The sequence below is a fragment of the Odoribacter sp. N15.MGS-14 genome, assembly GCF_000980245.1.
Classification (GTDB): Bacteria; Bacteroidota; Bacteroidia; order Bacteroidales; family Marinifilaceae; genus Odoribacter; species Odoribacter splanchnicus.
Map to the genome: position 1 here is coordinate 1 of NZ_LARE01000013.1, position 57,671 is coordinate 57,671.

Consider the following 57,671-nt stretch of genomic DNA (forward strand, 5'->3'; position numbering starts at 1 on the left):
TACCGTGGCCATGCTTAACATAGCCCGCCAGGGGGTACGCATATTAAAATCTACCGAATAGTCCGGACTGTAAAAATCGAACTCGTAGCCCTCTCTGCCATTTGACGGATCTTGTGACGTATAGAAAGACGAGTATATCGAAGTGGCCATGCTGTAATTCATATTGTACCAGGTCGGGGTATGGATGGCAGCTCCTAACCGGATTTCCGGGATAGGACGATAAATTACCCCGAATTTCAGATTGGTACCCACTCCATTCATTTTCTTATATTCATAATAAGTATAATAATCTAATCCACTGGGTGAATTTTCGGGGGGAGCTTCCGTATACCCGGAATGCATTTTATACCAAATGGACTGAATACCGATGGTCAATCCCAGGTACAATTTGTCTTTATAATTGGTACCGAAAGAAAAAGCATATTCTCCCTGGTTACCGTCTTCTTTCATGCGTTTGGTCTGGGCCACAATTTCTCCATTATGGAGGATAGAGTGATAGTAGCCGAAATTAGGATCTTCTTCATCCTCGTTCCGGTTGATCAGGTAACATTGATAAGCCAGATAGCTGCTGAAAGAATTCAATTCGTCGGAGGGATAATCTCCGCTGCTTGCGGCCAATACGTCCAGCAAAGAGGTGGAGGAGTTCCAGATCACCTGATCGGTTTTTCGGTTGAAATTATTCAAATTGGTATAATTGATACCGAAATTGATGCCTTTCCAGTCGAAGTTGGGAGAATAAAAAGCGAATACAGCTCCCAGATCTCCCAATTGGAAAGAATTATCTTTAGGACTATAGTCGGTAGCCTTGGTGTTGGCAAAATTTAAACTGGGCGTAATGGAGATTTCCGATTTCCTGAAAACGCCGATACCGGCCGGGTTAGAACTTAGGGTAGACAGATCACCCCCCAAAGCTCCGAAGGCACCCGCCATACCTGCCGAACGGGCTGTTCCCCAGTTCTGTGTCCTTGAAAATTGTACGGCATCCTCGAAAGTCTGGGCTTGTGAAGCAAATGTGAATCCCAGAAGAACGGATAATATGATTACTTTTTTCATGATGTGCTGGTTTAAGTTTATCTTCTAGTTGGACGATTTACTGTGCCCCGGGAGGAACCACCCGAACTCCGGGAAGGCAATGAACTCCGGGAAGGCGAATAGCTGCTACCTGAACTTCGGGAAGGGGTATAACTGCTACCCGAACTTCGGGAGGCCGATGAAGATCTCCGGGGAACATAGTTCGAAGAACTGTTGTTATTATAAGTCGGTCTGTAACTATTTTGAGGACGATTATAAGTTTTTACATTACCTGAACCGCTACCGGACGGACGGGTATACCGGTTGTTCGTAGTGGTTGAAGGCCGGGTTGTGGTAGATGGCCGGTTAGTCGTCGTTGATGGCCGCGTTGTCGTTGTCGACGGCCGGGTGGTTGTCGACGGCCGGGTTACCGGACGTGTTCCCCATTGTGAGGGGCTGGACGTATTGGTTCCCGGGCGTATATTCGAGCCTGTATTCGGCCGGGTGATCGTTCCTGGGCGGGTAGTTGTCGTATTCGGACGTGTCGTACCTGTCGGCCGGTTGATACCGGAAGTATTGGGGCGTGTTGTGCTCGGACGGTTAATCGTTCCGGTTGAACTGCCCGGACGGGTGGTTGTTCCTGTTCCTGGCCGTAAAGAGTTGCTGGTGCCCGGGCGTAACGCACTTCCTGTACCCGGACGGGTGCTGTTCGGGCGGTTCAACCCATTGTTGCTGTTGGGCCGATTTCCGTTTGGGCGTATGCCGCTTACTCCGCCTCCGAATCCAGGCCGTTGTCCTGCCCAATGAGGCCGGTTGGGCCTGTTGGGATAATGACCGCTTCCACCGCCCCAGTGCGGATAATCCCAACCGGGATGTCCCCAATGTGGGTGATGCCAGTGTGGATAACCCCATCCCGGATAGTAACCACCGTACCAGGGGCGATACCAGGGATCGTACCAACCTCCGTACCAAGGATCGTACCAGCCTGAATTCCATCCGAATCCGATGCTCCAGCCCGGACCGCCCCAACCCAGATTCAGACTCCAGTTGAAACGGTTGTTGAAAGTAGCGTCGAAAGCCCAACTGTCGAAGCGGGGATTGTTCCATACGATGGTCCAGATATATTTCGGATAAGTACCGAAAAGCAGGGAAGAATATAAATTGATATTCGTATTGGACGGAAACCACCAGTAACGTCCGTTATCTGTATAGACATTCCAATCCGAATCGAACGAAAGGTTGAGGGCTATTTCCTGCCCATTGCTGAAATTGGCGAATCCTTCGGGATACATGTTGATGATCCGTTGTATTTCTGCCAAATCGCTGGCCGGGCCCCGGTAGCCTCCGATCCAGTATCCGGTATTTTCGTACAAGGTCATATTGATCTCTTCATTGTTGGCAAGCTTCTCTTCTGCTTCCCGGGTCAAGCTTTGGATATTCACTTGCTCCAATTGCCCGCTACGGGCATTGATCTTCGTGTTGTTACTACTCGAGAAGGTGGCAGGCGGTGTACTGCTACCTGCTGAACGGGAGATTTCCCCGGCTAAGACAGTCGGATCGACCGGTTGTTCGGTCCCGATATCATGTCCGGTAAGATTTTCTACTTCCCGGATAGCCAGCGCTTTTTTCCCGGGGACGTAATAGATATCGTCCTCCATAATAGAGCTGAAATTCCGGGTAGTGGAACAGGATACTATTATAAAAGCAAGACCTGCTATGTATAAAGAAAATTTCATGTTGTTTTATTTATTCGTTTTATTATTAATATCAAAAAGTATACCAAGAAAAAATTTGCTATTGTTTTTATAATTCTTTTTTAACCTGTTGCCGATCATGGAATAAAAATAATCAAATTCGGTCACATCTACTATTTTTTTCCTTAAATTTGCTCCCGTTTTATCAAATAATAAGAAGATGGGCAAGTTTTTAACATCAAGAAGCGAAGATTACTCACAATGGTATAATGAATTAGTGGTAAAAGCCGGTTTGGCCGAACAATCCGTAGTGAGAGGATGTATGGTGATCAAGCCTTACGGATATGCGATCTGGGAGAAGATCCAGCGTCAGTTGGACGATATGTTTAAACAAACAGGGCATGTCAATGCTTATTTCCCGTTGTTGATTCCCAAATCTTTTTTCTCTAAGGAAGCCGATCATGTCGAGGGGTTTGCAAAAGAATGTGCTGTTGTGACGCATTATCGCTTGAAAAATGACCCGAACGGAGGAGGAGTTGTTGTCGATCCGGCAGCAAAATTGGAAGAAGAGTATATCATTCGTCCGACTTCGGAGACCATCATCTGGAATACTTATAAAAACTGGATACAATCCTATCGGGATCTGCCGATTTTGTGTAATCAGTGGGCTAATGTGATGCGTTGGGAAATGCGTACCCGGATGTTTTTGCGTACGGCTGAATTTTTGTGGCAGGAAGGACATACAGCCCATGCTACGAAAGAAGAGGCGTTGGAAGAGGCCAATAAGATGGTGAGGGTGTATGCCGATTTTGCACAAAATTGGATGGCTGTTCCCGTCATTATGGGCTCGAAGAGTGAGAGCGAGCGGTTTGCAGGTGCCCTGGAAACCTTTACGATCGAAGCTCTGATGCAGGATGGAAAAGCTTTACAAGCCGGTACTTCGCACTTCCTCGGACAGAATTTTGCCAAAGCTTTCGATGTACAGTTCACCAATGCTGAGGGAAAACTCGAATACGTGTGGGCAACTTCGTGGGGGGTATCGACCCGTTTGATGGGTGCCCTGATCATGGCCCATTCGGATGATAACGGTTTGGTATTGCCTCCGAAATTAGCACCTTTGCAGGTGGTTATCGTGCCGATCTATAAAGGGGCCGAAGGATTGAAAAAAATCAGCGATAAAGTACAGGGGCTGATCGAAAAACTGAGAGCTAAAGGAATCTCCGTAAAATATGACGATCGCGATACCCAGAAACCGGGTTGGAAATTTGCCGATTACGAATTGAAAGGTGTGCCTGTGCGTTTAGCGATGGGAGAACGGGATTTGGAAAACGGTACCATCGAAGTGGCTCGCCGCGATACTTTGACGAAAGAAACTTTGCCTTTGGAGGGTATTGTCGGACATATAGAAAAATTGTTAGAGGATATCCAGGAAAATATTTATAAGAAAGCATTGGATTTCCGTAATAGTATGATCACTAAAGTGGATTCGTACGATGAATTTAAAAATCTGCTGGAAAGTAAAGGCGGATTTTTCCTTTGTCATTGGGATGGTACTGCAGAAACTGAAGAAAAGATAAAAGCCGATACCAAAGCGACGATCCGTTGTATTCCTTTCGATAGCCCTGAAGAAGAAGGAAAAGATATGGTGACCGGTAAACCGTCTCATCGGAGAGTGTTGATTGCGAAAGCCTATTAATGTAATATGTAAAAAGCTAAAAGCTAAAGGCAGGTAAGTTTGCTGTTTTTAGCTTATAGCTTTTTACTTTTAGCTTTTTTGCTTTTTATGATGAATGTTACTGACCGTTTTTTGAAGTATGTAGGTTATGGTACTCAGTCAGACCCGAATACGGGATTGAATCCCAGTACACCGGGACAGATGGAGTTTGCCCATGTATTGAAGGAAGAGATGGAAGCTATAGGTATCCAGGAGGTGGAACTGGATGAATTCGGCTATGTGATGGGAGTTATACCTTCTACTGTGGAACGGGAAACACCGGCTATCGGGTTTATCGCCCATATGGATACCAGCCCCGAAATGAGTGGCAGGCATGTGAACCCCCGGATTATCGAGAATTATGCGGGCAATGATATTGTGCTGAACAAAGAGAAGGGAATCGTACTTTCGACGGAGGAATTTCCGGAATTGATGAATTATGTGGGGCAAACATTGATCACTACAGATGGGAATACCTTGTTGGGTGCTGACGATAAAGCCGGAATCGCCGAGATTTTGACCGCAGCCGAATATTTGATCGGACACCCCGAAGTTAAACACGGTAAAATATGCATCTGTTTCACTCCCGATGAGGAAATAGGGGAAGGGCCCGATCATTTTAATGTAAAAAAATTCGGGGCTAAGTTTGCCTATACGATGGATGGAGGAGAGATCGGAGAATTGGAATTTGAGAATTTTAATGCCGCTAATGCCCGGATCGTTTTCAAAGGACGGAATATTCATCCCGGGTATGCGAAGAATAAAATGGTCAATTCGATTGCTGTAGCCAATGAGTTTATGGCTAGTCTGCCTAAAAAAGAAGTGCCTGAAAATACTTCCGGTTACGAAGGTTTTTTCCATGTGTATTCGATAAAGGGAGATGTGGAAACTACCGAGATCGAAATCCTGATCCGTGATTTTGACCGGGAACGTTTTGAATGGCGCAAAAATACGATCGAGAACGGGGTGCGTGAATTTTCCAAACGTTTTGGGTTGAAAATCGAGTTGGAATTGAAGGATCAGTATAGCAATATGCGTGAAAAGATCGAACCGGTTCACTACATTATCGATATTGCAAAGCAAGCCATGCAGGAGTTGAATATCAAGCCGTTGATCGTGCCGATCCGGGGAGGTACGGATGGGGCACGGTTGTCGTTTATGGGGTTACCTACTCCGAATCTTTTTACGGGAGGACATAATTTTCACGGGCGCTATGAATATATACCCGTTTATGCAATGGAAAAAGCCGTACAGCTGATTATACGGATTGCCGAATTGTGTACGAAAATCTAGTTTGACTTTTTAAATCGTTTCATAAGGCAGAAATTCAGAAAACCGACTTTCTTTTCCGGCTTCGGATAGTTTTCTGGTTAGAGATGAAATTATATCTCGTCATCACGTTGTGATTGTCATTGATATTCCGGTCCGATCGGGTGATGAGCCGGTAAGAACCGGTATTGTTGCCGAAGCCGGTTCAAAAGCCGGTATCCGGTTGGAAAATGTTGTGATAAATTAAAGAAAAATTCACTACTTTTGAGGAAGTGTTTTTAAATAGCGTGGTTATGAAAAAGTACATTTCTGAAATGATCGGAACGATGGTTCTGGTGTTAATGGGTTGTGGTTGTGCCATATTTAACGGTGGATGCGGGACGACAGCCCAAGTCTTGACGGTTGCTTTTGCTTTTGGTTTATCGGTTGTAGCGATGGCTTATGCAATTGGTGGAATATCCGGATGTCATATTAATCCGGCGATAACCTTGGGGTGTTGGTTATCGGGGCGGATGAAAGGTGGTGAAGCCCTGATGTATATGGTCTTTCAGGTTATCGGAGCTATTATCGGTTCGGCTATTTTGTATGTTTTTGTGCAAGGCTATGCTGTCGACCCGGCGGGGACAATGACCGGAGCAAATTCATATGCGGGGACTACTTCTGCCTTGACCGCTTTTTTGGCCGAAATGATCTTTACTTTCATCTTTGTGCTGGTTGTTTTGGGAGTAACCGATGACAAGAAGGGAACACCGGTGATGTGTGGTTTGGCGATCGGACTGACGTTAGTGTTGGTACATATCGTTTGTATCCCTATCACAGGAACTTCTGTAAATCCTGCCCGTAGCATCGGACCGGCTCTTTTCGAAGGGGGGAAGGCATTGACACAGTTATGGTTGTTTATTGTCGCTCCTTTTGCCGGTGCTGCTTTATCGGCTGTCGTGTGGAAGAGTATCGGCAGCGAAAAATAACGATTCGAATTCTTTCGTTCTTGTCGGGAACAGGACTGCCTCTGTTTGGATAGTCCTATAAATTCTCCCGACCAGAACGAATGAAGTTTCGGTGAACTGAAAAGCGGATAAAGTATAACAATGGGCGGGGAAAGCATCGTCCAATCGACGAAAGTCCCCGGGGGAGCGGGAATCTGACGTATTTCCCTCTTTTACGATGCTTTCAGGCTTTATGTTATCGGAGTAACCGATAGGGCTGTTAATTCAGCATCCGGTATTCATTGGGAGTGACTCCTACCACTTTCTTAAATAGGCGGCTGAAATGTTGCGGATATTGGAAACCGAGCTCATAAGCGATTTCGCTGATGGTTTTGCCGGTGTCGAATACTTTTTCTTTTGCGATATCGATCAGTTTGGTCTGGATATGTTCGGAAGCGGTTTTCCCGGTCTCTTTTTTGATCAGATCGCCGAAATAATTGGCGGACAGATGCATTTGATCTGCACAGTATTTTACTGTCGGCAGGCCCGAACTCTCCGGTTTTTCGGAATAGAAATAGTCGTTCAGCAAATTTTCGAACCGGGTGAGAATGTCTTTGTTGACATTTTCGCGGGTGATGAATTGACGGTCGTAGAAACGGACACAATAGTTGAGGAATAATTCGATATTGGATACGATCAACCGCTGGCTGTGTTTGTCGATGGTGTGATGCAGTTCTTCTTCGATATTACGGAAACAGTCGATGATGATATGACGCTCTTGCTCGGAAAGATGAAGGGCTTCGTTCACCTGATACGAAAAAAAGGTATAGTCTTTGATCGTACGGCCTAGAGTGGTTCCCCGTAAAAGATCCGGGTGAAAGACCAGGGCCATCCCCTGCGGTTGATAGACTTTACCGTCGTCTTCGACACCGATGACCTGTCCGGGAGCGAGAAAAACAAGTGTTCCTTCCTGATAATCGTAATAGTTACAACCGTACCGAAGGTTTCCGCATTTTATTTCTTTCAGAAATACCGTGTAAAAGCCGAAAGAATGGAGACCGTGCCGTAGACGGCATGATTTGGCCAGATCGATGACATTAACCAGCGGATGTAAAGTCTCTTGTCCTAGAAGTTCATTATACTGATGAATCGTGTCGAATTTTTGAATGGTATTCATGGCTGTTGTATTTTATTCGATACAAATTTAAATATTTTTTTATAGCCTGATTCATAGGATGTACCGGATCGGTAAAAATGGTAGGATAATCCGTAATTGGTGTATTCCCGACCTGTTTGTCTCCCGTATTTTTGTCATGTCGGAAAAACTTTATAATTTGGAAGATGAAAAAATATGAAGACTATAAAATTGAAGAACGGTATTGAAATGCCGGTTTTGGGTTTCGGAGTCTGTCAGGTGGCTTATTTCATTGCAACCAGGGCGGAGACGGAGCCGGAAAAGATCGAACGTACTTTCGATTGTTTACGGGGTACGGCTTGTCTGGAAAATTCCTGCGGGAAAAGGGTGATCGCTGTCACCGGACTATGGCAAAAGGGAGAAATGAACGGTTTGCTTGATATGAAGCAGACCAATGAAATGGGTAAAGCGGTTTAAGGCCGGGAAAATAAGTCGGAGAAATATGGGTAAAAAAAGATTTCGTATGATGTGGGTGATTTTGAGTGTTATCGTTTTGTCGGCTCTAGTTGGAGTCGTATTTGTGAATATGCCGCAATTCGGTCGTTTACCCCGGGGAGAACGTTTGGCTAGAATCGAACGCTCGGCCCATTACCGGGATGGAGAATTTCGTAACTTACACGAAACGGTATTGATGACTTCCGGCAAAGGATTTTTTCAAAATTTGACGGGCTTTTTATTCAGGAAACAAGCAGGACTAAGGCCGGATAGTACTCTGCCTGTTATCAAAACCGATTTACAGACCTTGAACCTCTCAGAAGATCTGTTGGTTTGGTTCGGCCATTCTTCCTATCTGATCCAGATGGAGGGGAAACGTTTACTTGTCGATCCGGTATTTTGTACGGCTGCACCTGTTTCGTTCGTAAACAAACCTTTCAAAGGAACGGAGGTGTACCGGCCGGAAGATATGCCCGATATCGACTACCTGATCATTACCCACGATCATTGGGATCATTTGGATTACCGGACAGTGACGGCTTTAAAAGATCGTGTGCAGAAAGTGGTATGTCCGTTGGGGGTAGGTGAACATTTCGAGTATTGGGGGTTTTCTCCGGAGCGGATTGTGGAATTGGATTGGGAGGAACAGGCCCTGTTGGATGACGGCTTCCGGATACATTGTTTGCCGGCTCGTCATTTTTCGGGACGCGGATTGGCCCGCAACCGTTCGTTATGGGCCTCATTTCTTGTGACCGGCTCCCGACGTAAAGTTTTTATCGGCGGGGATGGTGGATACGACACGCATTTCGCTGAAATCGGTATGCGTTTCCCGGATATCGACTGGGCTATTCTGGAAAACGGTCAGTACAACGAAGGGTGGAAATATATCCACCTGATGCCCGGATATATGGCAGCGGTAGCCAGGGAATTGAAAGCGGCAAAAATTCTGACGGTTCATCATTCTAAATATGCTTTGGCTACTCATCCCTGGGACGAACCGTTGAAGAATGCACGGAGGATGCGGGATAGAGATTCGCTACCTGTAGTTATTCCGCAAATAGGCGAAGTTGTAAATATGACGGGACATTGACCGGATGCTGTATGGATATGCTTATCAATCATCATCTGAGGTCAGCTTTTCCCGTTCTTTTTTGCTTAGGCTTCGGACTACGATTTCGTAGGATTTGCCGACCAGTTCTTTTATCATGATATCGGGGACATCCTGGTTAAAGTGAACACTGATCCAATATTTCTTGTTCATATGCCAGCCCGGTTTTATTCCAATATATCCGGCTTGTAATTCTCCGGATTCTTCGGGTTGGCATTTGAGGCAACAAAAATCGAAAACTTCGATATTGACGAAGCAAAACCATTTATCCGCTACGTAGAAACACAGGACGTCACGGCTGTATTTATCGGCAACTCCTGAAAATGGCATCTTTTCGTATACTCCTTTGAATGACAAGCAATATGCTCTGAACTCTTCAATATTCATTTCTGTTACGATGGATGAGACCGGACAAAAATACGGTATATTTATTTAGATTCAAGCTTAAATTCTCCTGTTTTTATGGATAGATATCCGGAAATGTGCCGTAGGCCGGGTATTGAAATTATCTCTCTTTATTTTCAGGGTTTGGCTGCAACGTATGGTTATCCGGTCGGCTGGAATAGCAGAATGTAAAATGTGGTCGGTTGGATGATTTTGTAGAAAGGGGTAGACTTGTAAATAAATAAATTTTTTTCAATCCTGACTACCCCGTTTTTCGTTTGAGATTGTTATAAGAATGAAAACACAATAAATTTCAGCAGATTTTTCAAAATTTAATGAATGTAATTAATCCGGAATGAGGAGCTTAAATCTGTAAATAGAAAGACTTTGAAAGTGGCAGAAAGCTATTTGACGATTTTTGATTTAGGATAGATTAAAAAATGTTTTTATGCGATTGGATATGAATATTTTTCAGATAGCGGCTAAGTATGCAGCCAACTTAATGGGGATTGCTACGCCGGAAGAGCGGGAGGCGTTGGAAAACTGGAAGCAGGAAAGCGTGTGGCATACCAATCTGGCGGAGAGATTGGATCAGGAAGAAGATTTTAAAGAAAACCAGCAGTTGTTGGAACGTTTTTCTGTTACAGAGGCCTGGAAAAAAATGGAGAAGAATCTGGATAAGGCTATGGGAAGACGTGCCGGGGGGAGGAGGTGGTGGAAATATGCTGCTGTCATTTTAGTGATGTTGGGAGGTGGATTCTGGTATTTTCAGATGAAAACAGCTGTGCCCGTAAAGCCGCCCCTTATTGTGCAGCAGAGTATTCCTTCCGGAAAGCGAAGTGCAAAATTAACCTTAGGAAATGGAAAGGTGGTAAAGCTTGTTCCGGACGGTCGGTTTACTTTGGCAGAGATGGATGGTACTGTGATTCAAAAGGATTCTACGGGGATTGATTACAGGCAGATCGGAGTAGGTGAAGATACGCTTGTTTATAATCAGATGGAAACTTTGACCGGGATGGAGTATACGTTGACTTTATCTGATGGTACGCGGGTTTATTTGAATGCTGAGAGCCGGCTAAAATATCCGGTAGTATTCCGTGGCACAGAGCGGGTGGTAGAATTGAGTGGAGAGGCTTATTTTAAAGTGTCTAAAGATGCACTTCGTCCTTTTGTAGTAAAGATGAATGGGGTGAATGTACGGGTGTTGGGGACTTCGTTTAATGTTCGTTCATATGCAGATGAAGGGCAGGTGGTAACAACTTTGGTGGAAGGAAAAGTGAAGGTGAACGATCAGGATATTGTGGCGGGAGAGCAGGCCGTGTATTCGAAAAATGACGGTAAAACGACCGTACGGCAGGTTGAAGTAGAACAATATGTGGCCTGGCAGGAAGGAACGTTTGTATTCCGGAATGAACGATTGGAAAATGTTATGAAAACATTGGGGCGTTGGTATGGGGTGGAATTTCATTTTATAGACGAAAGAGCTAAAGAAATCCGGATCGGTGCAAGGTTTGGAAGGTATGATGATATGCAACCGATTGTTGATATGATAAAGAAGACAAATTTAGTAGAGGTGTTGCAGACAAACCGTTGTTTGTATATATCGGAGAAAAAATGAAATTAAAGATGATGATACTGAATACGAATAGGGTGGATGGCAAGGGGATATGAGGATAGAGAAATGAAAATATAACGTTTGGGGTATACGGGTTTGAAATAAAAATGTTCCCGGTGGTCTGCGAAACTGGCCGGGAACATGCTTAAATAATCAAAGTGTGTTAAACTTTAATTCAACAAATTTATGAAAAAAAATCCTGGAATGGTTTTTCCCGCCCGGGGAAAACTCTCTAAAATTTTATTTGTGGTGAGACTGAAGTTTTTTTTGATTTTGTTTAGCTGTTTTCAGCTGAATGCAGCAGTACATTCTCAAAATAATGTAAGAATCAGTTTGGATTTGGAAAATGTGTCTTTGGAACAGGTGATCTGGGAGATTCAAAAGAAGACGGATTTTGTGTTTATGTACGGAACCCGTGACATTGAAGGAGTGAAGCAATTGACGGTACAGGAAACGGATAAGGAGGTGAATGAGATTTTGAAAACGTGCCTGAAAAATACTGGTCTTTGGTTTGAGATTTCCGGAAATGCCGTAGTGATAAAAAAAGAAGTGACAGCAACCGAAGGTCGTAAGATCACCGGAAAAGTGGTGGATGAAAAAGGGAATCCGCTACCGGGAGTGACGGTCATTATCAAGGGAACTTCTTTAGGGACGGTGACTAGCGTAGAGGGAGAGTTTACAATCACTTTACCTGTGGCTGATGGACAAGCCTTGTTGTTTTCTTTTGTGGGGATGGAGACGATGGAGGTGAAGATTACGGATAAGAATGATTATAAGATTGTCTTAAAGGAGGATGTAAAGGCACTTGACGATGTGGTGGTGACCGGATATTTTAATAAGAACAAAGATAGTTTTACAGGGGCACAGGTAACCGTGAAAGGGGACGAGCTAAGGAAGGTGACTACCGGGAATGTGCTTCAGGCACTTTCTGTATTTGATCCTTCTATCCGCTTTGAGGACAATATAGACATCGGATCGAATCCTAACCGGATTGCTGATTTTACGATTCGGGGAAATTCTGGAATCGGGCTGACTGAATTTGAAAAGGAAGCAGTGAGCCGGGATAATCTGAAAAATAATCCGAATCTGCCTACGTTTATCATGGATGGTTTTGAAGTAGATGCAGAGAAAATTTTTGACCTCGATATTGAACGGATCGAATCGTTGACTATTCTGAAAGATGCTTCGGCAACGGCTATTTATGGTTCTCGGGCAGCGAATGGAGTGATTGTTATCAAAACGAAAGCTCCCTCGGAAGGACAGTTGCGGGTGAACTATAATTTTACTGCTTCTATCGCTATACCGGATTTAAATGGATACGACTTATTGGATGCCCGTGAAAAGTTGGATTTTGAAAAGAGCATAGGCATGTATAAAGATAATAATGCTGATGCGCAGATCAATAAAGATAAAGATTATAATTATAAACTGAGTCTTGTTGAGAGTGGAGTGAATACCTATTGGTTGTCTCAGCCTTTGAAGGTAGAGTTTAATCAAAAGCATAGCATATTCATTGAAGGTGGGGATAAAGCGGTTAGATATGGTATTGATTTTAAGTATGATAAAGACAATGGGGTGATGAAAGGATCGGCTCGTGACCGCGGAGCTTTAGGTTTTTCACTTTCTTATAATCTAAAAGATAAACTTTTAGTAAGGAATTATCTGACTGTCAATAAAGTAAAATCTAAAGAATCCCCTTATGGTGACTTTTCCCAATATGCCTTGTTGAATCCCTATTATCCTTTTCAGGATGAGCACGGTAATCTGATCCGTAAGATGACGCAATACATAAATACCAATAAGCAAATTTGGAACCCTGTGTATGAAGCAACGGTAGGAAATCGGGATGAAAGCGAGTATCTGGACGTGACCAATAATTTCAGTCTGGAATGGAGTATCGTACAAGGATTACGTTTGCGGGCCAATTTCTCTTACGGTGAAAAGAAAGAACAAGTGGAGACTTTTATTTCACCGGAATCATTGCAGTATGAAAGTTATGAGTTGTCGTCCGGTGAAGGATTGTTGAATAAAGGAGAAGGGTACCACGGGACGAGTAATACGTATAGTATGGATTTTAACTCGGTATTGACTTATTATTTGGGAGTGGGTAAACACTTTGTCAATACGGCATTAGGTGTCAATCTGACAGAAAGTGGTAGTCGTAGTGTGAACTTCGACGTGAGAGGTTACCCTTCCAAGATGATGGATTATATCTCTTTGGCGAAGGAGTTTACCAATACCCATCCCGGAGGAAGTGAGGGAAAAACCCGATTGGCAGGTTTTTTTGCCAATGTCAATTATTCTTATGCGAATCGCTATTTATTGGATTTATCGGCTCGTTTGGATGGTTCGTCCATGTATGGTTCGGAATCTAAATTTTCTCCTTTCTGGGCAGTTGGTTTGGGTTGGAATATACACCATGAAAAATTTATGGAAAATACCGGTATTTCCAGACTGAAGATCCGTGGGTCTATTGGAACGACAGGAAAGGCTTCTTTTCAACCCTATCAATCTCAGACGATGTTTGAATATATACAGGACGGCTGGTATGCGACAGGAATCGGGGCAACCCTGATGGCTTTAGGGAATCCGAATCTGAAATGGGAAACGACGACTGCTTACGATTTGGGATTGGATTTCGGCATGTGGGAAGATCGGTTGACGGTAACTTTCGGGTATTATCTGAAAAAGACCAAAAACCTTTTGAGCAGTGTTACTTTGCCTACTTCTCTGGGATTTATTGATTATAAAGAAAACCTGGGACAGATGGAAAATGAAGGAGTGGAATTGGCTTTACGGAGTTTTGTCTATAAATCGAACGATTGGAATGTCAGTCTGTTTGTGAATATGGCTCATAATAAGAATCGTATCGTATCCATTTCGAATGCTTTGAGTTCCTATAACGATAAAGCCGATCAGGAACAGGCTAACAATGACGACTATAAAACCAAGCCGATGGTCCGGTATAAAGAGGGAAGATCTTCAACCGCTATTTATGCGATGAAATCGTTGGGTATCGACCCCGCTACCGGAAAAGAGTTATTCCAGCGTCAGGATGGTACTAATACGTACGTTTGGGATCCGAAAGAGAGTGTGGTGTGCGGTGATACAGAACCGAAAGTGACCGGAGCATTCGGAACGAATATAACCTGGAAGCAACTCAATCTAAACATGAATTTCAGTTATCGTCTGGGAGGACAGGTGTACAACCAGACCTTGATCAACCGGGTAGAGAATGCTGATCCGAGAGATAATGTAGACCGTCGGGTATTGGAGCAACGCTGGCAGAAACCAGGCGACCATACATTTTATAAAGACATCAACGATAAGTCGACGACTCCGGCTAGTTCCCGTTTTATACAGGATGAAAATGTATTACAGTTGGGATCTTTGTCATTGTCTTATGATTTGAAGAAAGAATGGCTGAAACCTATCGGTTTTGATATGGTTCGTTTGACAGCAATGATGAATGATGTGTTTCGTTTGTCGACAGTGAAGCGGGAGAGAGGGATTTCTTATCCATTTGCCCGTAGCATGAGTTTAGGTGTAATGGTTCAATTTTAATGCAATAGAATATGAGTTACAAAAAAATTAAAAATATGACAGCTGCAATCCTGTTGGGATGTGCTGTCCTCTCACAGTCCTGTACGTCGTGGTTGGATATTACTCCGGAGGCACAGGTGAACGACAAGAAAATATTTTCTACTCCTCAGGGATTTAAGGATGTATTGAACGGGATTTATATTACCGCTTCGGGTGAAAAATTGTATGCCAATAATTTATTGTTCGGATTTACGGATGTTTTGGCTCAGTATTACGCTATTCCGGACGAGACACATGAGTTTGCCCAGTTGGCCAAGTACCAATACAAGGATGTGAATATTTCGCCTAAAATTGATGAGATGTGGCTGGAATTGTATTTCTGTATTGCCAATTGTAATATTTTATTGGAAAGATTGGAGGAAGTCGGTCCGGATTTTTTTGAGGATGAGCGTACTTATTATATTTTACATGGAGAAGCCAGGGCTTTAAGGGCTTTTTTCCATTTTGATCTGTTGCGTTTATTTGCACCTTCGTATAAAGCAGATCCGGGATATACAGCTATTCCGTATATTACAAAATATTCGAATAAAGTGTCGCCTCAAAAGACGGTCAGTGAAGTGATCGATAGTGTGATTGTAGATCTGAAAGCTGCCGTTACCGATCTGGAAGGCCGGGATCCTATTTTTGATCCGTTGTATCAGGCAACTACTGGCTCGGATATGTATATGTGGACCCAGCCGATGCCTGACCGGAATGAATTTTTGTCTTATCGTGGATTCCGTCTGAATTATTATGCTGTGAATGCTTTGCTAGCACGGGTATATGCTTATAAACTGGACAAAAAACAGGCTTACGATTATGCTAAAATTGTGTTGGAATCGGGAGTATTCAAATTTACCGATTATTGGAAGATTACTAGCGATATTCAATATCGGAACCGGATTTTACGGCCTGAGATCGTCTTTGGATTCAATGTACCCCGGATGACTAAAGTGTTTGAACCTTATTCGCCCAGCTATAGTAGCAGCAAAAAGTGGTTGACGATAAAGAATAGTGAACAGATGTTTGAAGGAAGTGCCAATGATTACCGTTTGAACTATCTGATGGAGCATGAAATATTGGCTGCTTTCGATCGGCCCAGTTGTATCAAATTTGTGAAGCCTGAGAATGCTGATGAGATGACGGAAGAGGAGATGGGGAGGATAGCTCCGATGATTCGGATTAGTGAGATGTATTATTATGTTTGTGAATATCTGATGGATAGCGATCTGAATGGAGCTAAAACAGAATTACAGAAATTACGGAATGCCCGGAATGCCAAGGAGGCCTTGATTGCAAATTCACCCGCAGAGCTGGAAGATGTGATTGTTAACGATGCCCGCCGGGAGTTTATGTGCGAAGGGCAGCTGTTTTATTTCTACAAACGGTTGGGACGGAAAGTAGTAGATGAGTCCGGAAATTATACCATGACGGAGAAAGATTTCGTATTACCGTTGCCGGACGTGGAATTGGAATTCGGTAACAGATTGTCTGAACTTTATAAATAGAAAGGTATGAAAGCAAAGATATTGGCATTGATCATAGGGTTGGGAATGGGATTGGTGTTCTGTTCCTGTGAAAAAGACCTCGAAAAGTATTCGGGTACGGACTATATACGTTTTGTATCGGTGTTTGAAAAAGACAGTGTGGATTATAATTTCGGATTGGCTGGAAAGACAACGACAGATCGTATTGGCATAGAAGTGAAAGTGACAGGCGAAGTGTTGGATTATGACCGCGAATATAAGGTAAAGGTAAATCCGGCAAGTACGGTTCAGGAAGGGGTGCATTTCAATATTCCGGCGCAAAACTGTAAGTTGCGGGCCAATCGGGTTACGGATACACTTTGGGTTGAAGTGATGAATACAGAAGAATTGAAAGCGGAAAAATTGTATCTGCAGTTGGATTTGGTGGAGAGTGCCCATTTTAAATTGTGTTTCCCGGAGAGTAATAGTTGTAAAATATATCTGACTGATCGGATCGTTCGGCCCGGATGGTGGGATGAGTGGCATGAAACCGAAGGATTGGGTAGTTATTCTGAAACGAAATATCGTTTGTTTATCCGGATTAGCGGTACTTTTGATTTGGAAAATATTGCTTATCCGGAAAAGAGGGCCGCTATCCTGAAGTTTAAATATTATCTGGAAGAAGAAGCCGCTCAGGGACGGGTAATCATGGATGAGAATAATCAACCTATGCAGGTGAAGATGGTGGGATAGTAATAAAGGGGTACCAATTAAATTTAGATCGAGTTATGAATAAGATATATATATTGTTACTGGCATTACTGGTAATGGCCGGTTGCTATAAGGATAAAGGAAATTATGATTATAAAACAATGTATGCAATTGAAATTGATGGGATCGATGAAAATAAAAAATATGAACTCTGGTTTGGAGAACCTTTTACGATGCCGGAACCGATTATTCGTTTTACCGATAGTACACAGGCACATGATGATCTATCCTATCAATGGAAGCTGGATACGTTTGTGGTTTCTACTGAAAAATGTCTGAATGTTACTTTTGGGATAGAACCCCAAGGGTGGAATGATATTTTCGGTGCTTTTATCGTTAAAGACGAACGTACGGGAATCTCATATAGTCAGCGTTTTCGGGTGACTTTGCTAAGTAATTTTACGAATGGTTGGATGTGGATGACTGAAAATCAAGGAAAAGCGGAGTTGAACATGTTGGCGAGCAGTAAAAAGTTTTTTCAGAATGTTTATACGGCAGTTAATAACAGGGAATTGGGGCCTAAAGCTTATGGAGTGGTAGAACATTTTGATGCCGGTTTGAATGCAAACGGTGTATTGGTGATGGCCGGAGGGCCGGGATCGGACGGACCGGTAGAATTAGACTGGAGTAACCTTCGGAAAGAGGTGTGGACCGGAGAGGAATTTGTCGGCGGAAGCTTGCCGGAAGATTTGCAAGAAATTAAGGCAGCTTGTTTTATAAAGAATTATTCCTGTTTGGTTTCCGGGTCCGGGAAATTGTATGTCCGTTATTCTCCCGGAGGGTATTTGTACCAGGACCGGTATCCGGATTTTCCTTTCTACGGGGATTATAAGCTCTCTTCTGTGGTGGGGTATAGTTTCCCTCCTGATTATAATGTCGCTTTATTTTATGAAGAAAATGAAGGAAGATATTTGTTTTTGGATAACGGAGAGTTACGGGGATTAGATCAGGTGGAGGATGCGGGACAAAAATTCAGCCTGGTTGATCCTGATAAAGAGTTGATCTATCTGGCTCCGGCTTCTCAGCAGCAGGGGAAGAGTTTGTTTTATGCCGTTTTGCGGGATAAGTCGGATGGAAAATATTATACTCAGCGTTTTCAATTCGGGATCGTGGGAGGACAACCGACATTGACAACAATTGCACAGGATGTATTTCCGGCAGTTGTGAATGAAAAGACCCGTTTTGCAGTGGGATATACAACGAAGGAGGCTTATTATTCTCAGGGAGCACAAATTTTCCGGTATAATTTTGAATTGAACGATACTCCGGTAGCTGTAGCCGATTTTAAAACAGGAACAATAACAGCTTTTACCCTTGATTCTTATGGAGAACAGTTCGGTGTGTGTGTACAAAATGGAAATACTCATGACTTCTATTGGACGAGTACGGATGGACAGGAGTTCGAGCATGTGAAACAAATTCCCGGAGAAGTCAAAGGTTTGATATATAAATCGGGTGGTTCTTGGAAGTATGAATAATATCTAATGGAATAAAATTTGATGAGAAGATTAGTTGTTTTATTTTGTCTGTTCTTGTTGTGTATACAGGAAATATATGCACAACAGCAGGTGTCTGATGAGCTGCGTGCTTATAATGATTATCTATTGAGTTTATCCTGCTATAAAGCTTCGGGTGAGTTGAATATGGCTATCGGTGAGAAGTTTATGGAGGGAGATATTGCCGGAGTACGCCGGCTGTCGGCAGAGAGAGAAAAGTTATTGATGCAATCCATTGATAGTGTATTGGCTTTCCGTGCAGATGCCAAAAAAAGTGAAGCGGCGGCACAGTTGGTTACCCGGTTGGTATTTAATCTGGGATTTGAAAATACCGGAAAAGTATTGAATCGGTTTGAACCGGGATTTGATCCTTTGTGTTTACAGGAAGTGAGACAAAGTTTAGAGAAGGAGAGTAAAGTGCGTCCGGGAATGCCTGCTGCCGATTTTAAGGTGTTCGACCGGGAGGGAAAAGAGTATACCTTGGCTAGCTTTAAGGGAAAATATATTTTTCTGGAATTCAGTGCATCCTGGTGTAGTTGGTGTAAGAAGGAAATTCCTTCCATCCGGCAGGCTTATGAACGGTTTAAAGATAGTGTGGTGTTTATCACCATTCATTTAGATGATAACCGGGATAAATGGTTGAAGGACCTGGAAACTCATACTGTGCCCTGGTATTGTCTGACAGATCTGAAAGCCTGGAAGAGTCCGGTGGCTAAGGCATATAATATTGCCGGAGTGCCTAATTGTTTTATCATTGGTAAAGACGGTTTGATCAAGGCGAAGGAGTTGCGCCGGGAAGAGATTACGCAACAGTTGGAAAAGTTATTGGCTGCCGGCAAAGGAATTCAATTCAGGACCGGTAGTTTTCAGGATGCTTTACAAGAGGCTGAAGCGACGGGTAAACTGATCTTTTTGGATGGTTATACTTCGTGGTGTGCTCCTTGTAAAATGATGAATACTACTGTCTTCACCGATCCGGAAGTGGGGCACTTCTTTAACGAGCATTTTATCAATGTTAAATTTGATATGGAAAAGGGCGAGGGACGGGAGTTATTGAAGCGTTATGGGATGCAGGTATTTCCAACTTATTTATTGCTGGATGCAGCAGGGAACGAGGTACACCGGGTCGTTGGCGGACATGATGCCGGTGAATTTATCCGGCTGATCCGGGAAGGAATGGATCCGGAAAATTCGATTGCAGGGATGCAGAAACGTTATGAAACAGGTGACCGGGAGGCTGATTTCCTTCGCCGGTATATTACGACTTTGGGGGGGGGATATCGGTTTGATAAAATTCCGGCCGTATTGGATGAGCTTTGCCGGAAAAATGGAGAGACGGTTAACGAAGAGGACTGGCAGCTGATTCGGCGTTACCTGTCGGATCCTTCGTCGTATACATTCCATTTTGTCGCAAAACACCGGGAATTATTTACTGCCTATATTGCTCCGGAGGAACTGGAAGCATGGATTCAGAAAGTACTTTACGTTCCGGTATTCAATACTGTCAATAGTCTTGTATTTGATGAGAAAGAATATGATGCCGGACGTTTTAAGACTCTGAGGAAGGATATCAAAATTGTTCGGCCGGAACGGAAAAGTTATTTGTTGTCCATATTGGATTATTACGATGCATTTCGGATGGATAAAATGGATAAAGTACTTTCTATTTTTAAAAAACAATTTATGTCCCTTCCTGCTTCGGACCGTTGGGGATTGACGATGCAATTAAATGCGATGTTGTGTGCAAAAGGAAATAAAGCTCAGTGTGAAGAAGGATTACATATATTCCGTCAGCTTTTTAATCCGGTTGATCCTATACTGAAAAATTTTGAAAATGCTTTGAATAAACGGATCGGTTCGTTATAGATCACGGAAATGTGGCGATTGTGTGGAGCCCCCACACAATCGCTCCCGTTCCTGGAGCGCTGTATTATACTTTTGAATACAATCTTATCGGCTATTCGGGCTTCTTACCTTTGTATCCCGGCCGGGCACTGAGTTGAGTCCTGGTAAACTCAGAAAGAAAACTTATAGGTTAGCTGGAAACATTTTTTTGTTGAACCTTAGGACTGGTTTTGTGTTGTTGTTTTTATTTCTTTCATTTGTGATATAAAAGGCAGATGCATGATGGAAAACCAGTATTGTTATAAATATCCCCGTCCCGCGTTGACGACCGATCAGGTTATCTTTGGATTCGGCGAGGGGGAGTTGAGGGTATTATTGATCCGGAGAGGGAACGAACCGTTTAAAGGGAAATGGGCTTTGCCGGGAGGTTTTATGGATATGGATGAAGATGCAGAAACCTGTGCCCGCAGGGAGTTGGAAGAAGAAACCGGATTGAAAGTAGTGAATTTCGAACAATTATATGCTTTTTCGGATGTCGATCGTGATCCTCGTTATCGCGTTGTCAGTATCGCTTATTATGCTTTGGTCAGATGGGAGGATTGTAAAGTGAAGGCAGGGGACGATGCCGATAGGGCCCAATGGTTTCCTTTGTCCGGAATACCGCCCCTGGCATTCGATCATCGACGAATTCTGCAAATGGCTGCCGACCGATTAAAGTTAAAAGCCCGGTATCGGCCGATCGGGATCGATCTGTTGCCCCCTGAATTTAAGATGGCCGATCTTCGGCATTTATACGAATCGGTTTTACAGTGTACACTCGACCGGGATAATTTTCGTAGAAAGATGGTAGGGACCGGATTATTGGTCGATGCAGAACAGGAAAATCGGGCGAAGAACGGTAGGAAGGTCAGGTATTATCGCTTTGATCGGGTAAAATATCGGTATTTTACGGAAAAGGGTTTTTATTTAAAATGGGAATAATGAAGATTACCCGGATTCAGGCGGAAGCTGGGGGTATGGAAGCCTAAGGTCGACGGACAAGTGGTGCCGGACTATTTAAAGGCATTATGTACATACGATCTGGCCTGAGCCTTTAGGTGCCCGTTTTACAACGACAACGGCGCTGAGGTCGAATTTTTAATCGAAGGCATATGATAATCAAAGATTTTACAGATAACGATCTCTACAAATTTACAACGATGAATGCCATTCAGAAGAAATTTCCGGATGCCGAAGTCGTATATCGTTTTGTCAACCGGGGAGAAACCGATTTCCCGTCAGGATTTGCCGAAGCTTTACAGGCAGAAGTGGAAGAGATGCGCGGATTGACTTTGACCGACGAGGCCGAACGGTTTATGCGGCGAAAATGTTATTATTTCGATTCTGTATTTTTCGATCTCTTGAAAGGATATCGTTTCGATCCTTCAGAAGTAAGGATTCTGCAAAATGGGGGTAGCCTGGAACTCGAGATCCGTGGATTATGGTATCGTACGGTACTCTGGGAGGTCCCTTTAATGGCGATGATATCGGAACTTTATTTTCAGATGACCGGCCAGTTTGCCCGGCAGGTGGAAGAAAAAGCGATCCATAAAGCCCGTCGTTTTGCAGAGATCGGTGCAGAAATATCGGAATTCGGCACACGGCGCCGCTTTTCATTCGAGGTACAGGATCGGGTGATCGGAATATTGAAGGAGTATTCCGGCAAATACTTGAAAGGGTCCAGTAATGTATGCCTGGCGATGAAGTATAACCTTACTCCTATGGGAACTCATCCCCACGAATGGTTTATGTACCATGGGGCACATTATGGCTATCGGTCTGCCAATGCTCTGGCTTTGGCTAATTGGGTGGATGTGTATGACGGGCATTTGGGGATAGCCTTGACGGATACCTATACAACCGATAACTTTTTCAGCAGTTTCGATACGCAATATGCTAAGCTATTCGACGGGTTGCGTTGGGATAGCGGTGATCCTTATGTATTTACCGAGAAAGCTTTGAAACATTACCGGGAGAAACGGATCGATCCGCGGACAAAGACCGTGGTCTATAGCGATGCTCTCGATCTGGAAGGGGTAGAAAATATTCGCTCCTTTGTGAACGGACGATTACATGATGTTTATGGGATCGGTACTTTCTTGTCTAATGATGTCGGAGTAAAACCGCTGAACATGGTAATCAAAATGTTCGAGTGTAAACCTCAGGGAGGAAAAGAATTTTGGCCTGTCGTAAAGCTTTCCGATGTGGAAGGTAAACATACGGGTGACCCGAAGGAAATAGCCCTTTGCCAGGGATTGTTAAGGATTTGAGCAGATAAAACGGTAATGACGGATAAACGGTCACTACACTGGAAATTGGAGGGGCGATAGATTACACTTATTCGATCGTAGCTTTTGCCGGCATCGTAAAATGCGGAATTTTAGTTTGCCGGACGATCCTGTTCGCTGGAGGTATCGCTATGCAGATGGGCCAGAAGAAGTTGGGAATGTTGTAATGAACGGATGAAATTGCAGCGTTCATATTCGTTTTCACAGAGTTCTTGTAATATTTCGATCGATTTGCGGTAACATTGCTCTGCTTTCGGATAGTTTTTTAAATGTACTTCATAAAGTTTTCCCAGGCTTCGCTGGCATTGTGCCGTTGCAGGACGATACCGGTATATATCTTCCCGGTCGAATTCGGATCGGGTATCCAGACTGGCCGAATACAGCCGTTCCGCCGAATTGAAGCGTCGCATGTCGACATATAGATTGCCTAACCGCCATTGGGTTATTGCTACATCTTCGAGGTAAATCCACCAATAGTTTTCTGCCAGTCTCTTTTGTATTTCCAACATTCGCAGTAATATTTGTTCGGAAAGTTCCAAACGATTCGAACGGTTGTATAGGTTTACTAAAAAGTCCATAATCTTCAATTTATGACTCTGTATGATGATTCTGCGCCCTGAATATTTTTCGTAGTTCTCCAATGCCTGAAGAAATAACTTTTCAGCTGAATGGTAATCTTTATAATCATACCAGTAAATTTGAGCCAGATTAGCTTGTAATTCGGCTATTTTAGGGCGATAGACGTTGGGCCTTCGGGAGAGGTTGGATCGGTATTCGGCGATATGGTTATGGATTGTTGTGATCATTTGTTGTATTGAGTCGATTTCGGTATTTTCTTGAAATAATATTTCGGATGTCATAATTTTAAGATTTTTTAATCGATGGTTTTTACTTTTTGTCGATAAATCTATTTACGGGCTGATAGATGAGGATATGTCAAAGAACGATATAAACCGGACCCATTACGGATCTTGGTTTCACTTCAAACAGTGATAAATAAATTTAACGGTAACTGGCAGTCCGGATATCCGGCGGTATCCGGACAAACAATTTGACTGCGGTGGTATTTTCGTGGCAAAGATAGTGATTATTTTTTATACAAAGAAAGTTTTTTCAATGACATTAGGCGCTAACTTGATTAGCGGGAGATTCGTATATGCTTTGTTAATCCTGTCGGAGAGATATTAAAAGTGTATATTTACAAAACATTTTCCTTTGAAGAAATACCGGAGGCACAAAAGTTGATGGAAGTTGGAAAAGTGGTGGTGAGAGTAGGAAAGAAGACTTCTGAGGAGTGAAGATTGAATTTTTAGAATAGGAGAAAATGAATATCGATTTAAGTCCGATCGACCGCCGGAAAGTAAAAAATCTGGGTGAGGTTTTGGAGATGAATAATGAGGTGCTGGGATTAATGAGCAGATATCTTACGGTATGTCCTGATTTTATCACGAAAGAACTGATAGAGGGGATCACCGGTGAGTGTGAAATTACGTTAGCAGAAGCCTATACCAGCTTGTTGGTCGCTGCTTGTGGACTGGATGTGGAAAATAATCCCCGGGATCGTTATCTGTCGACAGCTTATCTGAGGTCCGGTATCCGCCGGCTCGATCCGCAGGAATATCGGATGAATCCTTATTACCGGCAAATTCGGATTCCTGAAGCTCATTTTGGAAATTGGAAGCTGACCATTGAAAAATATAAACCCTATGAAGCGTTTGTTTGTGATGATATCCGGACCGATGAAGAGTTGAAAGAAATTCCACAGATCGGATTTTTCGATACGGAATTTTCATTCCCGGCAGTCATGGAGGACGGGCAGGAGTGGATGGCTATTAAACCGAATGAAATAGAAACCATGCGGCAACCCATAGCCAGGGCAGCGGGGCGGGTTGTTGCTTTCGGACTCGGAATGGGGTATTATGCTTTTATGGTTTCTGAAAAACCGGAAGTGAAAACGCTGACTATTGTCGAAAGGGACGAAAATGTCATCGCTCTGTTCCGGGAGCATATCCTTCCTCAATTTCCTAAAAAGGAGAAGATCGATATCGTTCGGCAAGATGCTTTTGAGTTTGCGACGAATTGCATGTCCGACGGCTATTACGACCATGCTTTTGTGGATTTATGGCACGATGTATCCGACGGATATCCTCTTTACAAGCAAATGAAAGCTTTGGAAAAAAATAGTCCGAATACCCTTTTTTCTTATTGGATCGAGGATTCTTTGCTTTCTCATCTGCGTTGGGAATTATTTCACCGGATGTCGGATCTGCTTTCAGCGACTGCACCTGCCGGAGAGCCAGTCATCCTCCGGCCGGTATATACTTACGAGCAGTTTGTCGCTTGTCTTCGCAATCCGTTTTTACGGAAGCTGGCAGGGACCGGGCTTTTATAATTGATATAGAGTGAGAAAATAAAAAGGATAGTTATATGAAAAGACGTTTGTGTCCGCAATGTAAAATACCGAATTTCTATGTGTTGAACGAGAAAAAAGAACGGCGTTTGGTGTTTGTGACAGTTGAGTTTGAGGTTATTGCCGCCAAGGAGGGGGAGAGTCTCGAAGGGTTCGACCTGACTGTGATTTATTGTTTGGGATGTTCCTGGAGCGGTTCACCTCGTCGTACGGTACGTTATTGAATATAAGATGGTTTAATAATTTGAAATCGGAATACGATGAAAAAAGTAAAGATAACGGTGTTGAAAACCACTTTGGACGAAGAGTTGGTAAAAGAGTACGGAGCAGAAGGTTTGAAGGCTTGTCCGATGTTAAAAGCCGGGCAGGTATTTTATGCCGACTATGCTAAACCCGAGGGCTTTTGCGATGAGGCCTGGAAAGCGATCTACCAATATGTTTTTGCGCTTTCGCATGGAGCGGGTAAAACATTGTTTTATTATGGCGACTGGATCAGAAAACCCGGGGTAGCTATATGTAGTTGTAATGACGGTTTGCGTCCTGTCATATTTAAACTGGAAGCGACCGAAGAGGAATCGGTTATCGACTATACGCCGGTGAGGTAAGAAGTGAGTTTACCCCTAAAGGATCGATAAGCGGTTGTGTCAACTTGGGTGGTTGGGTTTACAGATCGCTGACCGGTCGGGCCCTGCGAGGGACACTGATCCCCACAAGCCTAAAGGCATGGCTTGTGGGGGGAGGGAGCTATTCCAGGTATCTCTTGAGCATAGCAGCTGAAAAAAGGATCAGGGAACGGGTAGGAGGTAAAGTGGCGAATCCGTTGAGCATCCCCCAATCGTGGATCACGCCGTTGAAACGGATGGTGGTGACATCAACACCTGCTTCGTCGAGACGACGGCCCAGGGCTTCTCCCTGGTCTCGAAGGATATCGTTTTCTGCAACTTCGATCAAGGTGGGAGGAAGACCTTGTAACTCTTCGGTAGAGGCTTGTACAGGAGAAAGATGAGGATTCAGGCGGTCGTCTTGCTCGGTAAGATATTGGTCGAACATCCATTGCATCAAGGGAATGGTTAGGAAACGTTGCTCTCCGTAGAGATCATAGGATTCCCAGTCGAAATTCGCGTCCGTTACCGGCCACATCAGGATTTGTACCTTGATTTCAGGCCCTTTTTGCTCTTTGGCCAGCATACTGGTGACGATAGTCATATTGCCCCCGACGCTGTTGCCGACGATACCGAGGCGGTGACCGTCTACATGAATTTCATCCCCATGCTCGGCCACCCAGCAGGTCGCTGCATATATTTCATCGATCGCTTGTGGAAATTTGGCTTCGGGCGAAGGCGTGTAATTGACGAACACACAGGCGTAACCGGACTCGACTACCAGATCACGGGCCAGACGTTTGTGGGTGGGGTAATCTCCTAATACCCAGCCTCCACCGTGGATGAAGATGAATACCGGTAACTTTTCCTTAGAACCTTGAGGACGGAGGATATTCAGACGGAGCATGTGATCGTCCACTGTGATTGTTTTTTCCGATTCTTCAATGCCGGAAAGGTCTGTTTTTACGCTGGCTTGTGCTGTTACCAACACCTTTCTGGCTTCCGGAACAGAGAGCGATTCCACCGGCTTGTCACCTGAATTCAATACTTTGAGATATTCTTTTGTACCGACACTAAGATGATCGTCTTTCAGATATTCGGGTGCTTTTTTTCGATTTGCTGTCATGATATAAATTTTTATTTTCCGGTTGTACGCAGAAAAGAAAACCGGAGTTTCTCCGTGACAGCCTTTTGTATTAGATGATGACAGTAACAGCGGATAAAGCGATCTGAATTTGATTTTTATCGCTTTGTCCGCTGTTACTCTTTCATTTTCCGGCGCTTTAAATTTTGCCGCTCAAACCGAATTTTTCCGTAAGGACTTTGGCGACATTCGGTGAAAGGAAAGCGGGCATGGTCGGTCCCAGATGGATATTTTTGATACCTAATGACAGTAAAGCCAGTAGTACGATAACGGCTTTTTGTTCATACCAGGCGATATTGTAAACAATAGGGAGTTCATTGATATCTTTCAGTCCGAATACTTCTTGCAGTTTCAGGGCTATGCGTACCAGTGAATAACTATCGTTACATTGTCCGGCATCCAAGACACGGGGAATGTTTCCGATGTTTCCCAAACCCAGTTTGTTGTAACGGTATTTGGCACAGCCAGCTGTGAGTATCACTGTATCGGAGGGGAGAGATTTGGCAAATTCGGTATAATATTCCCGTATTTTCATGCGTCCGTCACATCCGGCCATGACTACAAACTGACGGATAGCTCCGCTTTTTACAGCTTCGACCACCTTGTCTGCCAGTTGAATGACCTGGTGATGGGCAAAGCCACCGACAATGGTTCCTTTTTCAATTTCTACCGGAGGTTTACAGGTTTTTGCTTTTTCGATGATTTCCGAAAAATCCTTTTTCCCGTCCGCATCTGTTACGATGTGTTTACATCCGGGATATCCGGCTGAATTGGTCGTGTACATCCGGGCTGTGTAGGTGGCTGCCGGTAATGGGGGTACGATACAATTGGTCGTGAAAAGGATCGGTCCGTTAAAAGTTTCGAATTCCTCCCGTTGTTTCCACCAGGCATTTCCATAATTACCGGCGAAATGTTTGTATTTTTTGAATGCCGGATAGTAGTGGGCAGGTAACATTTCACTGTGGGTATACACGTCGATTCCGGTTCCCTCGGTTTGCCGTAACAACTCTTCCATATCTTTCAAATCGTGTCCACTGATCAGGATTCCGGGATTAGAACGGACGCCCAGATTGACTTCGGTGATTTCAGGATTACCGTAACTTCCGGTATTGGCCTGGTCGAGTAGGGCCATGGCCTGTACGCCGAATGTCCCGGTTTGCAGGACACGGGCGGTGAGTTCTCCGACCGACAGGTTACCGATAGCGATATCGGACAAGGTACGTTGTATAAATTCGTGAAGAGCCGGATTATCGTATCCCAGGCGCATAGCATGCCCGGTATAAGCCGCCATTCCTTTGAGTCCATATACAATTAATTCTTTCAGTGAACGCAGATCTTCGTTCGGTTCGCGTAATACCCCCACTTCAGCCGCTTTATCATCATAAGCTTCCGGGGCTCCGTTCCTGGTCAATTCGTCGGCCGAAGGAAAGGTGATACCGGCTGACGATGCCTGAGCAACCAGACGGTTGCGAAGATTGAACCCCCGATTGATCCGCTCGGTGATGCTTTTTTCGTCGAAATTAGCATTGGTAATAGTCGAAAAGAGGGCGTCGATGACAAAAGCATTGACTTGTGGATCGGGTAATATCCGGTGCGTACGTAAGGTGTGGGCTGCAATAGAAATTCCTCTGATTACAAAGAGCAGCAAATCCATGCGAGCCGAAGTTGTACTGTTTTTACCGCATACTCCGCGGACTGTACAGCCTGTCCCTTTGGCTGTCTCCTGACATTGAAAACAAAACATCGATTCTTTCATAACATTTTATTGATTTGTATACCTTTTACTTTATACGTAAAAAGTAATCTTATAGCCATATTTCTTCTAAAATTTCGCCCTGTAGGCTGATTTTGACCATCTTTAAAGGAATGTTGCGTTTTGCTTTTTGACGGGCTTTCTGGCAAAGGTGCAATAACCCACTGCAACAAGGCACTTCCATGATCATAACGGTCAGGGTGTCTATTCCTCCTTCATCGATCATCGTAATCAATTTTTCGAGATATATTTCTTGTCCATGATCCAGTTTCGGACACGCGATAGCCAGGCGTTTCCCACGAAGCCAGTTGGTATGAAAATCCCCGGCAGAATAGGCTGTACAATCCGCAGCAACCAATAGATTCGCCTTCTTCAGCCAGGGAGCGGTCGGAGACAGTAAATGTAACTGAACGGGCCACTGTTGTAATTCGCTGGGCATCGATACCGGTGAGGTGAAGGTATCCGTTTGGTTTTGCGCCGATGCCGGGATACCGATGGCTTGTTTTTGTGATTCCTCCAATACGTCGATGGCTTGTTGGAGATAATCCTGCTGTCCCTGAGTTGCCAGATGACGGAGATGAGCGGAGATCACTTTTTCTCCTTTGGGGAGCAGGCGTTGCATCACTTTACGTTCGTCATAAGCTTCGGCTTCTCTCTCTTCCAGTTCTATCGCTTGCTGCGGGCATTCTCCTAAACAGGCCCCCAAACCGTCGCAATAGAGTTCGCTCACTAGAACGGCTTTGCCCTCGATCAGTTGCAGAGCCCCTTCGTGACAACCTTTTACACAAAGACCGCAACCATTACACCGGGAGTCGTCGATTTTAATTATCGTGCGTTTCATATTTGTCTGTTTTAATGTAATGACAAAAATCGGAATCTTATTACAGAAGAATTGTCACAAATGTTACAATGGAAAAAAATATGGAGGGGAATTGTGCTATATTTGGGGAGGAGAGTTGTTGAGTTGCTGAGTTGTTGAGTTGCTGAGTTGTTGAGTTGTAGAGTTGCTGAGTTGTTGAGTTACTGAGTTATAGAGTTATGAAGTTGTTGGGTTATTGAGGGAAAAGGTGTTTGCAGGGAGAAGGATAATAAATAATAAACAAGACGGATGATGGATTATAAGAAATTGGCAGAGGCTCCGGTTTTCAGAGGGCTTTCAGAAAGGTTCCTGGAAAATTTTATCGGTCGTACTCCGAATGCTTTGCGTGAGTTTGGTATCGGTGATTTTATTGCTTTACAGGGGACGGTTTGTCAGTCGTTGTATTTGTTGTATAGTGGCCGGGTACGGACTAATATGGTGAATGAAGAGGGGAAACAGGTGACGATAGAGGAGATCGAAGCTCCCCGTTTGTTGGCTCCGGCTTTTATTTTTGCTACAGACAACCGTTTCCCGGTAAATATTACCACTTTAACAAATTGTGAAGTGCTGGTTTTGAACCGGACTGATTTTGTAGACCTGATGCATCGGGAAAAGATAGTGATGCATAATTTTCTGCGGATCATTTCCGACCGGAGTATTTTTTTGAGCCGTAAGTTGAATGCTTTTGCCTTGCAGGATTTGAAAACCCGCTTGCTGGCTTATCTTCGCGAACATGAAAATCCGCGTAGTCGACAAGAGATCGCCGATATCCTGGGAGTGGCACGTCCCTCCTTAGCCCGGGTATTGTCGGAATTGGCCGATGAAGGATATCTCCGGATCGAAAAGCGGAAAATCACTGTCGTACGGCATAAGATCGATTGACGGGGATAAGTGAGGTGAGCAGTTTGGGAAGTCTTAACAACTAAAAGTTTCTAAACACGAAATTCCTGCTCTATAGCTTTATTTTTGCCCGAATCCGGCTCAGTGACTGCGGGGTGATCCACAGATAAGAAGCGATGTGTTTTTGCGGGACATGTTGCAATAATTCCGGGGTTTCCCGGATTAAAGTCAGGTAGCGTTCTTTAGCACGCGGACTGTCATTACTGAGTAACCAGTTTTCAGTGGTAAGCAATTGTTGCTCCATCAGACGGCGCCCGAGGTTGGCTAATCCAAGGGATGAATCGAATAACTTGGTTAAAAGATGGCGCGGAATACTGTATGCGATACTGTCATTACAGGCTTCTATAGAGATTTGGGAGATCGAATTGTCGGCATATCCCCAGATCGAAAAGGCTATTTCACCGACAGAAGCAAACCAGATAGTCGTATCGGTTCCGTCTTTCAGATAATGTCCTCTCCAGATTCCTTCTTTGATCAGGTATAAATTGCTATTGCGTTCTCCTTCAATGACAATAGCTTCTTTTTTTCTAAAACGTACTTCCTGCATTTGTTCTGTCAATGCTTTTACATCCGTTTCTGAAAGGTTATACCTTCGGCAGAATTTCTCGATAAAGACTTCCATAGTTGATCTGTTCTTTTTGCCCTGCAAAGATAGTGCTTAATTTTAGATTAAGGTAGTCGTAAGGGCGGCGGACAAGACCGAAAGTTCTCCACAGGAGTAAAGCCGATTTCGGTAAATTTAAGACTTCTGTTTCTGCTTTTCGTGCAGATAAAGGCTGCCGATCAGGAGAAGGGTGAGTACTTCTGCCAGAGGGACGGCCAGCCATATTCCTTTTACATCGAGTAATATAGGAAGCACCAGGAAGCCCACCAGCATAAATAGTATCCCGCGTAGCAGGGTGATGACGGTAGCCCGATGTGCCCGTTCGATACTTTGATAATAACCGATTCCAATCATATTGACGGCGAAAAATATAAAGCCGAAGGCAAAGTAAGGCAAACCTTTCACTGCAATCTGATAAGCTGCATATTCCGGTCCGATAAACAGAGCGACAATCTGGTGGCGGAAAAGGGCGGTGAGGGTGAAAAAACTTATTCCGCAGAGGAGTGCTGTTCTGTACATCAAACGGAGGGTTTGTTTGATCCGTGATGTATCCCGGAGACCGAAATTATAACTGAGGATCGGCTGACCCGATAACACGATTGCGTCGTATATCATAAAAATAATCGGGAAAAAATAACAAGCGATACTGAATGCTGCTACTCCGTCTTCTCCTAAATGACTGATGAATACGTAATTTCCCAGAAACATCATAAAGGCGATGGATAGTTCGGTGACAAAGGCCGATGAACCGAGCTTAACCATATAACCGATATTCCGGGCGGTAAGTTGCATACTTTTCCGGCTTAATTTGATTCGTTGCAGATGTAAAGTATGTGACCGGCGCAGCAGATAACCAACTGTCATCAGTCCCCCGATCGTTGTCCCGAGACTGGTTGCAAAGGCTGCCCCCATCAGTCCCCAGCCGAAACGGAAGATGAAAATATAATCGAGGAGGATGTTGGTTACTGCTGCTATAGCATTACACATCATGGCATAATTGGGGGAACCGTCTAAACGGATGAAGAACATCCCTGCATTCAGGATTAGATAGAATACCAGAAAAGGAATATACCAGATCATATATTCCATAACGCCGGGCAATAGGCGTTCCGAACTTCCCAGCAAGTGGGCCAAAGGTTCTAAAAACAGACAACACAGGGCGGACAGAATCAGAATGAGTAAAGAAGCGAATCCGATTGCCTGGGTGATATTGATATTCGCTACTTTTACTTTCCCCTGGGATAAGTGAATAGAAGCGACTACAGATGCGCCCATACCGAACATCAGGCCGATACCCGTCGTGATCATAAACAAAGGGGCAGTGATGTTAACGGCTGCTAAAGCATCACTACCGATTCCTTTCCCGACAAAGATACCGTCGGTGATTACAAATACTGCTGAAAATATCATTCCTAAAACTGTCGGAATCAATAATTTTCTGAACAAGGTCGAAATGTTCATGCTTCCGAAATCAATACTGTCTCTCATATTCCTCTTTTTTTGAATTTCGTCGCAAAGGTAAGGCAAACTATAGGGTAAAAAATTACCAAATGATAACTTCTCGGTTATTTTTTATGTAGAATTATTCCGGTCCTTGTTCGTCTTCGGTATTCGTGTTGGGGGACGCGGTCGCTTCTGTCGGTCATCTGGCTTTTTCTATCACTGACCGGAGGAACTCCTCACTCCGCAAAAAACTTTACGTTACGTTTCCGTCAGACACCACCGGTCGGGCGTTCAGAAAAAGCAAGACGACACTCGCCGGAGCTCCAATGGTCCCCGAACACGAACATCTTCGACTCCCGTTATCACTGCCTGGCAAGCTAAACCGGACCTGAAAACCATAAATTTCAGCGAAAAAAGATTTTCCGGTAAAGTAACCCAACTATCCATAATCCGATAGAGGTGAGCCGGTATTTTATTCTATAAAATTTTTCTAATTTTTCCTTTGCCAGGTCGTGTTAACGTGAGATGCAGGGTTTATGCCGGAAGACCATGGGAGCAGGACCGTTCCAGGCGAACCGGTCTGACGGCACAAAACCCGGAACCGGAATAGAAAGAAAAAATAAACCTACGAATATGTCATCGGTCCACAGCGTAGCATGATCGGCCTGGCATTTTTACGAAAATCTTTTGTTTTAAAAATAGTGATTTCAGTGATGACTTCGGTAAATTTGCTGGAAAATTATGATTTGAATATGCATTATTCTCAGACAATTTTGCCAACTTGCGGCGGTAAAGATCGGATAAAATGGGTACATTGACAGATATTCGGATGGCATGCCATCAGTTGGCAGAACCTGAATTCGGGCATCCTGCCGATTTGGTCGGTTGGATGGGAGCCATGCAGGCACAAGATTATACCATGTCGAAATGGGCTGTCGGGCTGCGTTTGAAGTCGGCTACGATTGCGCAAGTAAATGAGGCCCTGGCGAAAGGGGAAATTGTGCGGACTCACATTATGCGTCCTACCTGGCATTATGTTGCCGGAAAAGATTTACGCTGGATGTTGCAACTCACTTCTTCCCGGCTCAAAAAGGTGATCGATTCCTGGGTGAAAGCCAGTGGACTGGACATTTCAGAAAATCAATATACTCAGTGTAATGATTTGATCGGTAAGATGCTGTCCGGAGGAAACTGCCTCACGCGTGAAGAGATAGAAATGGAGTTGGGGCATGCCGGAGTCCCTGTTACCGGCGATCGGGTAAGACGTTATGTGCTCCGGGCCGAAATGGAAGGGATTGTATGTAGCGGTGCGGATAAGAATGGAAAGCCCGGTTATGCTTTGCTGGATGAACAGGTGGCCACTGCCTCCTCCTTGCCCAGGGAAGAAGCTTTGGCGCGTCTGGCTGTCAATTATTTTCGTAGTCATTCTCCTGCTACTCTAAAAGATTTCGTCTGGTGGTCGGGACTGACGGTGACAGAAGCCCAACAGGCGATCGGTTCGATTAAAGAACTTCTAGTTGAAGAACATTTTGAAGGACAGGCGTTTTGGGTGTTTGCAGCTTGTCGGAAAACGGAAAATAGAGATCTGATCCAATTGCTTCCTCCTTTCGATGAGTATTTGGTGAGCTATAAAGACCGGACTCCCGTTATTCCGGAAAAGCACCATTCGAAAGCTTTTAACAGGTGGGGGACGTTTTATCCGGTGATTTTATATGACGGACAGATTATAGGTAATTGGAGCAAGGTGAAAAAAAAGGAAGGGTTGACGGTAACGGTTTCGTTTTTTGATAAACGATCGAAATGTCCTTTAAAGCTCTTGCAGGAAGTTGAAAAACAATATCGGAAATTTGTAGATGGATATGTCCCGGATTGAAAGAGAAAAAAGAGTGGTCGGGATGATGGTCCGTTTGTATTGCCGGAAGCAGGAAGGGAACGATTGTTTGTGCGAGGAGTGCCGGGTTTTGTTGGAGTATGCGCATGCCCGTTTGGAGCATTGTCCGTTTGGAGAACGTAAAACTTCGTGTAAACATTGTAAAATACATTGCTATAAACCCGGTATGCGGCAGAAAATGCGGCAGGTGATGCGCTATGCCGGTCCGAGAATGTTATTTTATCACCCGCTGATAGCTTTGAGACATTTGTTCGGTGATTTTAAATGATCGGGAAAGAACGCCGGTCGATGCATTTTATGAACTTTATAGACTTTATAGGCCGATTTGATTCTAGGTTTATTTTTTCTTTCTATTCCGATTCCGGTTTTTATATCGTCAGACCGGTTCGCCTGGACCGGTCCGTTAAGGCTTTCCTTCACTGACCGGTGGAAGTGACCGGGTCGACAATTCCGGTCACCGGAGACGAATAAGTAACGAAATAAACTTACTTTTGCAGTTGTATATTTAAGGAAAACGCATGGAACAAGGACTGGAATATTTCGGTGTATTGACGGGTTTGCTTTATCTCGGTTTGGAGATCGTTCAGCATCGGGCAATGTGGATTGTCGGGTTTGTTACTTCGTTTGTCTATATCTTTGTTTTTTTCTTCTCTAAATTCTATGCCGACATGAGCCTGAATATTTATTATGTCTGCATCAGTATATACGGTTTCTGGCAATGGCATAAGGGAAAGGCTGTACAGGAAGGCACTGAAGTGCTGATATTGTACCGTCGTTTGAATATCAGGCTGATATGGGGCATTACTGTCGTAACTGTTTTTTTGTACGGTACGTTGTATTTCATTTTGTCGGATTATACCGATTCGCCCGTATCGGCCGGAGATGCTTTTACCACAGCTTTGAGTATTACGGCAACGTGGATGCTGGCCCGGAGAATATTGGAACACTGGTGGTTTTGGGTGGTGATCGACGGGGTGTCGGCATTGTTGTATTATCAGCGGGCTTTGTATCCGACCTGCTTTTTATTTGTATGTTATGGCGTATTAGCGATTGTAGGATGGATCAATTGGAAAAAGAAAGGAAAGTGGTATGATCAAAAGATATAAATGTGTGGTTGTTGCAAACGGTTTATTTCCGACAGGGCAACAGGCATTGGAACTATTGAGGCAGGCTGAATTTGTTGTTGCCTGTGATGGGGCTGTGATCGGATTGGAGAATGGCCGGCTACCGGATGCGGTTGTCGGTGATTTGGATAGTTTGCCGGAACCGGTTCGAAACCGTTATTCCGATCGGATTCACCGGGTGAAAGATCAGGAGACGAACGACTTGACCAAGGCTGTGAATTATGTCAAAACTTTAGGCTTCCGGGAAGTATTGATTCTGGGGGCTACCGGTAGGCGTGAAGATCATACCTTGGGTAATATTTCTTTGCTGGCCCAGTATGTGACTGAATTCGAACGGGTAGAAATGGTTTCCGATTTCGGATGGTTTACACCCTTATACCGGACGACTACTTTGGATAGTGAACCGGGACAACAGGTTTCCTTGTTTTCATTGTATCCTAATGGTAGGATTTCTGTATCCGGACTTCGTTATCCGATAGAAAAAAGGCGTCTCCTGTATTGGTGGGAAGCGACATTGAACGAAGCTACCGGCAAGGAGTTTACCGTTATTCTGGAAGAAGATGCCAGGGTGTTGGTATACCGTACTTTCTCTAGTTTATAAAGTTTATAAAGTTCTTTACGAACTTTATAAACTAATTCCCTTCCGGCAATGGCAGAGGAATGCTAAACGATAAAAACGTCTGCCGGAAGCCTGTTATGCTAATGCTTCTACCAAGCGGGGCATTAATACCGGGAGGGTATGCTCGCATTGAGCCGTGTAGAAATTATCGTCGATCACAGCAGGTTCGTCGGTTGCGATGCCTTTTTGAATAGCGGCTTTGGCCAGAGGATGAATGGCCAGGCGTTTCCCTTCTGTGATACCTGCAATTTCAAAAATTAAACCTGCAGCACAATGTCCGGCCATTATTTTCTTTTTAGTGGCGAATTCCTGAATGACTTTTAATAGATCGACATTGTAAGGTTGGGTCGCATTGTTCTGGAATACAGGTACTGCATCACCACATGAAAATACCAAAGCATCGAATTCGTCGGAATGACCGGACAGATGGGCTATGATATCGTCTGCTTCCAGGGGGATACCTGAATTGGTCCTGATGGTTTTCGTATCGGAAACTGCAAATACTTTGTAAGAGATTCCTTTTTCAAAGAAGGTTTCGAGGTATTGGAATAATCCTGATCCGTTAACCGGATTTACTGCTAATACTGCTACTTTTTTTGACATAGTCGTATAATTTATAAATGAGACAATAGTTATTTTTAGTAAGTTTATTACTTTTGTGATGTAAAGGTAAGCGGTGTTTTTTGAACATGCAAGAACGCACTTGAAGATTAGTAAATTACCTCGATGTAACTAATATTGAAAAACAGCTGATTGTAAAAAGTTAAAAAAATGAAAAATTTTCATCATACCGAGAATTGTCCGATCCGTGATATACTGAGCCGGTTGAGTAGTAAATGGGCGATGTTAATATTGATTACGCTGGATGCAAATGAAGTAATGCGCTTCAATGATTTACAGAAAAGTATCGGCGATATATCCCAACGTATGCTCTCGGTGACTTTGCGTACTTTGGAGGCCGACGGTTTAATCGGGCGTAAAGCCTATCCTGAAATTCCTCCCCGGGTGGAGTATAGCCTGACTCCCCGGGGGCTTAGTTTGATTCCTTATCTGGAAGGCCTGGTCGGTTGGGCGTTGGCTAATATGCCGCAGATTATGAATGAACGTGAGGAAAAAGTTGTATAACCGATTGTCTGGAGAAGATTGGCTTTTTAAATAGGGTGTCTTTTCCGGTAATCGACAGGGGATTGTCCGTATCGTTTTTTGAAAAACTTACCGAAAGCGGATTGATCGGAAAAGTGTAATAGTTCGGCTATTTCTTTGATCGATAAATCGGGATGATCGAGTAGAGCCCGGGCTTCACAATAAAGTCTTTCAAAAATAAACTGACTAGGCGTACGCCCGGTCAGGCTTTTAATGACCGAAGAAAGATATTGTGTGGTGATATTCAGTTGATCGGCATAGAACGGTACTAAATGTTCCCGGCGATAATTTTGCATCAGAGAGTCGAAAAAATGTTTCAGGATATATTCGTATCTGATTTGATAGGGTTCATCGAGCAAGTTCCAATGATTTTCGATCCAAATGTTGCTGAGTTCCAGAAGAAAGGTTACCAGGGCATTTTGTATGATTTCGTGTTTTAGGTGGTGATGGGTCAGTTTTAATTTTTCCTGAATGGTATGTATACTTTCGGATACAACCCGATGTTGTTGCTGATTCAAAAGATTGACCTGCCGTTGTTGTAGCATGACTTTCGTGATGTGCCGGTACATTTTGTCGGAGGCGGGTAAAGTGTCTAAATAAGATTTATCGACTAACAATAAACTGCCTTGAAAATCAGAACCGATCTCTGTAAATTGACAATAGTATTCCGGGGCAAGAACCACCAGGCAGGAAGGTTTTAAAAAGTATTCCAAACCGGTAATCGTGATTTGTGCCGTCCCTTTTTGAATTAAAAGATAACGGAATATTCCGTCGAATAAGGGAGTATTTTCGAACGTATTTTTTTCAGTCAAAAAAAAAGAAGCTATTCCTCTCTCCTGAAGAAACGATTTGTCCCAAAGAGAGGAAAGACAGTCCTGGGGTGAATGAATCCTGTTTAGCATGTTGTAAAGATAAAGTTATTTTCAAATAAAACCAATTGCATAGGAAATGAAACTTTTGGGAATGAGGAAATCGATAGAACTTTGTAGCGTGATTTTAAATAGGAAGATATGCAAAATTCAAAGACATTTTTATTGGTTTTATTAGGTATTCTGGCTGCTTTCGGCCCTTTTGTGACAGATATGTATTTACCTGGCTTACCTTCTATGACCGTTTATTTCGATACAACGGCTTCTATGGTGCAATTGGGGATTACGACAGCTATGCTGGGATTGGGATTCGGACAGATAATCGTCGGCCCTTTGAGCGATAAATACGGACGAAAATTGCCACTTCTGCTTTCCTTATGGCTTTTTATTTTTTCGACCATCGCTTGTATTTGCTCTTGGAGTATCGGAGCTTTTATCTTTTTTCGTTTTCTCCAGGGAATTGCAGGGGCCGGTGGTATTGTGATTTCCCGTTCGGTGGCTACCGATTGTTATGGTGGTAAAGAATTGGCGAAGGCTTTTGCTATGATTTCGGCGGTAAACGGATTGGCGCCTATATTGGCTCCGGTGGGGGGAGGAGTTATGTTGAAATTTACCAACTGGTTGGGTATTTTTGTTTTTCTACTGTTTTTAGGAGTTCTGTTGCTTTTACTTTGCTTGCGCCTGAAAGAGCCTTTACCTCCTGAACGTCGGATCGATGTACCGGCTTTTTCTTCTTTCCGGACTTTTCTGCCTCTTTTCAAAAAACGTCGGTTTATGGGCTATGTGTTCATACAAGCTTTCGTTTTTGGAATGATTTTCGCTTACATTTCTTCTTCTCCCTTTGTTTTACAGGAACATTATCGGTTATCCCCTCTGTTATATAGCTTGTGTTTTGCTGTAAATGCAATTGCACTGATTATCGGAACAATGCTTGCCGGCCGTTTTCGGCATATTAGGCAGGGGATGGTTACCGGGGTGATCGGTTCGTTTGTGTTGGCTGTATTTACCGGACTGACTTTGTGGTATGAAATGCCGATCGCTTACTTTGAAACGGCTCTTTTTTTGAATCTGATTTTCGGGGGCCTTGTTTTGCCGACTTCTACAGCTTTGGCGTTGGACTCCGAACGGCAGAACGCCGGGGCTGCATCGGCGGTATTCGGGGCCGTCAGCTTCCTGGCGGGAGGAATCGTTTCGCCTTTAGTCGGAATAGGAAATATCCTGCACACTACGGCAATTATTATGGTTGTCAGCTCTGCGATCGCCGTCTTGATGATCGGAGGAAAGAAAAATGCTGCTTCGACCACCTGATTTTTCGGTCGAAAGGCAGAAAAAGGAATAAAATAATGTATTTTTATCCCTGATTTTAATCTGATCGGTATGGAATTAATTATGTTAGGTACAGGCAATGCCATGGTGACCCGTTGTTATAATACCTGTTTTGTACTCTCTTCAGGAGAAGAATATTTTTTAGTGGATGCAGGAGGCGGAAACGGCATTTTCAAGCAGCTGGAGCAAGCCGGAGTTCCTTTTACAGGTATTCGTGAGATGTTTGTAACACATGCCCATACCGACCATATCTTAGGAGCGATCTGGGTTATCCGGAAAATAGCTACTTTGATGTCGAATGATAAATATAGAGGGAATTTTATCGTTTACGGGCATAATGAAGTGATCGATGCACTGAGAACCTTTTGCCGTTTGACACTTCCCGGGAAAATTTTGAAATATATAGATGAACGTATCTTTTGGGGTGAGGTAAAGGACGGTACCCGGAAAGAAATCCTGGGACTGCCAATCTGTTTTTTCGATATTCTTTCTACCAAGATGAAGCAGTTCGGATTCCGGGTTTTGTTACCCGATGGACAAGTGCTGGTTTGTCTGGGAGACGAACCTTATAATGAGGTCTGTAAGAAATATGTCGAACAGGCCGACTGGTTACTGGCCGAAGCTTTTTGTTTGTATCGCGACCGGGAAATTTTTTCACCTTATGAAAAACATCACAGTACTGCTTTGGATGCCGGTCGTTTGGCCGAAGCTTTGGGGGTAAAACATTTAGTCCTGTATCATACGGAAGATAAGACTCTGGCTGAACGTAAGGAAGCATATACCCGTGAAGCCTCTTCGGTGTTTACCGGCAGGGTTTATGTGCCGGATGATTTAGAGCGGATTTCACTGGAATAACTTGAGAAATTTTATCGATTCGAATGTAAACCTATAATACATGATTTATTTAGAAACAGAGCGATTGGTTTTACGGGATTGGAGAGAAGAGGATTCGGTTGTTTTTTCTCGAATGAATCGGGATCCCAAGGTGATGGAATATTTTCTGAAACCACTGACCGACACAGAAAGCCGGGATTTTTATGAACGCATCCGACGGGAAATCGACACATTCGGTTGGGGATTATTTGCTGCAGAAGTAAAAATATCCGGGAAATTTATCGGTTATATCGGTTTACATCATACGAATTTTGAAACAGATTTTTGTCCCTGTATCGAGATCGGTTGGCGCTTATGCGAAAACTCCTGGGGACGGGGATATGCTACCGAAGGTGCCCGGGCTTGTCTGGATTATGCTTTCAGGCAATTACAACTACCGGAGATTTATTCCTTTACTTCTTTACCCAACAGACGCTCCGAAAGGGTAATGCAAAAGATCGGATTGCAAAAAATCGGGGAGTTCGATCATCCGTTGGTCCCTGCCGGACATCCGTTGCTCAGGCATGTACTTTATCGGGCTGAAAAAGGGTAAAACAGCTTCCTCGATAATGATTTCCCAGTCATTGATCCGGATACTGACGGGTACATAATAACTGTCGAAAGTGATTTCTATAGTGAAGTCATGGTCGGAATTAAAATCAATATCGGGATTCTCGGCAAGTAATCCGCTGATCAGTTTTTCATTGTATTGAAGCTCCTTTTCGGGACTGTATATCTTTAGCCGGGTGTCACTATCGGTTTGTAATTGCATGACATTGAAATCGGCGATCCAGGTATTCGGAGAATCCGACGGTTGGGAATATTCCGGGAGGTAGCTTATCGGTTGACCGGATAGAGTTTCTCCTTGATAATCATAATTACCGTTATTATCTTCTATACTGATCCGGGGTTGTAGAGTGGGGGTGGCATAATGGACGATTACGTGGATATTGTTGGTGATCCGCCGGAGATCAACTGTGATTTCCTGGTCCTCGTCGGCGTTTACGTCGATCGTTTCATGTAGGCCATGATAGAGTAATGAAGGGAGAATAGGGACTGTATTATCGGTTGTCCGGTTTAACTGTAATCCGAAATCTTCGAGATGGGTTTGTGAAGGGACATGGGAAGATAACCGGTAACTTTCGGATAAACCGGCCCAGACGACAAACTGGTATCGGCCTTGGGGAAGGGGCATTTCCATCATGTAGTGATCGAGTTGCAAAGCCGAATCTTTTCGTTCACATACGAATATTCCTTGCCGGTCGAAAACAAAAACCGACAAATGGTCGGTTTCGGGAAATCCCGGCATCAAAGGAGCACCATTAGAATCGGTGTAGCGGAATTTCAATGACAAATATCCCCCGCAGCCGGAACGATTTTCACGTATACAACCTGCGGATAAAAAGATTAACGTGATAAACGACAGGGTTGGGATCACCTTCATTATCCGTAGGTTGTACTGTATTTTTATTTTATAGGTCACAATCTTCATCGATTTCCTGCCATTCGTCTACGGTGATATTTACGTCAACCCAAGTGTTGGGGCTGATAACCTGATTGTGGTCGAAATTATCGTTCGGGTTACCCGGGGCTTGAATAGAATTGAGGGTCATGCGGTAATATTGGTTCCGGTAAATTCCATAGGGACCGTATTGCCCGCTGGCTGCACTGTTTACAAGTACATGAAAATAACACATCCCGTTGGTGAAGGTGTTGTCACTCAAGGAATAACCTCCGGTAAGTGCCGGCATATCCGGAGCATGGGCAATACATAATTCGGCATATTTTTCTGCATCTGTGCCGGTAATGAAATAGTTACTGCTACCATCGTCGGTACGTACAACATAAAACGTCCCGTAACCATTCGGGTTATTGACGAATTCGAAGTCTGTCGCTCCCTGGGGAGCAGTAACTCCGGTCTTGATTCTGCAAATCTGGGTTGGAAGAAATTGCCCCTGTATACTTAAAAAGGTGGTTTGGTCGACCAACGAACTTCCGGGGATATAATTGAATGAATTTTCAAGAGCATAACTAAAAGTAGTGGGAGTGGCCGTTGCTTCATTTACCGGAATCTGATCGGTTCCGCGAACAAAATCATTTACATTATAGCTATCCCAATTGTAATCTTTGATGATCCCTCCATCGATTTTAGGGATAAAATAAAAGCGTCGGTTTATATTTCTCCAGCCATAGGTGATATTTTGCATAGTCCCACCGCCGTTGACGACGAAAGAAGTGCTTTTAACGACAGCAGCTTTGGCCACTACCCGGGAAACAGGGATAGAGATCGGATTCGCTTTGGCCGCTTCGGCTGAAGTGGCTAAGGCATCGCCGGGAGTGACGGCAGGATATGTCGTGTTGAACATGACGAAACCATCGGTCGGATTGGTTAAGTCGGAGATACTTTGTTCGAATTCTTTATAACTGAAAGCTCCCAGGCCTCTGGAGGTAATTTCATTGATAATGGCAGGAGTCAGGTTGATGCCGGCAAAGATATATTTATCGGCTTTTAAGGTCCGGATTGGGGTAGAAGCTGTCCAGCTATTACCTGAATTGATCAGGGTATTGGCGTCGGTACTGAAAGATGCGATTGTCGGGGCGTGAGGAGAAGCGACATCATAAATAAAAACATGGAGGGTTTTTACTGCCGTTTCCCCGGCGGTACCGCTGTTTGTGGCTTTGGTCTGCATATTTGCAGGAGCACTGATTTTGAATGTGGCGAATACCTCTGTCGGATTTTGATCTATGGGCAGGTCGCTTTCGGCCGGCGAAGCATCGTTTTTACTGCAACCCATTAGGGTTACAGTAGCGAACATTATCATAAACAAACAATTCTTTCTCATTGTATTCTTTTTTAGTTTGTCAATTTATAAGGGTTTTACTGGGATTTTTGTTTTTTGTTTTATATTCCTGAAGTTTTGACTTTTCGTCCGTTTCATTAAATTTTATTTGCTATTGAGCGGTGGCCGGTAGAGAAATAAGAAAAGTTTTTTCATAACCAAGAAAGAAAAGTTTCGTTTATCAGTAAAAAAACAGAGTTAGAGGAGGAAATATAATATGAGGCGAACGGGCGTTCTAATATGGATTTTATGGATGGGATTGTTCGGATTTACATCTTGTACAGACCGACTGGAAGAAGTGGAAGAGCAGTATACCGGAGAAAATGAGGTATGGGTGCGTTTGATTGTTTCCAGACCTTATTCCGGTAAAGAGGTCCGAAGTAAGGCCGGGAATGATCGGGAGACAGAAATAGATGAAATTCAGTTGTTGGTTTTCGAAGAGGGGGGATATAAATACCGGGTTCCGGGCATTTCGATCACAAATTCAGGAACGACCACTTCGTTCAGTGCCCGTTTGCTTGCAACAGATAAAACCTTGGACCTTTATATTGTTGCTAATGCTACAGCAGCAGTATTGGCGAATGAACCTCAGGTCGGTGATACCGAAAACGAGGTACGGACAAAATTACAGCTGGGGTTCCCCCTCGGTGGAAATTTCACTACTTTACCGATGTCCGGACATTACCGGCTGGTTTCAGGGCTGGATGCGAATTACCGGCAAGAAATCAGCGGTGTGAGCATGTTAAGAGCTGTTGCCCGGGTAGATGTGTTGGTCGGTGGGATTACGAATTTTGAATTGACAAGCATACAAGCTTATCGGGTGAATAGCCGGATACAACTCATAGCGAATCAGGATCTTCCTGTTGTTACCGCTCCAAGTATTCCGGTGAATAGCCGGATGGAGGTCAATACCCCGGTCTCGGCAGTAAGTGGTAACCAGGCGGTTTCCGGACTTTATTTGTCGGAATCGGTTTCTCCTGCCGAGTCTGAACGGGTGAACGGGGCTACTTGTGTTGTCGTTGGAGGAAAGTATGCAGGTAGTGGGGAAGTGACCTATTACCGGATTGATTTTGATCCGGACGATACTCAGGGAAGTTTCGGTCAGATATTGAGGAATCATCGTTATGTTTTCACGATACGGAGCGTTGCCGGGCCGGGTTGGCCATCGGCTGATGAAGCGGCCAGTAATCGTTCTGCACAAATTAATCTGGATATACAATCCTGGGACGAGTCGACGACAGACATGTATTTCGATACGGATCATCATTTTGGAGTATCTACACGCGAGGTTGTCCTGGGAAGTAAACAGAATGCAGCGTTGACCGTTCAGGTCGATACAGATCTTTCCGATTATACCTTCCAATGGTCGGATGAACAGGGCAATGTGTCGGGGACAGCTGCACAATCGCTTACCGGTTCGTATTTCAAAGTGGAAAAAACGAATAACGGGAGGCATATCGTGGTCACTGCATTGCAAAGTAATAACAGCGACAGTGATGAACGAAAAGCATATTTTGTGATCAATGCCAGCCGTTGGCGTATATTGATGACTATTCGCCAACAAATTGTGGATATTTCGGGCCGGACGATAAATATGGTTTCGTTCAGAAGCTATTTAGGACATTTAGGAGAAAATTTGTTATTACCCAATATTTCGCCTGAAAGCCGGGGAGCAGGCCTGCAGGGGATTCTGAATAATCCGGCTAACTTCGGTACTGGTGGTACTGTCACTTGTGGAGGCTTTAATTTGCTGTTGACGAATGTATCTGCCAGTAGTATAAACGATGCTGCTTTAGCACTTGCCGATGTTATTTATTTCAATTATGTCAGTAATGGTGATTTAAGGATTGATCTTTCACCCGTCGGCAGATGGTTGAAGGCTTCTGCAAAACGGGTATTGATTTTGTCTTTCGATTCCCAGGGAGTCAATACTCCTATCATGCAGGAATTTCTCGGAAGTACTCCGGATTTGATGCAAACTTCACCGAAAAGCGGTTCATATCCGTTGGCCGGAAAGTCGGCTTCTGATTTTTTTACGGATATGGGGCCCTTTACTGTCACGCCTTATACTCCTGTCGATGCAAATTTCAAATTTCAGAATTATGACGTTACTCATGGAGAAATCGGTCCCGGGAGTGCAGAAGGGATTACCCCTCTATTGAACGGACCGGGCGGTGGCATTGTCTTGGGCGTCGATATGTCTCGCCGGATTATCTATATCGGAGATATCGATATCTTTTCTGCAAATAATAGTAATAGCGGAATTAACAATTCGAAAGGAACCATCAATAGCAATGCGTCGAAACTGATAGCTAATCTGTTTGCCTGGGTCGTCGGGGTCGTTCAGTAAAAAACTTATCGGAACGATAACTTCGGTTTCTAAAGTTCATAAGGCTTATGGAGTTTATAGACCCTATGGCCGTAAAAGAAAAAAACAAAGGGGATATGATGTACTCCGAATCCCGTTTTCTAGGCCATTATCTGTTTGAAAAACCGGATTTCCAGTTGAAAAAAATTACAGGATTCTATATCGATATTTTGGATTATACCGATACGGAACCTTACCCCCCTGTTACTGATCGGTGATATAAAAGAATAGTAGGGGAGAGATTCTGGAATTATTTTCCTATTCTACATATGAAAATCCGGTGACCGCATGAATCGGTCTTAGAAATCGGTTGCTAAAGGTTTGTTGATTTCTTTTCTGTTTATTTACTTTTTTATGTAAAGTATTTAAGAAATACGGTAATTACTTTCGTAGCGTATATGGCGGAAGGATTTAATTCGTAGTTTTATGGTCAGGAAGTTAATCATCTGGATCACTATCGTGCTTCGGAAAATAGGATTTTTTATCTGGTTGTATTTTTATCGGATGAAATAGAAAATTTAGTCTTTTGCTTCGAAAATGTGGCAGTAGATACACTTTCATTTTCCGTTTTTCCAAACTTATGGTAGGTTTATTTTTTCTTTCTATTCCGATTCCGGTTTTTGTGCCGTCCGACCGGTTCGCCTGGACCGGTCCGTTAAGGCTTTCCTTCACTGACCGGCGGAACTCCTCACTCCGTTCGTCAAACACCACCGGTCGGGCGTTCGGAAAACCTAACCGGACCCTCGTTCCTGCTCCAATGGTCTTCCGGCATAAAACCTTGCATCTTCCGTCAGCACTACAGGGCGAAGAAGGAAAGTTTCATTGAATGAAAGGGTAGACTACTCTGACCACAGTACGGATACCTGGGTTACCTGATCAGATTATTCCTATAAAATACCGATTACTGAATTTATCCCGAAGGTAAGGGGTCAGAAAAACAGCTGTTTGATAGAAGTTTATACCTTTCAGGTCACAGTTCGTTTTCCATGCCGTGATAACGTGAGTCGGAGGTGTTCGTGTTCGGGGACCATTGGAGCTCTGTCGGGTGTCGTCTTGCTTTTTCTGAACGCCCGACCGGTGGTGTCTGACGAACGTAGTGAGGAGTTCCGCCGGTCAGTGATAGAAAGGGCTAGACGACCGACAGAAGCGACCGGGTCCCTAAACACGAACACCGAAGACGAATAAGTAACGACAGAATAATTCTACCTTTTTTAATTTGAAACAAACGTAACTTTTCCCGGAAAGTTACTTTGGGTTTCCGGTTTAACGGGTTGGAATGACGGTAAGAGTTCGCATCAGGCAAAAATACTTTACCGGCCTTCTTTCAGCAGATAAACTTTACGTTTGATTTCCTGAGCCCATTCGATCGGTTTTTTGCTTTTATCCAGACTTTCCCATTCGATCGGCTGTCCGATATAGAGCGTGAACGTGCGGTTACGTTGTTTAAACGTTTCATCCGGCAGGTAAAGCATTTCGATGTTGGCTTTCAGGCCGATTTTTTTCCGGAAATTCGCCAGGTTGTAAAAAAAGTTCGAATTTCTTCCATCGATAAAGATCGGGACAATATCCCGTCGATGCTGGATGGCTTTGGATACGAAACTTTTTTGCCATTCCAGGTCTTGGATGATCCCTTGTTGTTTACGGCTGACCAGACCGGCCGGAAACATGATCATCTGACAGTCGGAAGCATAAGCGTCTTCCAATGCAGAAACGGCGTCTTTCGCTTGGGCACCATGCTTGTTGACCGGTAAGAAAATGTTGTTCAGATTCTTTAGGTTTAATAAAAGATCGTTTACCGGAAATTTCAATTCCGGGTAACGTGTACCTAAAAAAGAGATTAAAATAATACCATCGGGTCCACCCAGAGGATGATTGGACACAAAAATATACCGGCCGTCGGGGGAAGGCAGGTTCGCTTCGCCGATCACCTGATAGGAAACATGGAGATATTCCAATATCGCATCGGAGAAGTCCAGCCCTTTCCGGTCACCGTAACGGGTAATAAAATCATTGATATCGTCTTGATGGATCACTTTTTTCAGATAGGAATAAATAAACCCGGGAATCATTTTGGCTACTCCCGGATTTTTGCTTCTGAAAAGTTGTTCGATATAGATCGGTTTTAAACCCTGATTATCTGCCATGAGTATCTTGTTTTAGTCGTAGAGTCGGATTGGTTTATAAACTTTAAGCGACGAAAGAGCAACTTTAAAAACTTTATAAACGAATTATACCTGCAAAGGTATAAATAAAACGGAATTTTTGAAAATCCTTCGTCACCTGCTCCCTTTTAGGGATGAAACTTTCGGTGAGGCTTTCCGTTAAAAGAGTAGGTAAGAGAAAACTGAATTAAAAACTGATAAGTTAAACTAAAAACGAGAAGTATGAAACGTACATTTTTAATGACGGGATTGGCAGTTTTGACACTGGCGTTTTTCATGACCGGATGTAATTCGATGAAAAAATTACAGAAGGAAGTGATCGAAACAGCCGTTGTGGGCTATGTTAATCCGGAACAATTGGAATCTGTGAATGGAGTGGTAAATTTCAATTATACCATCAATTTTGCTCCTAAACAGTTTGATAAAAAGATGATTCTGAAAATTACACCCAAAATTCAGTACGGTAGCCAGATGATGAATTTGCAACCGATGTTTTTACAGGGAGAAAATGTGAAAAACGCCAGTTATCCGGTGGTGAACTATGATAAAGGAACCAGTTTTACTCAGAAAATGTCCTTTAATTTCAAACCGGGAATGGAGGATGGAGTACTCTGGGCAGATATCGAAGCTATGCGCGGTAACAAGTCCTTTATGCTGAGCCCGGTAATCCTGAATAAAAATGGAATCAAAGTTTGGAAACAACCGGCATTCACGCTGGACGGAGTAAATTATGTTCCGGCTATGACCGAGACTTTTGTGAGTGATGTTCCGGCAGAGGCTGTCGGTGTGGTAAGTGGTTATGTGATGTTTCCACTGGGAAAATCTACGATTAGCCAGGCTGAACAAAATTCGCCGGTAATGACTCAGGCGGTGAAAGCCATGGAAAAAGTTTTGGCAGATAAGAATGCCAAAATTACGAATATGTTTATTTATGTATCCAATTCTCCCGAAGGTGCCGAACGTTTGAATAAGAACCTGGCCAATACCCGTTTCCGGTCTGCCAAGAGTTTCTTTGAAAAAGACCTGAAATTGCAGAATACACCGATGGCCCGTAATCCGAAATTTGTAGTTCAGCAAACGGTTACTGAAAACTGGAACGGTTTGTATATGCTTCTTGGAGATTCAAATATTAAGAACAAAGATCAGATTATCAAAGACTTGAAAAGTGCTCCGAATGCCACTGCCCGGAATAAAGTGATCGATTCTTATATCGCTAAAATTCCTGAATTGAAAGAGGTGATCCTTCCGGTCCTTCGCCGTGCCGATTTCTTCGTATTCTACACGGTTCCCACTACTGTACAGGAAGATGTGCAACTGACTTATTTTGTACCTCAGTTGACTGAAAAGACTCCGGCAGTGACCGCTCAGACCAATTGGCAGTTATTGAACGATCTGGCTGTGATGGCTATCAATAATAAAGAATATTCGAAAGCACAGAAAATACTGGAAGCAGCTGTTGCTTTGAAGCAGGATGCTACCGTAAACAATAACCTGGGGGTAATCCATGCACAAATGGGGCATAAACGGGAAGCTGCCCAATATTTCGACAAAGCCAAGATCCGGAAAGAAGCCCGTTATAATATGGGATTGATCCTGATGCAAAACGGAGAATATGCAAAAGCGATTCCCTATCTGAAAGATAAACCCAACATCAACCTGGCTTATGCTCAATTGATGAATAACGACAACCGCGCAGCTTTGGAGACTTTCCGTAAGATTAAAATGCAGAATGCGATGGATTATTATATGCAGGCTGTAGCTGCTGCCAGGATAAAAGATACCAAAGAAATGGCAGTCTCTTTGCAAAAGGCGATCCAGATGCAACCGGACCTGAAAAATTGGGCTGCTACCGATATTTCTTTCTATCCTTACAAAGGAGATCCTGTTTATATGCAGATTGTGAAATAAAATTGTATTTATGTTGTTCTGATAGAGGGGTGTTCGGGAAGCCGGCACCCCTTTTGAGTGGAAAAGAAAAAGAACGACAAGGGAGACCATTTGGAAATTTGAAAAAAATGTCGTAATTTTATAAACTTGATAAAATAGCATTTACTGATTACTGCGGGGTGTCTGTTTCGGATGGGGATTGCTCATCGCGAAGAACGTTCGGACTTTATCGATATTCAGCAGAAAGCTTGTGGCTCTGTTACTTTTCTGGTTAGAGGTACATTATTCTCACTCCCTGGGTGGAGTACTGGTCGATTGTATAATATTTATTTTAAAGGAAGTAGAATGGAACGAACTTATCAGGCTTATGGTCTGACAAATTATCGGAATATTCGTCAAATAACCCGTTTGAATAAGGAAGAATTACAGGCAATTGAGGTGGTTGGAAGGGTGTTACCGTTTAAGACGAATAACTATGTCGTGGAAGAACTGATCGATTGGGAACGGATAGATACAGACCCTATTTTTACCTTGAATTTTCCACGTCGTGAAATGTTATCGAAAAAGCATTTTTCAGTCGTTAGTAAATTATTGGCTCAAGAGGTCGGAAAAGAAGAATTTATAGCAGCAGTTAATGCTGTTCGTCTTGAATTGAATCCTAACCCCGCCGGCCAGGATCACAACGTACCTATGCTGGGGGATATCCGTTTGAAAGGTATACAGCATAAATACCGGGAAACCGTATTGTTTTTTCCGGCTCAGGGACAGACCTGTCATGCCTATTGTAGTTTTTGTTTTCGTTGGCCGCAGTTTTCCGGTATGAATGAGCTGAAGTTCGCAATGAAAGAAACGGATTTGTTATTGAAATATCTGCGGCTGCATCCTCAGGTTACGGACGTATTATTCACCGGAGGGGATCCGATGACCATGAGCGCTTCCTTATTGTCGGCTTATATAGAACCTTTATTACAACCAGGATTAGAGCATATCCGTACGATCAGGATCGGTTCGAAAGCTTTGGCATACTGGCCCTACCGGTTTATTTCCGATGTGGATGCCGCTGAGGTATTGCGTTTATTTGAAAAAGTGACCGCCACCGGTAAAAACTTGTCTTTTCAGGCCCATTTCAATCATCCGGTGGAACTTTCTACGGCAGCTGTATGCGAAGCTATCCGGCGGATCCGGAATACGGGCGCACAGATTCGTACCCAGTCTCCTTTATTGAGACACATCAACGATTCTCCGGAGATCTGGCGGGAGATGTGGCGGAAACAGGTCGACTTGAGTTGTATCCCTTATTATATGTTTGTGGCCCGGGATACCGGGGCTAAGCATTATTTTGAAATTCCTTTAGAGAAATGCTGGGATATTTTCCGTAAGGCTTATAGTCAGGTCAGCGGTATCTGCCGTACGGTGAGAGGACCGAGTATGAGCGACGAGCCGGGCAAAATCCAACTGCTGGGAGTGGCCGAAATCAAGGGAGAGAAAGTGTTTGTCCTGCGTTTTATCCAAGGTCGTAATCCGAAGTGGGTAGATATGCCTTTTTTTGCCGCCTATGATCCGAAAGCGACCTGGTTTAGTGAACTGCGTCCGGCTTTTGGAAAGGATTATTTCTTTTTTGAACATGAATTTCCAACTCGTCCGATGTATGGGGATGGATTTTTATTTGAATAATTTTAAACCTGTTTGTATTTTGAGCGTATAAGATTCAGCTATTCATTAAATATTAATCTTATGGACAAAATGATAAAAGGTACAGAAACAGAAAAGAGTTTGCTGAAAGCCTTTGCCGGAGAATCACAGGCAAAGAACCGTTATACTTTTTTCTCGGAGATTGCAAAGAAAGAAGGGTATGAGCAAATAGCCGGCATATTTTATGAGACCGCTTTACAGGAAGAAATGCATGCCAAACGATTCTTTAGCTACCTTGAAGGAGGAATGCTGGAAATCACAGCCGCTTATCCTGCCGGAGCTTTATTGGATACGTTGGCTAATCTGGCAGAAGCTGCCGACGGCGAACACGACGAGGCTTTCAATTTGTATCCGGCATTCGGGAAAATTGCCGAAGAGGAAGGCTTCAAAAAAGTGGCCGCAACTTTTAAATATGTGACCGAAGTGGAGAAGATGCATGAGCAACGTTACCTGAAATTATTACAAAATATACGGGATAATATGGTCTTTTCCCGCCCGGAAGAAGTCCGCTGGTATTGCCGTAAATGCGGTTATGTACATGTCGGCAAAACTCCTCCCGAAATTTGTCCTTCCTGCCTGCATCCGAAAGGATATTTTGAACTGTTCCCCGATAACTATTAAAAAACGATTCGGTTGTATAAATCCGGCCTGTGTGAGGAATTTTTTCTTTACGCAGGTTTTTTGTTTCGAAGCGGGAGGTGAGGTCTTTAAAAATTTTCCGGTATCTTTGTAAAAATTTGAGCGGATGATAGCGGGAAATGGAACTAAAATGAAAGATAGGTGGAATATCGTTGGTTGTGTGTTATTTTGCTTTGTTGTTTTCGGTGTACAAGCACAACAGCAACATCCGGTAAATAAAAAGGCCTGGGGACTTTTCCAGCAGGCACGGGAGTCTTTTCGCGAAGGAGATAAGGAGAAAGCTTTGGGATTACTTTTGAAAGCAGAGACTTTCGATCAGGGTTTTTCACCCTTGTATCTGTTGAAAGCAGATATATACAACAAAAAAGGAGATAAGATTCAGGAAATCCGTGCTATCGAAACGGCTTTGGCTTTGGATTCTCTGAAAAGTCATCCTTATTATTATTTTATTTTGGCCGAATATTATTTCGATGAAGCCGATTACGGAAAAGCTTTGGCACATTACGGGCGGTATCTGAATTGGGATAAACGCTTGCAGGTAAAGGCAGTGGCGGAGCGGCAGATGGAAAATTGCCGGTTTGCCCTGGAGGCTTTGCGGACCCAAACCCAACAACCTCCCGAAGTGTTTTATGAGGCCGGATGCCCGGTGTATTGGCCGGCATTGGATGTGACCGGACAAACCTTCTTGTTTACCGAACAGGCCGGCGAACAAGAAACGATGTGGATGTTGCAAGGCGACAGACGCTATGCGTTGAATTTTTCCGGTAGAGAAAATTATGGGGCTCCTTCACTGACAGCCGATGGGCGAATGATGTATTTTTCCAGGGAAAACGGCCGGAATAGTTTTGATATTTATGTGGCTTACCGCTTGTCGGATACGTCTTGGTCAGAGCCGGTCAATCTGGGCGCCCCCGTCAATACCGATGGCTGGGAGGCTCAACCGGCGGTATCGGCCGACGGTACACGTTTGTATTTTGCTTCTACCCGTGAGGGAGGGAGAGGGGGAAGCGATATTTGGTTTTCGTATTTGCTAAGGCGGGAGGCGGATGGACGACAGTTGTGGTCACAGCCGCGTTGCCTTTATTTTAATACCGGAGGAGATGAAATGGCCCCTTTCCTGTATTTCGATAATAAAACGTTGTTTTTTGCTTCCGACGGATATGCGGGGATGGGACGGAAAGATATCTATAAAGTGGACGTGGAACAGGTGACCCCACCGCTGAATATCGGTATTACAGTGAATACCCAAAGGGATGAATTCGGGTTTATGGTGGATGCTAGCGGTCAATGGGGATATTTTTCGTCGGATATCAGCGGGAAACGTTGTATTTACCGATATCGGCTAGGAGAAGAGGTGGCTTGTCCGCCTGCCTCTTATTTGAGGCTGTTGACTGTAAATGAAGCCGGTGAGCCGGTAATACCCGATGGGTTGACATTAACAGAAGTGGGGACCGGTGATACCCTGGCTTGTTATGACCGGGTCGATGCCCGGACGGATATGCTGGCTTGTATTCCTGTGAATAAATTATTATGGGTGAGCGCTGTTAAACAGGGCTATTTGTATTATTCGGATACCCTGCAAGTGAAAGAAAATACGAGAGAAAATCCCCAAATCTATACGCTCTGTTTAAGACCGATCCAAAAAGAACAGACATTGGTTCTCAAGGGAATTTTTTTTGATGTCGACGACTATCGGTTACGGCCCGAATCTTATCCGGAATTACGGCAATTGGTCGTGTTTCTTAAACAGAATCCTGAGGTAAAGATCGAGATATCCGGCCATACCGATAATACGGGGAGTGATCAACATAATTATCGGCTGTCGGAAAATCGGGCTTTCGAGGTGTATAAATATTTGTTCTTGAATCATATTCAGAAGGAACGGATGGAATATAAAGGATATGGCAAGGATCGCCCCTTGAGGACTAATGATACGGAAGAGGGGAGAAAGGAGAATAGGAGGACGGAGATTAGGGTAAGGTGAAAAGAGAATAAAATATACGATAGGGTATGAAAAGATATGAAGTGAGTGGGTTCGGGGTAATGGAATATGAGGAGGTTGCTTCGACCAATAGTCTGGCGGAAAAATTGCCGCTGAGTGAATTGAAAGATAAACAGGTGATTTTGACCTGGCGACAGACACAGGGGCGTGGGCAGGCTACGAATCGGTGGGAGAGTGCCCCGGGAAAGAATATTTCAATGACGGTGATTTTCCGTCCGGAGCGTCTGGAGGCAGGAAAACAGTTTGCCGTGTCGATGGTGATCGCTTTGGGGTGTCTCGATTTTTTAAGCCATTATGTCGAGGGGGTGACGGTGAAATGGCCGAACGATGTGTATGTGGGGGAACGGAAGATTTCAGGTATCCTGATCGAACACCGGGTGGCCGGAGCTCATATTCAAAGTTCGTTGTGTGGCATCGGGGTGAATATTAATCAGGAACAATTTTTATCGGACGCCCCTAATCCGGTGTCTTTATTTCAATTACTCGGTCGGGAACTTCCCTTACAGGAGGTTCTGGAAGAGCTGTTGGAATGTATCGGGAAGAGATATGAACAGATTCATCGGTATGCCGAACTGGAAAATGACTTTTTACGGCATATGTACCGGTCTACCGGAATATATGATTTTGAAGATGAACGTGGAATCTTCCGGGCTTCGGTCGGAGGAATCGATGAATATGGCCAGCTGATCCTGAAAGATACGGATGGGCGGGAAAGGGTATATGCATTCAAAGAAGTGAAATATGTCTGCTGATTTCTCCTATACGTTGCGGTCTTGTGTTTTCAGTTGTTATACCGGGTTTATTCCGGAAGGGCTGGGTATGGGCTGATCAATACCTCTCTGACTTTAATCTCACTTTCTTTTCGGATTCTTTCGACCGGGGAAGTCATTTGTTTTCAGGATTGATCCAGTTTATCTATACCTGTCGTTTTTACTTTACCCGTAAGCCTTTCCGAATAAGTATGCGGAAAGATCGGAAGCAGGTTACTTTCTGAAAAATGCTTGGAAAAACCGGAAAAAACCGAAAAACCGGGTAGGGAAATCAGTAAAATTTGATTATTTTTGCATGACAGTCCAAAAAACGGTTTATGCATTGAATACAGCAGGTGCTTTTTTACGGTCGCCGATGTGCCCATTGGGATTGAAAGTCCCGTGAACAAAGCGCCCCTGGCAGTCTTAGGCTTTATATACTTTAAGTGCCGAAAGAGCACTTTGGCAACTTTATGAACCGAATTGAAACAATATGTTTTAGTGCTGAAAGGGATGGACTTAATAAACTTTATAGATAAAATTTGATGGTTGAGAATTATTCGGAAGATTCGATCAGGACGCTGGATTGGCAGGAACACATCCGGTTGCGGCCGGGGATGTATATCGGTAAACTAGGAGACGGTTCGGCGCCTGACGATGGGATTTATATTTTGGTGAAAGAGGTGGTGGATAACTCCATCGACGAATTTGCCATGGGAGCCGGTACAGAGATTACGATTAAGGTAGAAGACCGTAAGGTGAGCGTTCGGGACTTCGGCCGGGGTATTCCTTTAGGCAAACTGGTGGATGCTTCATCTAAAATGAATACCGGAGCAAAATATGATTCGGAAGCTTTCAAAAAATCTGTCGGTTTGAATGGCGTCGGTATTAAAGCGGTGAATGCTTTGTCGGAGAGCTTTGAGATTCAGTCGTTCCGGGATGGCGAGACCAAATATGTGCGTTATTGCCGTGCAAAAATTGTAGAGGAAAGGAAGATCGAACCGACTGACCAGCCGAACGGTACACAGGTAACCTTTTTCGCCGATAAGGACATTTTCGGGAATTACCATTACATTGCCGAATATCTCGAAGCGATGGTGAAGAACTATGTATTTCTGAACACCGGTTTAACCATATTCTTCAATGACCATAAATATTACTCCAAGCGGGGATTGTATGATCTGCTGATGGAAAATATGAGCGGAGAAGGCTTGTATCCGATCATCCATCTGAAAGGTGAGGATATCGAAATGGCTATGACGCACGGACGGCAATATGGGGAAGAATATTACTCGTTTGTCAACGGGCAGCATACCACACAGGGAGGAACCCATTTGAGTGCTTTCCGGGAAGCGGTGGCCAAGACGATCCGGGATTTTTATAAAAAAGATTTCGAAATATCGGATATCCGTACTTCTATTATCGGGGCGATCAGTATAAAAGTACAGGAACCGGTGTTCGAGTCGCAGACGAAGACGAAACTGGGTTCGAAAGATATAAGGCCCGACGGTCCTACCGTACGTAACTTTATCATGGATTTCGTGACCAGGGAATTGGATAATTATTTACACCGGAATCCGGATACAGCCGAATTGTTGTTACGGAAAATTGTCGAGACGGAGAAAGAACGTAAAGCCATGTCCGGTGTGCAGAAGATTGCACGCGAGAGAGCGAAGCAGGTGAGCCTGCACAACCGGAAGTTGCGGGATTGCCGGGTGCACTTCAATTCCAATCACGAACGGAAAAACGAATCTTCGATTTTTATTACAGAGGGAGATTCGGCCAGCGGATCTATTACGAAATCCCGGGATGTGAATACTCAGGCTGTGTTCAGCTTACGCGGTAAACCGCTCAATTCCTACGGGCTGACCAAAGAAATAGTCTACAAAAATGAAGAATTCAATTTATTGCAGGCTGCTTTGAATATTGAAGACGGGTTGGAAGAACTGCGGTACAACAATGTCATTGTGGCCACGGATGCCGATGTCGACGGTATGCATATCCGCTTGTTGTTGCTGACCTTCTTTCTGCAATTTTTCCCCGATCTGGTGAGGGCCGGGCATGTATACATTTTGCAAACTCCTCTGTTCCGGGTCAGGAATAAAAAAGAAACCCGCTATTGTTACTCCGATGCCGAGCGTGAAAATGCCATCCAAAAGTTAGGTCCGAAACCTGAGATTACAAGGTTTAAAGGACTGGGAGAAATTTCTCCGAATGAGTTCGTACATTTTATCGGAAAAGATATTCGTTTGGAACCGGTACGTCTTTCAAAAGGAGATTCGATCGATGAGGTGTTGAGTTATTATATGGGAAAAAATACACCGGAACGTCAGGATTTTATTATCGACAATCTGTATATTGAAAAGGATGAATTAAGGTAATTTTGAAATAGTGTTATGGGCGAGGATATAATTGACATGGATTTGAATATGGAGGGGGGACGTAAAGAAACTGACGAAGAAGGGAAAGAGATAGCGGCCGGGACCGATCGTTCGGCCTCGGAACAGACAGCGCCTTACGAGGCTGAAGCGGCAGGAACAGAACAACACATAGAAGACGACGAGGAAATCCCTCAACTGATCATGGAGCATTCGGGAGAAGAAAGTGGGAAGATTCGTTCTATTCAGCATCTGGACGGGATGTACCAAAAGTGGTTTCTGGACTATGCTTCCTATGTTATTCTCGAACGGGCCGTCCCTTACGTGAACGATGGTTTGAAACCTGTACAGCGACGGATTCTGCACTCTATGCGCGAACTGGATGACGGGCGTTACAATAAGGTTGCCAATATTATCGGTAATACCATGAAGTACCATCCTCATGGAGATGCTTCGATCGGAGATGCGCTGGTGCAACTCGGACAAAAAGATTTATTGATCGATTGTCAGGGAAACTGGGGGAATATTCTGACCGGAGACGGGGCTGCTGCTCCCC

At 43.9% G+C, this 57,671-nt stretch carries 47 protein-coding genes and 2 pseudogenes (1 of these 49 running past the window's edge); 34 read left to right on the forward strand and 15 right to left on the reverse strand.

Annotated features, from left to right (window positions below; genetic code table 11):
• Both WS34_RS04655 and WS34_RS04660 read right to left on the reverse strand, forming a co-directional pair.
• Positions 1–1,053 (reverse strand): annotated as a pseudogene (locus tag WS34_RS04655) (hypothetical protein); the annotation flags it as partial.
• Between the two features lie 17 nt (positions 1,054–1,070).
• Positions 1,071–2,747 (reverse strand): hypothetical protein, encoded by a 1,677-nt coding sequence (locus WS34_RS04660; RefSeq protein WP_046403438.1) that lies wholly within the window; start codon positions 2,745–2,747, stop codon positions 1,071–1,073.
• A 178-nt stretch (positions 2,748–2,925) separates the two neighbouring features.
• On the opposite strand from WS34_RS04660, the gene proS reads away from it, so the two are divergent.
• From proS to WS34_RS04680, 3 genes are all read left to right on the forward strand, one after another.
• A complete protein-coding gene (gene proS, locus WS34_RS04670; protein WP_013611398.1) occupies positions 2,926–4,401 on the forward strand; it encodes a proline--tRNA ligase in 1,476 nt (491 codons plus the stop codon).
• 90 nt (positions 4,402–4,491) lie between these two features.
• On the forward strand, positions 4,492–5,712 hold the full coding sequence (pepT, locus tag WS34_RS04675) for a peptidase T (protein ID WP_286693633.1): 1,221 nt from the start codon (positions 4,492–4,494) through the stop codon (positions 5,710–5,712).
• 269 nt (positions 5,713–5,981) lie between these two features.
• Positions 5,982–6,656, forward strand: a complete 675-nt coding sequence (locus tag WS34_RS04680; RefSeq protein ID WP_046403444.1) for an MIP family channel protein — start codon at positions 5,982–5,984, stop codon at positions 6,654–6,656.
• A 238-nt stretch (positions 6,657–6,894) separates the two neighbouring features.
• Here WS34_RS04680 and WS34_RS04685 read toward each other — a convergent pair whose 3' ends face one another.
• A complete protein-coding gene (locus tag WS34_RS04685) occupies positions 6,895–7,791 on the reverse strand; it encodes a helix-turn-helix domain-containing protein (protein WP_013611395.1) in 897 nt (298 codons plus the stop codon).
• 174 nt (positions 7,792–7,965) lie between these two features.
• Between WS34_RS04685 and WS34_RS04690 the strand changes: the two genes are divergently transcribed.
• Complete coding sequence (locus WS34_RS04690; protein WP_195305619.1) at positions 7,966–8,226, forward strand: hypothetical protein; 261 nt, start codon at positions 7,966–7,968, stop codon at positions 8,224–8,226.
• A gap of 25 nt (positions 8,227–8,251) precedes the next feature.
• Entirely contained in the window at positions 8,252–9,334 is a 1,083-nt protein-coding gene (locus WS34_RS04695; RefSeq protein WP_046403447.1) for an MBL fold metallo-hydrolase, read from the forward strand.
• Positions 9,335–9,358: 24 nt separating this feature from the next.
• Here the strand turns inward: WS34_RS04695 and WS34_RS04700 are convergent, their stop codons facing one another.
• Positions 9,359–9,739: an MmcQ/YjbR family DNA-binding protein gene (locus WS34_RS04700; RefSeq protein WP_046403450.1), complete on the reverse strand. Its 381-nt coding sequence runs from the start codon at positions 9,737–9,739 to the stop codon at positions 9,359–9,361.
• Positions 9,740–10,184: 445 nt separating this feature from the next.
• Here WS34_RS04700 and WS34_RS04705 point away from each other — a divergent pair, with 445 nt between their 5' ends.
• The 8 genes from WS34_RS04705 (at position 10,185) to pncB (ending at position 22,820) form a co-directional block, all read left to right on the forward strand.
• A complete protein-coding gene (locus tag WS34_RS04705; protein WP_013611392.1) occupies positions 10,185–11,354 on the forward strand; it encodes a FecR family protein in 1,170 nt (389 codons plus the stop codon).
• A gap of 183 nt (positions 11,355–11,537) precedes the next feature.
• Positions 11,538–14,915 (forward strand): SusC/RagA family TonB-linked outer membrane protein, encoded by a 3,378-nt coding sequence (locus tag WS34_RS04710; RefSeq protein WP_286693630.1) that lies wholly within the window; start codon positions 11,538–11,540, stop codon positions 14,913–14,915.
• A gap of 11 nt (positions 14,916–14,926) precedes the next feature.
• Complete coding sequence (locus WS34_RS04715; RefSeq protein WP_022159985.1) at positions 14,927–16,441, forward strand: RagB/SusD family nutrient uptake outer membrane protein; 1,515 nt, start codon at positions 14,927–14,929, stop codon at positions 16,439–16,441.
• A gap of 6 nt (positions 16,442–16,447) precedes the next feature.
• Complete coding sequence (locus WS34_RS04720; protein ID WP_013611389.1) at positions 16,448–17,152, forward strand: DUF4843 domain-containing protein; 705 nt, start codon at positions 16,448–16,450, stop codon at positions 17,150–17,152.
• Between the two features lie 35 nt (positions 17,153–17,187).
• The gene (locus WS34_RS04725) at positions 17,188–18,648 is read left to right on the forward strand and encodes a PKD-like family lipoprotein (RefSeq protein ID WP_046403452.1); all 1,461 of its coding nucleotides are present in this window, start codon (positions 17,188–17,190) and stop codon (positions 18,646–18,648) included.
• 21 nt (positions 18,649–18,669) lie between these two features.
• Positions 18,670–20,532, forward strand: coding sequence for a thioredoxin fold domain-containing protein (locus WS34_RS15415; protein WP_286693631.1), 1,863 nt, complete (start codon positions 18,670–18,672; stop codon positions 20,530–20,532).
• A 258-nt stretch (positions 20,533–20,790) separates the two neighbouring features.
• A complete protein-coding gene (locus tag WS34_RS04735) occupies positions 20,791–21,492 on the forward strand; it encodes an NUDIX hydrolase (RefSeq protein WP_013611385.1) in 702 nt (233 codons plus the stop codon).
• Positions 21,493–21,662: 170 nt separating this feature from the next.
• Positions 21,663–22,820, forward strand: a complete 1,158-nt coding sequence (pncB, locus tag WS34_RS04740; RefSeq protein WP_013611384.1) for a nicotinate phosphoribosyltransferase — start codon at positions 21,663–21,665, stop codon at positions 22,818–22,820.
• 110 nt (positions 22,821–22,930) lie between these two features.
• Here pncB and WS34_RS04745 read toward each other — a convergent pair whose 3' ends face one another.
• The gene (locus WS34_RS04745; protein ID WP_013611383.1) at positions 22,931–23,698 is read right to left on the reverse strand and encodes a tetratricopeptide repeat protein; all 768 of its coding nucleotides are present in this window, start codon (positions 23,696–23,698) and stop codon (positions 22,931–22,933) included.
• Between the two features lie 464 nt (positions 23,699–24,162).
• Between WS34_RS04745 and WS34_RS04750 the strand changes: the two genes are divergently transcribed.
• Genes WS34_RS04750 through WS34_RS04760 form a run of 3 tightly spaced genes read left to right on the forward strand, consistent with a single transcriptional unit; the run spans position 24,163 to position 25,853 of the window.
• Positions 24,163–25,230 carry a spermine/spermidine synthase domain-containing protein gene (locus tag WS34_RS04750; protein ID WP_046403455.1) on the forward strand — a complete coding sequence of 356 codons (1,068 nt, stop codon included), beginning with the start codon at positions 24,163–24,165 and terminating at the stop codon, positions 25,228–25,230.
• 35 nt (positions 25,231–25,265) lie between these two features.
• Complete coding sequence (locus WS34_RS04755; RefSeq protein WP_013611381.1) at positions 25,266–25,472, forward strand: hypothetical protein; 207 nt, start codon at positions 25,266–25,268, stop codon at positions 25,470–25,472.
• Positions 25,473–25,508: 36 nt separating this feature from the next.
• The gene (locus WS34_RS04760; RefSeq protein ID WP_046403457.1) at positions 25,509–25,853 is read left to right on the forward strand and encodes a TIGR04076 family protein; all 345 of its coding nucleotides are present in this window, start codon (positions 25,509–25,511) and stop codon (positions 25,851–25,853) included.
• A gap of 139 nt (positions 25,854–25,992) precedes the next feature.
• Here WS34_RS04760 and WS34_RS04765 read toward each other — a convergent pair whose 3' ends face one another.
• The 3 genes from WS34_RS04765 to WS34_RS04775 all read right to left on the reverse strand — a co-directional run bounded on the left by WS34_RS04765 (position 25,993) and on the right by WS34_RS04775 (position 29,588).
• Complete coding sequence (locus WS34_RS04765; protein WP_013611379.1) at positions 25,993–26,976, reverse strand: alpha/beta hydrolase; 984 nt, start codon at positions 26,974–26,976, stop codon at positions 25,993–25,995.
• A 157-nt stretch (positions 26,977–27,133) separates the two neighbouring features.
• A complete protein-coding gene (hcp, locus tag WS34_RS04770) occupies positions 27,134–28,750 on the reverse strand; it encodes a hydroxylamine reductase (protein ID WP_046403459.1) in 1,617 nt (538 codons plus the stop codon).
• Positions 28,751–28,799: 49 nt separating this feature from the next.
• Entirely contained in the window at positions 28,800–29,588 is a 789-nt protein-coding gene (locus WS34_RS04775; RefSeq protein WP_046403461.1) for an ATP-binding protein, read from the reverse strand.
• A 270-nt stretch (positions 29,589–29,858) separates the two neighbouring features.
• On the opposite strand from WS34_RS04775, the gene WS34_RS04780 reads away from it, so the two are divergent.
• Positions 29,859–30,488, forward strand: coding sequence for a Crp/Fnr family transcriptional regulator (locus tag WS34_RS04780; protein ID WP_046403463.1), 630 nt, complete (start codon positions 29,859–29,861; stop codon positions 30,486–30,488).
• A gap of 70 nt (positions 30,489–30,558) precedes the next feature.
• Here the strand turns inward: WS34_RS04780 and WS34_RS04785 are convergent, their stop codons facing one another.
• Positions 30,559–31,128, reverse strand: coding sequence for a Crp/Fnr family transcriptional regulator (locus WS34_RS04785; RefSeq protein WP_022159976.1), 570 nt, complete (start codon positions 31,126–31,128; stop codon positions 30,559–30,561).
• Between the two features lie 117 nt (positions 31,129–31,245).
• A complete protein-coding gene (locus WS34_RS04790; RefSeq protein WP_046403466.1) occupies positions 31,246–32,598 on the reverse strand; it encodes an MATE family efflux transporter in 1,353 nt (450 codons plus the stop codon).
• A gap of 760 nt (positions 32,599–33,358) precedes the next feature.
• Here WS34_RS04790 and WS34_RS04795 point away from each other — a divergent pair.
• The 4 genes from WS34_RS04795 (at position 33,359) to WS34_RS04810 (ending at position 36,169) form a co-directional block, all read left to right on the forward strand.
• Positions 33,359–34,426 (forward strand): winged helix DNA-binding domain-containing protein, encoded by a 1,068-nt coding sequence (locus tag WS34_RS04795; RefSeq protein WP_046403469.1) that lies wholly within the window; start codon positions 33,359–33,361, stop codon positions 34,424–34,426.
• The gene (locus WS34_RS04800) at positions 34,407–34,712 is read left to right on the forward strand and encodes a nitrous oxide-stimulated promoter family protein (protein WP_046403471.1); all 306 of its coding nucleotides are present in this window, start codon (positions 34,407–34,409) and stop codon (positions 34,710–34,712) included. Before WS34_RS04795 ends, WS34_RS04800 begins: the two co-directional genes overlap by 20 nt.
• Positions 34,713–34,962: 250 nt before the next feature.
• The gene (gene pnuC, locus WS34_RS04805) at positions 34,963–35,550 is read left to right on the forward strand and encodes a nicotinamide riboside transporter PnuC (RefSeq protein WP_022161289.1); all 588 of its coding nucleotides are present in this window, start codon (positions 34,963–34,965) and stop codon (positions 35,548–35,550) included.
• Positions 35,534–36,169, forward strand: coding sequence for a thiamine diphosphokinase (locus WS34_RS04810; RefSeq protein ID WP_022161288.1), 636 nt, complete (start codon positions 35,534–35,536; stop codon positions 36,167–36,169). The genes pnuC and WS34_RS04810 overlap by 17 nt, the downstream gene beginning before the upstream one ends.
• Before the next feature lie 93 nt (positions 36,170–36,262).
• Here the strand turns inward: WS34_RS04810 and WS34_RS04815 are convergent, their stop codons facing one another.
• The gene (locus WS34_RS04815; protein WP_013611367.1) at positions 36,263–36,790 is read right to left on the reverse strand and encodes a DJ-1/PfpI family protein; all 528 of its coding nucleotides are present in this window, start codon (positions 36,788–36,790) and stop codon (positions 36,263–36,265) included.
• A gap of 168 nt (positions 36,791–36,958) precedes the next feature.
• Between WS34_RS04815 and WS34_RS04820 the strand changes: the two genes are divergently transcribed.
• The gene (locus WS34_RS04820; protein ID WP_022161286.1) at positions 36,959–37,312 is read left to right on the forward strand and encodes a winged helix-turn-helix transcriptional regulator; all 354 of its coding nucleotides are present in this window, start codon (positions 36,959–36,961) and stop codon (positions 37,310–37,312) included.
• Positions 37,313–37,338: 26 nt separating this feature from the next.
• On the opposite strand, the gene WS34_RS04825 is transcribed toward WS34_RS04820, so the two are convergent.
• Positions 37,339–38,232: an AraC family transcriptional regulator gene (locus WS34_RS04825; protein ID WP_046403474.1), complete on the reverse strand. Its 894-nt coding sequence runs from the start codon at positions 38,230–38,232 to the stop codon at positions 37,339–37,341.
• Positions 38,233–38,340: 108 nt separating this feature from the next.
• Here WS34_RS04825 and WS34_RS04830 point away from each other — a divergent pair, with 108 nt between their 5' ends.
• The 3 genes from WS34_RS04830 to WS34_RS04840 all read left to right on the forward strand — a co-directional run bounded on the left by WS34_RS04830 (position 38,341) and on the right by WS34_RS04840 (position 40,951).
• Positions 38,341–39,507, forward strand: coding sequence for a multidrug effflux MFS transporter (locus WS34_RS04830; protein ID WP_046403477.1), 1,167 nt, complete (start codon positions 38,341–38,343; stop codon positions 39,505–39,507).
• Positions 39,508–39,576: 69 nt separating this feature from the next.
• Entirely contained in the window at positions 39,577–40,380 is an 804-nt protein-coding gene (locus WS34_RS04835) for an MBL fold metallo-hydrolase (RefSeq protein ID WP_046403478.1), read from the forward strand.
• Positions 40,381–40,420: 40 nt separating this feature from the next.
• Entirely contained in the window at positions 40,421–40,951 is a 531-nt protein-coding gene (locus WS34_RS04840; RefSeq protein ID WP_013611362.1) for a GNAT family N-acetyltransferase, read from the forward strand.
• Positions 40,952–40,972: 21 nt separating this feature from the next.
• Here the strand turns inward: WS34_RS04840 and WS34_RS04845 are convergent.
• Both WS34_RS04845 and WS34_RS04850 read right to left on the reverse strand, forming a co-directional pair.
• Positions 40,973–41,890, reverse strand: a pseudogene (locus WS34_RS04845) (FimB/Mfa2 family fimbrial subunit); the annotation flags it as partial.
• A complete protein-coding gene (locus WS34_RS04850) occupies positions 41,871–43,241 on the reverse strand; it encodes an Mfa1 family fimbria major subunit (RefSeq protein ID WP_046403479.1) in 1,371 nt (456 codons plus the stop codon). The gene WS34_RS04850 and the pseudogene WS34_RS04845, both read right to left, overlap by 20 nt.
• 250 nt (positions 43,242–43,491) lie before the next feature.
• On the opposite strand from WS34_RS04850, the gene WS34_RS04855 reads away from it, so the two are divergent.
• Both WS34_RS04855 and WS34_RS15420 read left to right on the forward strand, forming a co-directional pair.
• Positions 43,492–45,588 (forward strand): hypothetical protein, encoded by a 2,097-nt coding sequence (locus WS34_RS04855; protein WP_087381774.1) that lies wholly within the window; start codon positions 43,492–43,494, stop codon positions 45,586–45,588.
• Between the two features lie 47 nt (positions 45,589–45,635).
• On the forward strand, positions 45,636–45,824 hold the full coding sequence (locus WS34_RS15420) for a hypothetical protein (protein WP_013611358.1): 189 nt from the start codon (positions 45,636–45,638) through the stop codon (positions 45,822–45,824).
• A 1,092-nt stretch (positions 45,825–46,916) separates the two neighbouring features.
• Here the strand turns inward: WS34_RS15420 and glsA are convergent.
• Positions 46,917–47,750 (reverse strand): lyso-glycine lipid O-acyltransferase GlsA, encoded by an 834-nt coding sequence (gene glsA / locus WS34_RS04865; protein ID WP_013611357.1) that lies wholly within the window; start codon positions 47,748–47,750, stop codon positions 46,917–46,919.
• Between the two features lie 240 nt (positions 47,751–47,990).
• On the opposite strand from glsA, the gene WS34_RS04870 reads away from it, so the two are divergent.
• The 7 genes from WS34_RS04870 to WS34_RS04905 all read left to right on the forward strand — a co-directional run.
• Positions 47,991–49,676, forward strand: coding sequence for a tetratricopeptide repeat protein (locus WS34_RS04870; protein WP_013611356.1), 1,686 nt, complete (start codon positions 47,991–47,993; stop codon positions 49,674–49,676).
• Positions 49,677–50,000: 324 nt separating this feature from the next.
• Entirely contained in the window at positions 50,001–51,329 is a 1,329-nt protein-coding gene (locus tag WS34_RS04875; RefSeq protein WP_013611355.1) for a KamA family radical SAM protein, read from the forward strand.
• A 60-nt stretch (positions 51,330–51,389) separates the two neighbouring features.
• The gene (gene rbr, locus WS34_RS04880) at positions 51,390–51,968 is read left to right on the forward strand and encodes a rubrerythrin (RefSeq protein WP_046403485.1); all 579 of its coding nucleotides are present in this window, start codon (positions 51,390–51,392) and stop codon (positions 51,966–51,968) included.
• A 148-nt stretch (positions 51,969–52,116) separates the two neighbouring features.
• Positions 52,117–53,970 carry an OmpA family protein gene (locus WS34_RS04885; RefSeq protein ID WP_286693632.1) on the forward strand — a complete coding sequence of 618 codons (1,854 nt, stop codon included), beginning with the start codon at positions 52,117–52,119 and terminating at the stop codon, positions 53,968–53,970.
• Positions 53,971–53,996: 26 nt separating this feature from the next.
• Positions 53,997–54,740, forward strand: coding sequence for a biotin--[acetyl-CoA-carboxylase] ligase (locus tag WS34_RS04890; protein ID WP_046403492.1), 744 nt, complete (start codon positions 53,997–53,999; stop codon positions 54,738–54,740).
• Positions 54,741–55,282: 542 nt separating this feature from the next.
• On the forward strand, positions 55,283–57,118 hold the full coding sequence (locus tag WS34_RS04900) for a DNA topoisomerase IV subunit B (RefSeq protein WP_013611351.1): 1,836 nt from the start codon (positions 55,283–55,285) through the stop codon (positions 57,116–57,118).
• 201 nt (positions 57,119–57,319) lie between these two features.
• Positions 57,320–57,671, forward strand: the start of a protein-coding gene (locus WS34_RS04905; protein ID WP_046403510.1) for a DNA gyrase/topoisomerase IV subunit A. Its footprint extends 2,258 nt past the window's final position; 352 of the gene's 2,610 nt are visible here — the first part of the coding sequence; the start codon lies at positions 57,320–57,322; the stop codon falls past the right edge of the window.

Bases quoted from the DNA above. Each gene is read 5' to 3' on its own strand.
- WS34_RS04755 (WP_013611381.1), top strand. From the start codon at position 25,266: ATGAAAAGACGTTTGTGTCCGCAATGTAAAATACCGAATTTCTATGTG.
- WS34_RS04890 (WP_046403492.1), top strand. From the start codon at position 53,997: ATGAAAAGATATGAAGTGAGTGGGTTCGGGGTAATGGAATATGAGGAG.
- WS34_RS04660 (WP_046403438.1), bottom strand. From the start codon at position 2,747: ATGAAATTTTCTTTATACATAGCAGGTCTTGCTTTTATAATAGTATCC.
- WS34_RS04735 (WP_013611385.1), top strand. From the start codon at position 20,791: ATGATGGAAAACCAGTATTGTTATAAATATCCCCGTCCCGCGTTGACG.
- WS34_RS04840 (WP_013611362.1), top strand. From the start codon at position 40,421: ATGATTTATTTAGAAACAGAGCGATTGGTTTTACGGGATTGGAGAGAA.
- WS34_RS04760 (WP_046403457.1), top strand. From the start codon at position 25,509: ATGAAAAAAGTAAAGATAACGGTGTTGAAAACCACTTTGGACGAAGAG.
- pnuC (WP_022161289.1), top strand. From the start codon at position 34,963: ATGGAACAAGGACTGGAATATTTCGGTGTATTGACGGGTTTGCTTTAT.
- WS34_RS04720 (WP_013611389.1), top strand. From the start codon at position 16,448: ATGAAAGCAAAGATATTGGCATTGATCATAGGGTTGGGAATGGGATTG.
- WS34_RS04715 (WP_022159985.1), top strand. From the start codon at position 14,927: ATGAGTTACAAAAAAATTAAAAATATGACAGCTGCAATCCTGTTGGGA.
- pepT (WP_286693633.1), top strand. From the start codon at position 4,492: ATGAATGTTACTGACCGTTTTTTGAAGTATGTAGGTTATGGTACTCAG.
- WS34_RS04825 (WP_046403474.1), bottom strand. From the start codon at position 38,232: ATGCTAAACAGGATTCATTCACCCCAGGACTGTCTTTCCTCTCTTTGG.
- hcp (WP_046403459.1), bottom strand. From the start codon at position 28,750: ATGAAAGAATCGATGTTTTGTTTTCAATGTCAGGAGACAGCCAAAGGG.
- WS34_RS04800 (WP_046403471.1), top strand. From the start codon at position 34,407: ATGGATATGTCCCGGATTGAAAGAGAAAAAAGAGTGGTCGGGATGATG.
- rbr (WP_046403485.1), top strand. From the start codon at position 51,390: ATGGACAAAATGATAAAAGGTACAGAAACAGAAAAGAGTTTGCTGAAA.
- WS34_RS04750 (WP_046403455.1), top strand. From the start codon at position 24,163: ATGAATATCGATTTAAGTCCGATCGACCGCCGGAAAGTAAAAAATCTG.
- WS34_RS04810 (WP_022161288.1), top strand. From the start codon at position 35,534: ATGATCAAAAGATATAAATGTGTGGTTGTTGCAAACGGTTTATTTCCG.
- WS34_RS04745 (WP_013611383.1), bottom strand. From the start codon at position 23,698: ATGACATCCGAAATATTATTTCAAGAAAATACCGAAATCGACTCAATA.
- WS34_RS04820 (WP_022161286.1), top strand. From the start codon at position 36,959: ATGAAAAATTTTCATCATACCGAGAATTGTCCGATCCGTGATATACTG.
- WS34_RS04850 (WP_046403479.1), bottom strand. From the start codon at position 43,241: ATGAGAAAGAATTGTTTGTTTATGATAATGTTCGCTACTGTAACCCTA.
- WS34_RS04695 (WP_046403447.1), top strand. From the start codon at position 8,252: ATGGGTAAAAAAAGATTTCGTATGATGTGGGTGATTTTGAGTGTTATC.
- WS34_RS04765 (WP_013611379.1), bottom strand. From the start codon at position 26,976: ATGACAGCAAATCGAAAAAAAGCACCCGAATATCTGAAAGACGATCAT.
- pncB (WP_013611384.1), top strand. From the start codon at position 21,663: ATGATAATCAAAGATTTTACAGATAACGATCTCTACAAATTTACAACG.
- WS34_RS04815 (WP_013611367.1), bottom strand. From the start codon at position 36,790: ATGTCAAAAAAAGTAGCAGTATTAGCAGTAAATCCGGTTAACGGATCA.
- WS34_RS04685 (WP_013611395.1), bottom strand. From the start codon at position 7,791: ATGAATACCATTCAAAAATTCGACACGATTCATCAGTATAATGAACTT.
- proS (WP_013611398.1), top strand. From the start codon at position 2,926: ATGGGCAAGTTTTTAACATCAAGAAGCGAAGATTACTCACAATGGTAT.
- WS34_RS04780 (WP_046403463.1), top strand. From the start codon at position 29,859: ATGGATTATAAGAAATTGGCAGAGGCTCCGGTTTTCAGAGGGCTTTCA.
- WS34_RS04690 (WP_195305619.1), top strand. From the start codon at position 7,966: ATGAAGACTATAAAATTGAAGAACGGTATTGAAATGCCGGTTTTGGGT.
- WS34_RS15420 (WP_013611358.1), top strand. From the start codon at position 45,636: ATGGAGTTTATAGACCCTATGGCCGTAAAAGAAAAAAACAAAGGGGAT.
- WS34_RS04785 (WP_022159976.1), bottom strand. From the start codon at position 31,128: ATGGAAGTCTTTATCGAGAAATTCTGCCGAAGGTATAACCTTTCAGAA.
- WS34_RS04875 (WP_013611355.1), top strand. From the start codon at position 50,001: ATGGAACGAACTTATCAGGCTTATGGTCTGACAAATTATCGGAATATT.
- WS34_RS04885 (WP_286693632.1), top strand. From the start codon at position 52,117: ATGAAAGATAGGTGGAATATCGTTGGTTGTGTGTTATTTTGCTTTGTT.
- WS34_RS04835 (WP_046403478.1), top strand. From the start codon at position 39,577: ATGGAATTAATTATGTTAGGTACAGGCAATGCCATGGTGACCCGTTGT.
- WS34_RS04795 (WP_046403469.1), top strand. From the start codon at position 33,359: ATGGGTACATTGACAGATATTCGGATGGCATGCCATCAGTTGGCAGAA.
- WS34_RS04680 (WP_046403444.1), top strand. From the start codon at position 5,982: ATGAAAAAGTACATTTCTGAAATGATCGGAACGATGGTTCTGGTGTTA.
- WS34_RS15415 (WP_286693631.1), top strand. From the start codon at position 18,670: ATGAGAAGATTAGTTGTTTTATTTTGTCTGTTCTTGTTGTGTATACAG.
- glsA (WP_013611357.1), bottom strand. From the start codon at position 47,750: ATGGCAGATAATCAGGGTTTAAAACCGATCTATATCGAACAACTTTTC.
- WS34_RS04710 (WP_286693630.1), top strand. From the start codon at position 11,538: ATGAAAAAAAATCCTGGAATGGTTTTTCCCGCCCGGGGAAAACTCTCT.
- WS34_RS04705 (WP_013611392.1), top strand. From the start codon at position 10,185: ATGCGATTGGATATGAATATTTTTCAGATAGCGGCTAAGTATGCAGCC.
- WS34_RS04830 (WP_046403477.1), top strand. From the start codon at position 38,341: ATGCAAAATTCAAAGACATTTTTATTGGTTTTATTAGGTATTCTGGCT.
- WS34_RS04790 (WP_046403466.1), bottom strand. From the start codon at position 32,598: ATGAGAGACAGTATTGATTTCGGAAGCATGAACATTTCGACCTTGTTC.
- WS34_RS04775 (WP_046403461.1), bottom strand. From the start codon at position 29,588: ATGAAACGCACGATAATTAAAATCGACGACTCCCGGTGTAATGGTTGC.
- WS34_RS04855 (WP_087381774.1), top strand. From the start codon at position 43,492: ATGGGATTGTTCGGATTTACATCTTGTACAGACCGACTGGAAGAAGTG.
- WS34_RS04870 (WP_013611356.1), top strand. From the start codon at position 47,991: ATGAAACGTACATTTTTAATGACGGGATTGGCAGTTTTGACACTGGCG.
- WS34_RS04700 (WP_046403450.1), bottom strand. From the start codon at position 9,739: ATGAATATTGAAGAGTTCAGAGCATATTGCTTGTCATTCAAAGGAGTA.
- WS34_RS04900 (WP_013611351.1), top strand. From the start codon at position 55,283: ATGGTTGAGAATTATTCGGAAGATTCGATCAGGACGCTGGATTGGCAG.
- WS34_RS04725 (WP_046403452.1), top strand. From the start codon at position 17,188: ATGAATAAGATATATATATTGTTACTGGCATTACTGGTAATGGCCGGT.